Origin of the sequence: uncultured Eudoraea sp., from assembly GCF_947258525.1 — a bacterium.
Lineage (GTDB): Bacteria > Bacteroidota > Bacteroidia > Flavobacteriales > Flavobacteriaceae > Eudoraea.
This window is the reverse complement of the sequence record NZ_CAMYIP010000094.1, coordinates 1-52,107: the sequence shown is the minus strand read 5'-3', so window position 1 is coordinate 52,107 and position 52,107 is coordinate 1. Positions and strand designations below refer to the sequence as shown.

General features: G+C 36.5%; 49 protein-coding genes and 1 pseudogene. 31 read left to right on the top strand and 19 right to left on the bottom strand.

Annotation, left to right across the window (positions count from 1 at the left end):
- Window positions 1-38: 38 nt before the first annotated feature.
- The 6 genes from Q0X89_RS07480 (at window position 39) to pyrF (ending at window position 7,127) form a co-directional block, all read left to right on the top strand.
- Entirely contained in the window at window positions 39-2,225 is a 2,187-nt protein-coding gene (locus Q0X89_RS07480) for a glutamine synthetase III (protein ID WP_297692718.1), read from the top strand.
- A 71-nt stretch (window positions 2,226-2,296) separates the two neighbouring features.
- Complete coding sequence (locus Q0X89_RS07475; RefSeq protein ID WP_297692716.1) at window positions 2,297-3,475, top strand: AIR synthase related protein; 1,179 nt, start codon at window positions 2,297-2,299, stop codon at window positions 3,473-3,475.
- Window positions 3,476-3,569: 94 nt separating this feature from the next.
- Window positions 3,570-4,001 (top strand): ubiquinol-cytochrome c reductase iron-sulfur subunit, encoded by a 432-nt coding sequence (locus Q0X89_RS07470; RefSeq protein ID WP_297692714.1) that lies wholly within the window; start codon window positions 3,570-3,572, stop codon window positions 3,999-4,001.
- A 140-nt stretch (window positions 4,002-4,141) separates the two neighbouring features.
- Entirely contained in the window at window positions 4,142-5,140 is a 999-nt protein-coding gene (locus Q0X89_RS07465; protein ID WP_297692712.1) for an FAD:protein FMN transferase, read from the top strand.
- Between the two features lie 101 nt (window positions 5,141-5,241).
- Entirely contained in the window at window positions 5,242-6,318 is a 1,077-nt protein-coding gene (gene prfA / locus Q0X89_RS07460) for a peptide chain release factor 1 (RefSeq protein WP_297692710.1), read from the top strand.
- Window positions 6,319-6,326: 8 nt separating this feature from the next.
- Complete coding sequence (pyrF, locus tag Q0X89_RS07455) at window positions 6,327-7,127, top strand: orotidine-5'-phosphate decarboxylase (protein WP_297692707.1); 801 nt, start codon at window positions 6,327-6,329, stop codon at window positions 7,125-7,127.
- Window positions 7,128-7,130: 3 nt separating this feature from the next.
- Here pyrF and Q0X89_RS07450 read toward each other — a convergent pair whose 3' ends face one another.
- A complete protein-coding gene (locus Q0X89_RS07450; RefSeq protein WP_297692705.1) occupies window positions 7,131-7,328 on the bottom strand; it encodes a hypothetical protein in 198 nt (65 codons plus the stop codon).
- A 251-nt stretch (window positions 7,329-7,579) separates the two neighbouring features.
- Here Q0X89_RS07450 and Q0X89_RS07445 point away from each other — a divergent pair, with 251 nt between their 5' ends.
- Complete coding sequence (locus Q0X89_RS07445) at window positions 7,580-8,086, top strand: hypothetical protein (protein WP_297692703.1); 507 nt, start codon at window positions 7,580-7,582, stop codon at window positions 8,084-8,086.
- 299 nt (window positions 8,087-8,385) lie between these two features.
- Here Q0X89_RS07445 and Q0X89_RS07440 read toward each other — a convergent pair whose 3' ends face one another.
- Complete coding sequence (locus tag Q0X89_RS07440) at window positions 8,386-9,351, bottom strand: carbohydrate kinase family protein (protein ID WP_297692701.1); 966 nt, start codon at window positions 9,349-9,351, stop codon at window positions 8,386-8,388.
- A gap of 80 nt (window positions 9,352-9,431) precedes the next feature.
- The gene (purU, locus tag Q0X89_RS07435) at window positions 9,432-10,283 is read right to left on the bottom strand and encodes a formyltetrahydrofolate deformylase (protein WP_297692698.1); all 852 of its coding nucleotides are present in this window, start codon (window positions 10,281-10,283) and stop codon (window positions 9,432-9,434) included.
- 143 nt (window positions 10,284-10,426) lie between these two features.
- Between purU and Q0X89_RS07430 the strand changes: the two genes are divergently transcribed.
- Window positions 10,427-13,864 (top strand): methylmalonyl-CoA mutase family protein, encoded by a 3,438-nt coding sequence (locus Q0X89_RS07430; RefSeq protein ID WP_297692696.1) that lies wholly within the window; start codon window positions 10,427-10,429, stop codon window positions 13,862-13,864.
- A 62-nt stretch (window positions 13,865-13,926) separates the two neighbouring features.
- On the opposite strand, the gene Q0X89_RS07425 is transcribed toward Q0X89_RS07430, so the two are convergent.
- Window positions 13,927-14,364, bottom strand: a complete 438-nt coding sequence (locus tag Q0X89_RS07425; RefSeq protein WP_297692694.1) for a hypothetical protein — start codon at window positions 14,362-14,364, stop codon at window positions 13,927-13,929.
- A gap of 119 nt (window positions 14,365-14,483) precedes the next feature.
- Between Q0X89_RS07425 and Q0X89_RS07420 the strand changes: the two genes are divergently transcribed.
- A complete protein-coding gene (locus Q0X89_RS07420) occupies window positions 14,484-14,933 on the top strand; it encodes an Lrp/AsnC family transcriptional regulator (RefSeq protein ID WP_297692692.1) in 450 nt (149 codons plus the stop codon).
- Between the two features lie 242 nt (window positions 14,934-15,175).
- A complete protein-coding gene (locus tag Q0X89_RS07415) occupies window positions 15,176-16,597 on the top strand; it encodes an alpha/beta hydrolase (RefSeq protein WP_297692690.1) in 1,422 nt (473 codons plus the stop codon).
- On the opposite strand, the gene Q0X89_RS07410 is transcribed toward Q0X89_RS07415, so the two are convergent.
- Together Q0X89_RS07410 and Q0X89_RS07405 are read right to left on the bottom strand one after the other, a co-directional pair.
- Window positions 16,584-17,321 (bottom strand): DJ-1/PfpI family protein, encoded by a 738-nt coding sequence (locus Q0X89_RS07410; protein WP_297692688.1) that lies wholly within the window; start codon window positions 17,319-17,321, stop codon window positions 16,584-16,586. The two genes, Q0X89_RS07415 and Q0X89_RS07410, sit on opposite strands and share 14 nt — an antisense overlap.
- Window positions 17,322-17,326: 5 nt before the next feature.
- Window positions 17,327-18,535, bottom strand: a complete 1,209-nt coding sequence (locus tag Q0X89_RS07405) for an MFS transporter (RefSeq protein WP_297692686.1) — start codon at window positions 18,533-18,535, stop codon at window positions 17,327-17,329.
- Between the two features lie 207 nt (window positions 18,536-18,742).
- Between Q0X89_RS07405 and Q0X89_RS07400 the strand changes: the two genes are divergently transcribed.
- The gene (locus tag Q0X89_RS07400) at window positions 18,743-19,399 is read left to right on the top strand and encodes a DUF1684 domain-containing protein (RefSeq protein ID WP_297692684.1); all 657 of its coding nucleotides are present in this window, start codon (window positions 18,743-18,745) and stop codon (window positions 19,397-19,399) included.
- A gap of 74 nt (window positions 19,400-19,473) precedes the next feature.
- Here the strand turns inward: Q0X89_RS07400 and Q0X89_RS07395 are convergent, their stop codons facing one another.
- From Q0X89_RS07395 to crcB, 4 genes are all read right to left on the bottom strand, one after another.
- On the bottom strand, window positions 19,474-20,598 hold the full coding sequence (locus tag Q0X89_RS07395) for an outer membrane beta-barrel protein (RefSeq protein ID WP_297692682.1): 1,125 nt from the start codon (window positions 20,596-20,598) through the stop codon (window positions 19,474-19,476).
- Between the two features lie 117 nt (window positions 20,599-20,715).
- Window positions 20,716-21,969, bottom strand: a complete 1,254-nt coding sequence (locus Q0X89_RS07390) for an ammonium transporter (protein WP_297692680.1) — start codon at window positions 21,967-21,969, stop codon at window positions 20,716-20,718.
- Between the two features lie 27 nt (window positions 21,970-21,996).
- The gene (locus Q0X89_RS07385) at window positions 21,997-22,335 is read right to left on the bottom strand and encodes a P-II family nitrogen regulator (RefSeq protein WP_297692678.1); all 339 of its coding nucleotides are present in this window, start codon (window positions 22,333-22,335) and stop codon (window positions 21,997-21,999) included.
- Window positions 22,336-22,612: 277 nt separating this feature from the next.
- Window positions 22,613-22,984 carry a fluoride efflux transporter CrcB gene (gene crcB / locus Q0X89_RS07380; RefSeq protein ID WP_297692676.1) on the bottom strand — a complete coding sequence of 124 codons (372 nt, stop codon included), beginning with the start codon at window positions 22,982-22,984 and terminating at the stop codon, window positions 22,613-22,615.
- A 538-nt stretch (window positions 22,985-23,522) separates the two neighbouring features.
- Between crcB and Q0X89_RS07370 the strand changes: the two genes are divergently transcribed.
- Window positions 23,523-23,909, top strand: coding sequence for a nucleoside triphosphate pyrophosphohydrolase family protein (locus tag Q0X89_RS07370; protein WP_297692672.1), 387 nt, complete (start codon window positions 23,523-23,525; stop codon window positions 23,907-23,909).
- A 45-nt stretch (window positions 23,910-23,954) separates the two neighbouring features.
- Here Q0X89_RS07370 and Q0X89_RS07365 read toward each other — a convergent pair whose 3' ends face one another.
- Window positions 23,955-25,022 (bottom strand): branched-chain amino acid aminotransferase, encoded by a 1,068-nt coding sequence (locus Q0X89_RS07365; protein ID WP_297692670.1) that lies wholly within the window; start codon window positions 25,020-25,022, stop codon window positions 23,955-23,957.
- A 108-nt stretch (window positions 25,023-25,130) separates the two neighbouring features.
- Between Q0X89_RS07365 and Q0X89_RS07360 the strand changes: the two genes are divergently transcribed.
- From Q0X89_RS07360 to Q0X89_RS07315, 10 genes are all read left to right on the top strand, one after another.
- Complete coding sequence (locus Q0X89_RS07360) at window positions 25,131-25,634, top strand: DUF4920 domain-containing protein (RefSeq protein WP_297692668.1); 504 nt, start codon at window positions 25,131-25,133, stop codon at window positions 25,632-25,634.
- Between the two features lies 1 nt (window position 25,635).
- A complete protein-coding gene (gene mnmD, locus Q0X89_RS07355) occupies window positions 25,636-26,298 on the top strand; it encodes a tRNA (5-methylaminomethyl-2-thiouridine)(34)-methyltransferase MnmD (RefSeq protein ID WP_297692666.1) in 663 nt (220 codons plus the stop codon).
- A 104-nt stretch (window positions 26,299-26,402) separates the two neighbouring features.
- Window positions 26,403-27,362, top strand: coding sequence for a TIGR01777 family oxidoreductase (locus tag Q0X89_RS07350; RefSeq protein WP_297692664.1), 960 nt, complete (start codon window positions 26,403-26,405; stop codon window positions 27,360-27,362).
- A 136-nt stretch (window positions 27,363-27,498) separates the two neighbouring features.
- Entirely contained in the window at window positions 27,499-28,071 is a 573-nt protein-coding gene (locus tag Q0X89_RS07345; protein WP_297692662.1) for a nucleotide exchange factor GrpE, read from the top strand.
- Window positions 28,072-28,086: 15 nt separating this feature from the next.
- Entirely contained in the window at window positions 28,087-29,199 is a 1,113-nt protein-coding gene (dnaJ, locus tag Q0X89_RS07340) for a molecular chaperone DnaJ (RefSeq protein WP_297692660.1), read from the top strand.
- A 372-nt stretch (window positions 29,200-29,571) separates the two neighbouring features.
- Window positions 29,572-30,507, top strand: a complete 936-nt coding sequence (locus Q0X89_RS07335) for an ABC transporter ATP-binding protein (protein ID WP_297692658.1) — start codon at window positions 29,572-29,574, stop codon at window positions 30,505-30,507.
- On the top strand, window positions 30,500-31,837 hold the full coding sequence (locus Q0X89_RS07330; RefSeq protein WP_297692656.1) for an ABC transporter permease: 1,338 nt from the start codon (window positions 30,500-30,502) through the stop codon (window positions 31,835-31,837). The genes Q0X89_RS07335 and Q0X89_RS07330 overlap by 8 nt, the downstream gene beginning before the upstream one ends.
- 2 nt (window positions 31,838-31,839) lie before the next feature.
- Window positions 31,840-32,727, top strand: a complete 888-nt coding sequence (locus tag Q0X89_RS07325; RefSeq protein ID WP_297692654.1) for a mechanosensitive ion channel domain-containing protein — start codon at window positions 31,840-31,842, stop codon at window positions 32,725-32,727.
- 50 nt (window positions 32,728-32,777) lie between these two features.
- Window positions 32,778-33,656: a DUF6268 family outer membrane beta-barrel protein gene (locus tag Q0X89_RS07320; RefSeq protein ID WP_297692652.1), complete on the top strand. Its 879-nt coding sequence runs from the start codon at window positions 32,778-32,780 to the stop codon at window positions 33,654-33,656.
- Window positions 33,657-33,666: 10 nt separating this feature from the next.
- Entirely contained in the window at window positions 33,667-34,830 is a 1,164-nt protein-coding gene (locus tag Q0X89_RS07315) for a sigma-54 dependent transcriptional regulator (protein WP_297692650.1), read from the top strand.
- Window positions 34,831-34,880: 50 nt separating this feature from the next.
- Here the strand turns inward: Q0X89_RS07315 and Q0X89_RS07310 are convergent, their stop codons facing one another.
- Window positions 34,881-35,576: a hypothetical protein gene (locus tag Q0X89_RS07310; protein WP_297692648.1), complete on the bottom strand. Its 696-nt coding sequence runs from the start codon at window positions 35,574-35,576 to the stop codon at window positions 34,881-34,883.
- Between the two features lie 189 nt (window positions 35,577-35,765).
- On the opposite strand from Q0X89_RS07310, the gene Q0X89_RS07305 reads away from it, so the two are divergent.
- The 4 genes from Q0X89_RS07305 to Q0X89_RS07290 all read left to right on the top strand — a co-directional run bounded on the left by Q0X89_RS07305 (window position 35,766) and on the right by Q0X89_RS07290 (window position 40,281).
- Entirely contained in the window at window positions 35,766-36,647 is an 882-nt protein-coding gene (locus tag Q0X89_RS07305) for a PPK2 family polyphosphate kinase (RefSeq protein ID WP_297692646.1), read from the top strand.
- A complete protein-coding gene (locus Q0X89_RS07300; protein ID WP_297692644.1) occupies window positions 36,644-38,044 on the top strand; it encodes a M20/M25/M40 family metallo-hydrolase in 1,401 nt (466 codons plus the stop codon). The genes Q0X89_RS07305 and Q0X89_RS07300 overlap by 4 nt, the downstream gene beginning before the upstream one ends.
- Window positions 38,045-38,151: 107 nt before the next feature.
- Window positions 38,152-39,084 (top strand): peptidylprolyl isomerase, encoded by a 933-nt coding sequence (locus Q0X89_RS07295; protein WP_297692642.1) that lies wholly within the window; start codon window positions 38,152-38,154, stop codon window positions 39,082-39,084.
- A 648-nt stretch (window positions 39,085-39,732) separates the two neighbouring features.
- Window positions 39,733-40,281 (top strand): YfiT family bacillithiol transferase, encoded by a 549-nt coding sequence (locus tag Q0X89_RS07290; RefSeq protein ID WP_297692640.1) that lies wholly within the window; start codon window positions 39,733-39,735, stop codon window positions 40,279-40,281.
- A 49-nt stretch (window positions 40,282-40,330) separates the two neighbouring features.
- Here Q0X89_RS07290 and Q0X89_RS07285 read toward each other — a convergent pair whose 3' ends face one another.
- From Q0X89_RS07285 to Q0X89_RS07265, 5 genes and pseudogenes are all read right to left on the bottom strand, one after another.
- On the bottom strand, window positions 40,331-40,852 hold the full coding sequence (locus Q0X89_RS07285; protein ID WP_297692639.1) for a GNAT family N-acetyltransferase: 522 nt from the start codon (window positions 40,850-40,852) through the stop codon (window positions 40,331-40,333).
- On the bottom strand, window positions 40,843-41,397 hold the full coding sequence (locus tag Q0X89_RS07280; RefSeq protein WP_297692637.1) for a thioredoxin family protein: 555 nt from the start codon (window positions 41,395-41,397) through the stop codon (window positions 40,843-40,845). Before Q0X89_RS07280 ends, Q0X89_RS07285 begins: the two co-directional genes overlap by 10 nt.
- A gap of 136 nt (window positions 41,398-41,533) precedes the next feature.
- Window positions 41,534-43,922: pseudogene (locus Q0X89_RS07275) on the bottom strand (M14 family metallopeptidase).
- 89 nt (window positions 43,923-44,011) lie between these two features.
- Window positions 44,012-44,383: a PUR family DNA/RNA-binding protein gene (locus tag Q0X89_RS07270; protein WP_297692635.1), complete on the bottom strand. Its 372-nt coding sequence runs from the start codon at window positions 44,381-44,383 to the stop codon at window positions 44,012-44,014.
- A 78-nt stretch (window positions 44,384-44,461) separates the two neighbouring features.
- On the bottom strand, window positions 44,462-46,216 hold the full coding sequence (locus Q0X89_RS07265; RefSeq protein WP_297692633.1) for an ABC transporter ATP-binding protein: 1,755 nt from the start codon (window positions 46,214-46,216) through the stop codon (window positions 44,462-44,464).
- A 172-nt stretch (window positions 46,217-46,388) separates the two neighbouring features.
- Between Q0X89_RS07265 and Q0X89_RS07260 the strand changes: the two genes are divergently transcribed.
- The 4 genes from Q0X89_RS07260 (at window position 46,389) to Q0X89_RS07245 (ending at window position 49,630) form a co-directional block, all read left to right on the top strand.
- Window positions 46,389-47,336: a transcription antitermination protein NusB gene (locus Q0X89_RS07260; protein ID WP_297692631.1), complete on the top strand. Its 948-nt coding sequence runs from the start codon at window positions 46,389-46,391 to the stop codon at window positions 47,334-47,336.
- A 45-nt stretch (window positions 47,337-47,381) separates the two neighbouring features.
- Window positions 47,382-47,861 carry a DUF1573 domain-containing protein gene (locus tag Q0X89_RS07255; RefSeq protein WP_297692629.1) on the top strand — a complete coding sequence of 160 codons (480 nt, stop codon included), beginning with the start codon at window positions 47,382-47,384 and terminating at the stop codon, window positions 47,859-47,861.
- A 25-nt stretch (window positions 47,862-47,886) separates the two neighbouring features.
- Complete coding sequence (yajC, locus tag Q0X89_RS07250; protein ID WP_297692627.1) at window positions 47,887-48,177, top strand: preprotein translocase subunit YajC; 291 nt, start codon at window positions 47,887-47,889, stop codon at window positions 48,175-48,177.
- A 106-nt stretch (window positions 48,178-48,283) separates the two neighbouring features.
- Window positions 48,284-49,630 (top strand): Gfo/Idh/MocA family oxidoreductase, encoded by a 1,347-nt coding sequence (locus Q0X89_RS07245; RefSeq protein ID WP_297692624.1) that lies wholly within the window; start codon window positions 48,284-48,286, stop codon window positions 49,628-49,630.
- Between the two features lie 69 nt (window positions 49,631-49,699).
- Here the strand turns inward: Q0X89_RS07245 and Q0X89_RS07240 are convergent, their stop codons facing one another.
- Both Q0X89_RS07240 and pepT read right to left on the bottom strand, forming a co-directional pair.
- Window positions 49,700-50,290 (bottom strand): DUF1801 domain-containing protein, encoded by a 591-nt coding sequence (locus Q0X89_RS07240; protein ID WP_297692622.1) that lies wholly within the window; start codon window positions 50,288-50,290, stop codon window positions 49,700-49,702.
- A gap of 8 nt (window positions 50,291-50,298) precedes the next feature.
- Window positions 50,299-51,522 carry a peptidase T gene (pepT, locus tag Q0X89_RS07235; RefSeq protein ID WP_297692620.1) on the bottom strand — a complete coding sequence of 408 codons (1,224 nt, stop codon included), beginning with the start codon at window positions 51,520-51,522 and terminating at the stop codon, window positions 50,299-50,301.
- Window positions 51,523-51,687: 165 nt separating this feature from the next.
- On the opposite strand from pepT, the gene Q0X89_RS07230 reads away from it, so the two are divergent.
- The coding region (locus tag Q0X89_RS07230) for a carboxypeptidase-like regulatory domain-containing protein (RefSeq protein ID WP_297692617.1) at window positions 51,688-52,107 on the top strand (420 nt) is incomplete at its 3' end.

Genomic DNA, 52,107 nt, shown 5'->3' with positions numbered 1-52,107 from the left:
CTCAATAATGTTTTAATTAAAATTTTAAAATTCAATTAATGTCCAAGAGAAGATTAAATGCAATTACCGAAAGCATGAAGCGCCAACAGCATTCAGTGTTAGAAACGGGGCGAAGATCAGAATTATTTGGCACTCATGTTTTCAATGAAGACAGGATGCTGCAATATCTTACAAAGGATGCGCATAGAAGTGTTAATGAAGCAATATTTGCAGGCACCAAAATTGACAGAAAAATAGCAGATCAGGTAGCAGAGGCCATGAAGGCATGGGCAATCTCTATGGGTGCTACGCACTACACACACTGGTTTCAACCTCTAACAGGGTCAACTGCAGAAAAACATGATGCCTTTTTTGACCTTCGATCTGATGGCAGGGCAGTTGAAAGGTTTGGTGGCGACCAACTTGTTCAGCAGGAGCCAGATGCCTCAAGTTTTCCCAGTGGAGGAATAAGAAATACTTTTGAAGCAAGAGGCTATACAGCTTGGGACCCTACTTCCCCGGCATTTATATACGGTACAACACTTTGTATTCCCACAATTTTTGTTTCCTATACCGGAGAAGCGCTGGATAATAAAGCCCCTCTTTTAAGAGCATTGCACGCCGTAGATATTGCCGCTACGGCTGTTGCCAAATATTTTGATAAAAATGTTTCCAAAGTCCATGCAACCTTAGGGTGGGAGCAAGAGTTTTTTTTGGTTGATAAAGCATTGGCGAATTCTCGCCCTGATATAGTTCTTACCGGTCGGACTCTTATTGGACATCTTGCGGCCAAGGGACAACAGTTAAGTGATCACTATTTTGGAGTAATTCCAACCAGAGCAATAAACTTTATGAGGGAACTTGAAAGAGAATGCGTTCAGCTAGGTATCCCCTTAAAAACCAGACACAATGAAGTAGCGCCCAATCAATTTGAACTGGCTCCTGTTTTTGAAGAAGCAAATTTGGCAGTTGATCATAACTTGCTACTCATGGATATTATGGAAAAGGTCGCAGACAGGCATAATTTTAAAGTTCTTTTTCATGAAAAGCCATTTTCAGGAATAAACGGATCAGGGAAACACAATAATTGGTCGCTGGCAACAGATACCGGGGTCAATCTTTTAAGTCCTGGATCTACGCCGATGAAAAACCTGCAGTTCCTAACATTTTTCATCAACACTATCAAAGCTGTGGATACCTATGAGGAGCTTTTGAGATCTTCAATTGCTTCCGCCAGTAACGATTATAGATTAGGTGCTAATGAAGCTCCACCAGCCATTTTTTCAATTTTTATAGGTTCGCAATTAAGTAGCGTTTTGGATGAATTGGAAGGGGTTTCCCAAGGTAAACTTTCACCTGAGGAAAAAACAGAATTAAAACTTAATGTTGTAGGTAAGATCCCGGAAATATTATTGGATAATACCGATAGAAATAGAACCTCACCCTTTGCCTTTACGGGCAATAAGTTTGAGATGCGTGCAGTTGGTTCTAAAACCAATTCTGCTAAACCCATGATGATCCTGAATACTATAGTTGCTCATCAATTAAAGGAATTTAAAAAGGAAGTAGATGCTTTAATTGATAAAAAGAAATTGAAAAAGGATGAAGCAGTTTTTAATGTTTTAAGGGAATATATTAAATCATCCAAAAGAATTCGCTTTGATGGGGATGGCTATAGTGATGAATGGGAAAAAGAAGCCAAAAAAAGGAAGTTAAGCAATAATAAAAATACCCCCTCGGCGGTCCGTGTACTTAAATCCAAAGAGAGTTTGGAGCTTTTTAAAGGATTGGACGTAATGAATGCCACTGAAGTAGAAGCAAGGCATGAGGTTGAACTGGAGACCTATATTTTACAAACCCAAATTGAAGGAAGGGTTTTTAACGATTTGGTATATAGCTACATCATTCCTTCGGCAATTGAATACCAAAATAAAATTATTAAAAATGTTCTGGGTCTTAAAGAGATTTACGGAGCAGCTCATAAGAAATTGTCTGAGGGCCATCTAACACTAATTGAACAGATTGGGGAGCATATGGTAGAAATAAAAAAGAATACTGATGAAATGACCAATGCAAGAAAGGTTGCCAATAATTTTAAGGATCTCAATAAGAAAGCTTTCGCTTACTGTGATAACGTTAGGCCCTATTTTGATAAAATAAGATATCATTGCGATAAGTTAGAACAACTAATTGATGATCAGTCCTGGCCATTGACCAAATACAGAGAACTTTTGTACATTAGATAAGCAATTAATTAAAGCTCATATTATGTGGGCTTTTTTTATGGTTTATCCTATTTTTGCGGAAACCAAAATCCATGGATCAGTCTACCAGTAAACGTTATGACCAAAGAGGTGTTTCTGCTTCCAAGGAAGACGTTCATAATGCCATTAAAAATATTGATAAAGGATTATTTCCAAATGCATTTTGCAAGATTGTAGAAGATTACCTCACAAAGGATGAGAAATACTGTTTGGTAATGCATGCAGATGGTGCAGGGACAAAATCTTCACTGGCTTATATGTATTGGAAAGAAACAGGGGATTTGTCTGTTTGGAAAGGTATTGCCCAGGATGCTTTGATCATGAACCTGGATGATCTTTTATGTGTTGGAGTTACAGATAATATCCTGCTATCCTCAACCATAGGTAGAAATAAAAACCTTATTCCTGGTGAGGTCATTTCGGCAATAATAAATGGTACCGAGGAATTAATTGAAGATTTAGCAAATTACGGAATTACTATTCATTCAACAGGCGGTGAAACCGCTGATGTTGGGGATCTTGTGCGTACAATAATTGTAGATTCTACTGTTACTGCAAGGATTAAAAGGGCTAATGTCATAGATAATGCCAATATTTCTGCAGGAGATGTAATTGTTGGTTTGGCGTCTTATGGTCAGGCTACTTATGAGTCAGAATATAATGGAGGGATGGGTAGCAATGGACTTACTTCTGCAAGACATGATGTTTTTTCAAAATATTTGAGTTCCAAGTATCCGGAGAGCTATGATTCACAGGTACCCGAGGAATTGGTGTATTCGGGAAATGTTAAACTTACAGATGCTGTTCCGGATTCACCTCTGGATGCCGGAAAACTTGTGTTATCTCCTACCAGAACCTATGCACCGATTATTAAGAAAATTCTTCAAAAATACGATTCCAAAGACATTCATGGCATGGTGCATTGTAGTGGTGGGGCTCAGACCAAGATTCTTCACTTTATAGACGACCTCCATATTGTTAAAAATAACATGTTTACAATACCGCCATTATTTAAATTAATTCAGGAACAATCGGCTACAGATTGGAAAGAAATGTATCAGGTCTTTAATTGTGGCCATCGCATGGAATTATATGTAAAAGAAAGTCTTGCAAAGGACCTGATAGCAATCTCTCAGGAATTTAACGTAGATGCCCAAATTGTAGGTTATGTAGAGTCAAATACCACGAAAAAACTAACAATTGAGAGCGAATACGGCACGTTTAACTATTAAGGTATACGAATCACTCTTTTAAAGCGTTCTTTTTATAATAGTTTTCGGCCTTAGTTCTTGGTTGAAATTGCATGAACATAAAAAAATAAATGTTATGGAGAGAAAGGAATTTTTACGAAGCCTGGGAGCAGGTGCAGCCTTTGCGCTAACCTTCCCTTGTATTAATGGTTGTTCAAATGATGACGGAGGTTCTGAGATGTTACCAGTGCCTACCGGAGTTGACTTCACCATAGATCTTAACTCACAGGAAGGTGCAGGATTGCAGAATAATGGTGACTTTATCTTAAAGAATGACGTAGTTGTGGTTAAGAATCTTGAAGGGAATTTTATTGCAGCAAGTCAGATATGCAGTCATCAGCAAACAGATCAGGTACGATTTTTCGATGATAATGGAGGAATTTTTCGTTGCTCGACCCATGGGTCGGTGTTTGATCAAAACGGCACCCCTTTGAACACAATTACAAGCAATCCGCTGAAGATTTTTAACACAGAACTAAACGGTAATATACTTCGGGTTTTTGAGTAATTATCGATTAGTCACATTTTGATATTTACATGAAAAGTCCTGTCCTAAATCTTTTCCTTTTTTCTTGTGCATTATTTTCTGATGATAAGTGCTCTGTAACCGTACGCCCAATATTTTCACAACTAAAAAATATTAAGTAAGTGAAAAATTTTGTGGTACTATTTTTTGGTATTCTTACCATGACTTTTGTTTGTGGTCAGGCCGGAAAATATGTCACCGTAAAGAGATCCTTAAAATTAATGGGTAGTTCTTTTGAGCTAACTGTAGTGGCCAATAATGAAGAGATTGGATATATCAATCTGGAAGAGGCTATTGCAGAAGTCAGGCGTATAGAAAAGCTGATTTCTTCCTGGGATCCCGAATCAGAAACTTCAGAAATTAATCGAAATGCCGGTGTAAAGCCAGTCAAAGTTAGCCTTGAGCTTTTTAAATTAATTGAACGTGCTATTCAGATTTCTGAAATTACAAATGGTGCTTTCGATATTACTATAGGGGCAATGGAAGATGTCTGGAAATTTGATGGTTCCATGTCTGTGTTTCCAACACCGGAACAAATAAGCAGTGCAGTTTCCAAAGTAGGCTATAAAAAGATAGCTCTTAATAAAGCTGAAAATAGCGTGTTTTTAAAGGAAGAGGGGATGAAGATTAGATTCGCGGCAATAGGAAAAGGGTATGCTGCTGACAAGGTCAAGGAATTATTAGTCTCCAAACAGGTTCCTGCCGGTATGATTAATGCTTCGGGTGATATTACAACCTGGGGTACCAAAGCAACCGGAGAAAAATGGTTAATCGGCGTGGATCACCCTAGAAGTAATAGTAAAATTTTTACTTGGTTACCTTTAATTGAATCATCGGTATCAATTACCGGTAATCTGGTTAGATATGTATCTTTTAATGGAAAGAAATACACGCACTACATCAATCCAAAATCGGGGTATCCAACCACTGGTATAAGCAAGGTAACTGTACTTGCCAAAAGAGCCGAACTATGTGATGCTCTTTCAACTGCTGTCTACATTTTAGGCAAGGAAAAAGGGATTTCAATGATAAATCAGCTTGGAGATACTGAAGTAATAATTGTAGACAGGTTCAATCAGATATATAAGAGCAACGGGATAATTCTTGATACATTAGAATAAATATTCTTATCTCCCTTTTACAAAAACTCTTTTATCTTGCTAATGTTGAAGTTAATATACCTTTAAAAATTTGTAAATTCGCATTCCTAAGAGATGATTGAATGTTAGATAAATTAAATATTGTAAAGCAGCGATTCGATGAGGTATCAGACCTCATTATTCAACCCGACGTTATTGCAGATCAAAAGCGCTATATTAAGCTGCATAAGGAATACAAGGATTTGCGTGTGCTCATTGAAAAAAGAGACTATTATATTGAACTGACAAATAATATAAATGAAGCGGAAGAAATTATTGCTGATGGCAGTGATTTGGAAATGGTAGAGATGGCTAAAATGCAGCTGGAAGAGGCCAAAGAGGCATTACCTGCCCTTGAAGAGGAAATAAAACTATTGTTAATCCCAAAAGACCCTGAGGATGCCAAAGATGTGGTGATGGAAATACGTGCTGGTACAGGTGGAGATGAGGCAAGTATTTTTGCAGGAGACCTTTACAGAATGTATTCAAAGTATTGTGAGTCCAAAGGCTGGAAAACAAATATCATTGATTTAAGTGAAGGTACCAGTGGGGGATTTAAAGAAATTCAATTTGAAGTCAGTGGAGATGATGTATATGGAACTTTGAAGTTTGAAGCCGGCGTGCATCGGGTACAACGTGTACCGCAGACAGAAACACAAGGTCGGGTTCACACCAGCGCAGCAACCGTAATGGTTTTGCCTGAGGCAGAAGATTTTGATGTACATATTGATCCCAAAGATGTGCGTATAGATTATTTTTGTTCATCAGGTCCCGGGGGTCAATCAGTTAATACAACTTACTCTGCCGTGCGTTTGACGCATATTCCTACAGGATTAGTTGCTCAGTGCCAGGATGAAAAATCACAACACAAGAATAAGGATAAAGCCTTTAAGGTTTTACGCTCGCGACTTTACGACATGGAATTGGCTAAAAAGCAGGAAGAGGATGCTGCAAAACGAAATTCACAGGTTAGTAGTGGAGATCGTTCAGCAAAGATTCGCACTTATAATTATCCGCAGGGCAGAGTTACCGATCATAGGATAGGTCTAACACTCTACGATTTACAGAATATAATCAACGGAGATATTCAAAAGATTATTGATGAGTTGATGTTGGTGGATAATACCGAAAAACTAAAAGAAGCTTCAGAGATTTTTTAAAAATCAGGATGAAAATTGAACACTTAGTTGAGCAAATCCATAAAAAAGAATCCTTTCTGTGTATAGGTCTGGATACTGACCTCGAAAGAATACCTGCCCATCTCCTTAAAGAGGAGTCACCTATTTTTTCGTTTAATAAGGCAAATCTTTGTGTGGCGTATAAACCAAATATTGCGTTTTACGAAGCTTATGGCTCAGCGGGTTGGGAAGCCCTGAGGAAAACTATTGAATATCTGAATGATAATTACCCCGAACTTTTTACCATTGCGGACGCAAAACGAGGAGATATCGGAAATACTTCGTACAGATACGCCAAAGCATTTTTCGAGGATTTGGATTTTGACTCCATTACTGTGGCACCCTATATGGGTAGAGATTCTGTTGAACCTTTTTTGTCTTTTGAGAATAAGCATACCATACTCCTGGCTCTTACTTCAAATGAGGGTGCTTTTGATTTTCAAACAAAATCCATTGGGGAAAAGACGCTATATGAACAAGTTATTGAAACGTCAAAATCTTACAAAAATAGTCAAAATTTAATGTATGTAGTTGGTGCTACCAAAGCCAGTTATTTGGCTGAAATCCGAAAAATAATTCCAGAAAGTTTTCTTTTAGTTCCAGGGGTAGGGGCGCAGGGCGGAAGCCTTGAAGAGGTTTGTAAATATGGAATGAATAAAGATGTCGGGTTATTAGTGAATTCTTCCCGGGGTATAATCTATGCTTCGTCCGGCAACAATTTTTCAATTATTGCGGCACAAAAAGCCTCTGAATTACGCAATAAAATGGCGATGGAACTCAAGAAAAAGTAGCCATTACTTTACAAAATCTTCCAACACTTTCTTAAGCTTGCGTGCTTTTAATTCAAAAAATGCAGCAAGTTTGTCGTCCGAAGTCTTGAAGTCAGATGCCTTGTTTAAAAAGTTCTGATATTGGTATTCAATTTGGGCCAAAGCCTTATGTCCACTTGTCATTGGAGTAATAGCTCCAACTTTACAATACTGATTGTCCATAGTCATATTCTTTGTTCTTACAAATATACGGCTTAAATGAAGTTTTGGATGTTGGCAAATGCATGTATTCACCTAAAAATCAGGTGATATGTCTAATTTTTAACTAAATTGATGAATATAAGCTACATAAATGACGAAAAATTTAAAATTTATAAAGTATGACGATTTTTAATAGATCAATGCAAACCAATTTTAAAAACTTCAATAATTGACTTATTTTTTAAATATCCAATATCATTTAATACCTGAATATGAAATATCTGATAATAACAGTTTTTTTACTGGGAACAGGAATCGGAGCCTGGTCACAATCTTCAAATTGTATTTGTTGTACTGAAAATCATGACGATTTTGATTTTTGGCAGGGTAAGTGGGAAGTGACTAATAAAGATGGCACTGATGCAGGCAATAATACAATAGTAAAAATGCAAGGCGGCTGTGTTCTTATAGAAAATTGGGTTGGAGCCAAAGGTCAATATACCGGTACCAGTTTAAATTTTTATAATAGTAACACCAAACAATGGGAACAACTTTGGGTTGATAACGCAGGAAGTAATTTAAAACTCACCGGCAATAGAACAGATAATCAAATGATAATGAAATCTTTACCTTTTGTAGGTAAGGATGGAAAGAAATATTTGAATAAAATTACTTGGACACTCAATAAAGATGGTACCGTAAGACAGCTCTGGGAAGTAATCCATGATGGCAGTGTTGCAAATGTTGCTTTTGATGGGCTATACACCAAAGTTGATTAATTTAATCTATTAGGTTTTTAGGAATAAAAAAACCGGTGCTCCCACCGGTTTTAAACTAACTAACTCAAAAAATACTAACTCAAATAATTCTTTAAAGGATATCTGCCATAAAAGTTAGCAGAACTACAAAGGGTTTAACATTGTAGTGATTTACCTTCAAATTTTTAACGATAAAATTTTCTGTTTATTGCAAGGAATTTAAGAATTTTTGTAATAAACAGCTGAATTACAAGCATTTTATTGATTAAAGCATAGATAATAAAGGGAATCAATAATAATTACAAATGCCAGGAATATGTTCAATAGTGATCGGCAATTAACTTTTCGGTTTCTGTTTTATTCTTAAAAACTTCAAAGGTCTTCCCTTGTGTACGCAAGGCGCCAAGTGTATTTGCATATTGAGCGGCTTTAATGGGGTCTTTGTATAATGAAAAGCCATATGCCAGACCGCCTGCAAAGGAATCTCCACAACCCGTAGTATCAATAACGTCTTTCATAAATACGGATTTAATAAATTTTTTGACTGTAGTATTATTTTCCTTGTAATACACAACACAACCACGGGAATCTAGTGTAACATAAAAATAAGTGACCCCTTTTGACAATACGTGCTCCGCCATGGCATCTATATGGTCCGTCTTATCTTCTTCATAACTCGTCATTTCCTCATATTCATATTCGTTTTTAAACCAACACGCCTGCGATTCTTCAAGATTCATTTTTAGTACATCTATAAAAGGTAGCCATTCATCCATGTCAACCCAGAACTTTCGATATCGATCTCCGGTCATACTCATTGTGGTAGTTGGTCCATGCGCATCAAATATTATTAATCCTTTTTTATGCTTTTTAATATGCCTGAGCGTACTGAGTGAAATTTCAAAATCTGTAATTGGAACAAAAACATAGGCATCAATATCATCCGAATCCGGAATATCTTCAGGCAAAATAGGTCTCATACAAGCAGTTTGCTTTTCCAATCGATTATTTTGATCTATAAACCTCAATTCTATAACCGTACCCCTGTCTTCCTTATATCCAATATGGGAAGTATCAATATTTGAATAGGGCTTAAACACTTCTAATATAGGCTCATAATCATTAGTATGTATATTTGATATTGGAATAACCCTCCCATCATCTCCCAAAAGCTTGGATAAAGCAATTACAGGATGTGTCACACAACCGTATTTTTGTATAACCTCATCCTGGTGCGTGTATATGGTATCTCTGGGTATTGGTCCTAAAACCGCTATTTTAATCATAAGCCTATGCTTTTGCACATTATTATTCTGTTAATATACTAAATAATTGGCGGTGTAAAAAGGGCTTATTACAGATGGTTTTATGAGAAGATCACTGTTTTATTATTATAAACCATGGTTTTTCTTTCTACATGAAGCTGAACTGCCCTCGATAGCACAATTTTTTCCAGATCCCTTCCTTTGGCAATAAAGTCTTTCACCCTGTGAGAGTGTGATACTGTTGTAACATCTTGCTCAATAATGGGTCCGGCATCCAGAGCTTCTGTTACATAATGGCTGGTTGCTCCAATTATTTTTACGCCACGGGCAAATGCGGCATGATAGGGTTTGGCTCCTGCAAAGGCCGGTAAGAACGAATGATGAATGTTTATTATTTTATTGGGATAATGGTCTATAATTTTATTGCTTAATATCTGCATATATCTGGCCAACACAATGAAATCTACATTATGTGATTTTAAAAGCTCTAATTGTTGCTTCTCAGCCTCTTCTTTGGTTTCTTTTGATACAGGTATAAAGTAGTATGGAATTTCAAATTGTTCAGCAATATGTCCGGCCTCGTCGTGATTACTCATGATAAAAGGAATTTCCAATGACAATTCACCAGATTTATAACGACTAAGGAGGTCATACAAACAATGGTTGTATTTTGATACAAAAATGGCCATTCGCGGTTTTATGTTTTCAGGGTGAATGCTCCAATTCATCTCATAAGGAATAGCCAATTTTGATTGGAATTCTTCTTTGAATTTAGAAAATTCAATTGCACTATCGTTAAATTCACTTTCCACACGCATGAAAAAAACATTGAGCTCTTCATCAACATGCTGGTCCAGGTATACGATGTTACCTCTATTGTTATGAATAAACCCGGTAATTGCACTTATTATTCCCGATTGATCCGGGCAGTGAATAAGAATGGTGTATCTCAAAATGATGTATTTTAGCCTGTAAAATTATAATATTAGGAACAGAGGCTTATTAAATTTGATAATTTTTATAAAATTCTGATTGTAAGATGATTTTTTTTGCATTTTCCTTAAATTGCTAACCTAAAGTAGTCCAAAAATTATCAATGGAACAAGCAAAAGCCTATAAACCAAAGAATAAAATAAGAGTGGTTACTGCGGCTTCTCTTTTTGATGGTCATGATGCAGCCATCAATATTATGAGACGTATCATTCAATCTACCGGAGTAGAGGTTATTCATTTAGGCCACGACAGAAGCGTTGATGAGGTAGTAAATTGTGCAATTCAGGAAGATGTCAATGCCATAGCCATGACTTCGTATCAAGGAGGTCATAATGAATATTTTAGATATATGTTTGACCTTTTAAAAGAACGAGGTGCAGAACATATTAAGATATTTGGTGGTGGTGGCGGTGTAATTCTGCCTGAGGAAATAGAATCTCTTATGGACTATGGGATTACCAGGATATATTCACCAGATGATGGTCGAACCATGGGATTGCAAGGCATGATAAACCATCTTGTAAAGCAAAGTGATACTCCTGTCCTTCCTTTAAAACTGGATAAAGGATCTACGCTGCTCGAAGCATTGAAGAATAAACAGCCAAAGACTATTGCACGGCTGATAAGTCTTGCAGAAAACAGACCTTCTGAATTTGAAGAACTATTTTCTACAATTCGAAAAGATAAAAATCAGGTCCCGGTATTAGGAATAACCGGAACGGGTGGTTCAGGTAAATCTAGTCTAGTCGACGAGCTTGTCAGACGATTTTTAAGGGACTTTCCTGAGAAATCTATTGGTCTGATATCTGTTGATCCTTCCAAAAGGAAAACAGGTGGAGCTCTTCTTGGCGATCGAATAAGGATGAATGCAATAAATGACGATAGGGTATACATGAGATCCCTTGCGACAAGACAATCTAATTTGGCTCTATCTAAATATGTGAATGAGGCTGTTGAAGTACTGAAAACCGCTGAATTTGATCTTATTATCCTCGAAACCTCAGGCATTGGTCAGTCAGATACTGAAATTATTGAACACAGCGATGTTTCGCTTTATGTTATGACTCCTGAATTTGGGGCTGCAACGCAACTCGAGAAAATTGATATGTTGGATTTTGCTGATCTTGTTGCGATAAACAAATTCGATAAAAGAGGCGCCCTCGATGCTTTAAGAGATGTAAAGAAACAGTATGTTAGAAATCAGGGCTTATGGGAAGCGGATGAGGAATCTTTACCGATATTTGGCACTATAGCTTCACAATTTAATGACCCGGGCATGAATCGTTTATATAAAGCGGTAATGCAACAATTAACCGAAAAGGCAAAAGCTGATCTCGTTTCAACCTTAGTGGTCAGCAAGGAAATGGATGAAAAGGTATTTGTGGTGCCACCTTCCAGGGTACGATATCTTTCGGAGATTTCTGAAAGTATTAATTCTTATGACAAAAAAGTATCATTTCAGGTTGAAGTAGCCCAGCAATTGTATGGAATTTATAAAACGGTCGCAGGTCTTTGCAAGACCAAACCAGAATTAAATAGTGCGGGAATAAAAGTCACCGGTATATTTAATTCCGGAGAAGATGAAAATGATAAATTAATTCAACTTTTACTAGCTGAATTTGACCGTGTAAAACTCAATTTGGATCCATATAATTGGGAAATTATCCTAAACTGGGATATTCTGGCTAAAAAATACAAAGACCCTTCTTATGTTTTTAAAGTAAGAGACAAGGAGATAAATATAGAAACGCACGTAGAGTCGCTATCAGGCCTTCCAATTCCCAAAGTAATTTTACCAAGATATAAGGCATGGGGCGACCTGCTTCTATGGCGATTGCAGGAGAATGTGCCCGGAGAATTTCCATATACTTCCGGACTTTACCCATTTAAAAGAACGGGGGAAGATCCAACACGGATGTTTGCAGGAGAAGGAGGACCTGAGCGTACCAATAGAAGGTTTCATTATGTAAGTCTTGATATGCCCGCGAAGAGATTGTCTACGGCATTTGACTCTGTGACACTCTACGGTAATGACCCGGATCACAGACCAGATATTTATGGTAAGATTGGAAATGCCGGTGTATCGGTTTGCTGCCTCGACGATGCAAAAAAACTGTATTCCGGTTTTGATCTGAGTGATCCTATGACTTCGGTTAGTATGACCATAAATGGACCTGCGCCAATGTTATTGGGCTATTTTATTAATGCTGCCATTGATCAAAACTGTGAGAAGTATATACATGAAAATGGTCTCGAAAAAGAAGTAGAATCAAAAATCAAAACCCACTATGGTGGAGATTTTAAAAACAGGCCAAAATATGAGGGCGCTTTGCCGGAAGGAAATAACGGACTTGGACTTTTTTTACTGGGTATTACCGGAGATAAAGTACTTTCCCCTGAAATTTACAACAAGATTAAAAAAGAGACTTTAAAAACAATTCGTGGAACGGTCCAGGCAGATATCCTAAAAGAAGATCAGGCTCAGAATACCTGCATTTTTTCAACAGAATTTGCACTGAGACTCATGGGGGATGTTCAGGAATATTTTATTCAGAATGAGGTAAGAAATTTTTATTCAGTATCTATTTCAGGTTACCATATAGCGGAGGCCGGGGCAAATCCTATTACACAATTGGCTTTTACTCTTTCAAATGGTTTTACGTACGTTGAATACTACCTGAGCCGGGGGATGGATATTAATAAATTTGGCCCCAACTTGTCGTTTTTCTTTTCCAATGGAATAGATCCGGAGTATGCGGTAATAGGCAGAGTTGCAAGGCGTATTTGGGCGAAAGCAATGAAGGACAAATACGGCGCAGATTCCAGGGCACAAATGTTAAAATATCATATACAGACATCCGGGAGAAGTTTGCATGCACAGGAGATAGATTTCAATGATATCAGAACTACTTTGCAGGCACTTTACGCCATTTACGACAATTGTAATTCATTGCACACAAATGCATACGATGAGGCTATTACAACCCCTACAGAAGAATCGGTTAGAAGGGCAATGGCAATACAATTGATAATTAATAAGGAATTGGGACTTGCTAAAAATGAAAATCCACTGCAAGGATCCTTTATAATTGAAGAACTTACAGATCTTGTGGAGGAGGCAGTTTTGCTTGAATTTGACAGGATTACTGAGCGAGGAGGTGTATTGGGCGCAATGGAAACAATGTATCAACGTTCCAAAATACAGGAAGAAAGTATGCACTATGAGACTCTGAAACACACTGGTGAATATCCCATAATTGGTGTAAACACTTTTTTAAGCTCTTCCGGATCTCCTACCATACTCCCTGCAGAAGTTATTCGTGCTACCGAAACTGAAAAACAGCAACAGATTAGTACATTACAAGGTTTGCACTTAAGAAATGAGCTGGTCGCTCAAAAAGAATTGAAAGCACTACAGGAAACAGCCATAAAGAATGAGAACATATTTGAAAAACTAATGGAAGTGACTAAATATTGTTCATTAGGACAAATCACACATGCCTTGTTTGAAGTAGGGGGGCAATATAGAAGAAATATGTAAAATTATTTTAGGTTAGCCTGGGAAATTAAGTTATCGATAGAGTTGCTCCATAAGAGCGTTAACTAATAGCCCATATAATCATTAAACCCCCAGCTGGAACCGCCATAATTTTTACCAATAGACTTCCTCCATTTCTTAAAAGACCTTCTAAAGCTGTGAATTTCTTTTCGAAGTAAATCCAGGTACTCCCTTTCTTTTAATCCATCATTTTCCAATCCGTTACAATAAGAAACTATATTACCTATCATAATGTTGATAAACGAAGCACTTTTCATTCGAACAGCGTAAGAATCAGTAGATTCAGCTTGCGCTATCTGCTGTGGAATCAAAATAGCGTCCGTGAGCAAAGAATCGGCAATATTGTCTCTTAAACTGTTAGATTGATATAATTTTAGCAAGTCCTTGTTTTGAGAAACAAACGAGGCTATTTCCCTGCTCATAGAGCAGAGTTCCATAGCTTTTCTATAAACCGGTAAGGTTCTTAAATTCTTGTAGGGCATTTTCTCTTTTAGCAAAAATTCTAGAATAAAGTTACGTCCAAATTTCAGATATTATCTTTAAAATATAAAGCAATTTTGTATTTTAGCTATGGAAAAATCATTTTTAAATACAAATTACTTTGAATATTAAAATAGATGACTTAAACTGGCACATACTTAGACTTCTGCAGGAGAATTCAAGGTTGTCTTTGTCAAATATTGGAAGGGAAGTTGGCCTGACTTCACCAGCTGTGGCAGAGCGTGTTAAAAAAATGGAAGACCTCGGAATACTCGAAGGTTTTAAGGCTAAAGTGTCCTATACCCTAGCCGGGTATCAACTCAAGGCCATTATTACATTAAGGGCATTTATGGGTAAACTGAAACCTTTTCTTGAAATGGTTAAAACCCTGGAGGAAGTTATAAATTGTTACAGAATTACGGGTGACGAGAATATTATTATGGAAGTAGTTCTAAAGGACCAGGCCCATCTGGAAAGATTTATCGATGAACTTATCAGATATGGGGAAACAAGAACACATATTATTCTTTCTGATGTAGTTTCCGATGCGCCAATAAAACGACTCAAGTAACGTTTATTAAGTTTGAAAAGGTTTAAAACAGACAACTCAATTCTAAGCTGACATTATTTATAATAATTAGTTTTGAATATTTGCTGTTAAGGGATTTAATTACTTAATTTAACTATAGGTTCTGATGAGGTTGTGCTTTACAGGTTATTCATCTCTTGAATTGTAAAAAGGTTTTAAGTATAATTTTGAGAATTTGTTTTATTCTTATCTATTTTGGCCGGGTTTTTGATTATTTCAGAAATATGAAGCGAGTTTTATTTCTTCTCTTATTTGTAGGCCTGGCATATACAGTCAGTTCGCAATCCAGACAGGCAGTGTTTAAAAAGGGAAGGATCATAGATTCTATTCAGATCAATGATTCAATCTCCGAAACTTATAAATTATATCTTCCAAAAAAGTTTGATGGTAAGGGTACCTGGCCCATTATATTTGTTTTTGACATGAATGGCAAGAATAGCCAGGCATTGAATATGTTTAAGACAGCTGCCGAAGAACAAGGATATCTGCTTGCTTCCTCTAATGATATAAGTGATACGATTTCAATTTCTAAAAATGTTTTAATTACCAGTAGGATGTTTCGTGAGGTTGCATCGCTTTTCCCTATAAATAATAATAGAATTTATACAGCAGGGTTTTCCTCGGGAGCTAAATTTGCCACCGTTGTACCTTCCTTTATTAAAGAAGTAAACGGGGTAATTTCTTGCGGCTCATTTGTGCCAAGTGTAGAGTTATTGGATGAAAAAAGGCCTTTTTATTTTATCGGAATAGTTGGGAATGAGGATTTCAACTTTCCTCTAATGCTACAAGGGCGGGAATTGCTTAACAAAATGAAATTCCCCAATGACCTTTTGGTTTTTGATGGGGGTGAGAAATGGTCATATGACCTTATAGACAAGGCATTAAAGAACCTTACACTAGCTGCCATGGCTAAAGGAAATGTTCAGAGGGACAATAAATTTATCCTTGATAATTATCGCGAAAATTTTCAGGAATACTTAGGATTAAAAAGTTCAGGTAAGAGTTTATTGGCATATGATCGGCTTAATGAAATAATTTCTGTTTACAGGCCACATCTGGAAATTGATTCATTGAGGGAGGAAATTAAAATCCTTAAAAAAGCAAATTCATACAGAGCTCAAAAACGAAATTTGAATAATGTCCTTCTTAGGGAATCATTTATTATTGATGATTATAATTATAATCTGGATGAAGATGTGTCTACTCTTAATTACAATAATCTGGGATGGTGGAATTATCAGATGGATGAACTGAAAAAGTATGATAAAAAGTCGGATCCTTTCGAAAGACAAATGGGAAAAAGACTATTGGGTTATCTCAATGCACTAATAGAAGATAATATTGATATTGAATTGGAATATCCGGTGGTTAATGACGAGACATTGAGTTTTCTTTGGATGCTCAAAACTATTACGGAGCCCAAGGCGTATTCTTATTACTTAAAAATCATATCTGATAGTTCCAAATACGAAGACTTCGGTACGGCATTGTTTTACCTCGAAGAATTATTAAAAAACGGATATAAGGATAAGCCCCGCCTATATTCACTTGAGCATACGGCACTGTTGAGAATTATGCCCGAGTTTAATGCCATAGTAAATAAATACCTGAAGGAATCTCGATATGACACCATTATTGAGGAATAATTTTTGGAATTAAATCTAGGTTCCAATCAATAACTAATCCTTTGGCAAGCGACTTAGTTACTTCTTTCCCATAAAGGTATTCACAAAGATATAAAGAGGCCTCAAAGCTTTTAGCTCCACCTGCAGAGGTAATGTATTTTCCATCATGCACAAATAATACGCTGTCCCTGACATTCAGATGGGGAAACATCTGCTTGTAATTTTCAATATCACTTGGGAAAGTGGTTGAGGAAACTTTATTAAGCAGCCCTGCTTTTGCAAGTACAAAAGCACCATCACAATGTGAGGTCATAAATAACGCATTCTTATCTACGCTTTTTACAAAATTCAGCATGGCAGTATCTTTTAGGTCTGTATCCAAATGGTGTTCTGCACTGGGAATTACGAGTATATCAATGCGTGGAAGGGAGTCCCTTAAGTAGTTAAAATCAGGTAAAATTCGCAGACCCTCAAAAGTAGTAACCGGTTCTAATGTATTAGCCACAGTAAATGTATTCATGGCCTTTATGCCTTCATGATATTTTGTATGTTGAAAAATATCAAATGGAGCGGTAAATTCTGTATTATATGTTCCCTCCATAATTAGGAAAGCAACATTATAATTACCGGGAATAATTCTGGCAGCTCTTTTCAGCTTGGTTGAAGAAGGCTCCAAATGATTCTTTTTTTCCTTGCAACCGGAAGTGAATCCAACAAAAATTAATAAGATGATGAAATATTTCATAGACTTTAATTTCGGGTACTTTTTAGTAGGACTTGCTTTAACCATAAAAGTAATAAAATACCGAGTAGGCCTATAACGGAGGCTAAATACCATGTGGTTTCATAGCCAAGCTTTGCAATGGAATTCATTCCTGAATTATGCGCGAAAATATGAGCAATTGAAAAGGAAATGCTATAAAGAGCCATGTACTCACCTGGTCTGCCCCTCCGTGCTCTGTCCATGGCAAATGCATATGAAAATGGAAACGCTATCATTTCTCCCAGAGTCATCAATAACATACCTATTACAAGAATACCAACCCATGTACCGAAATTAAAGATTAACAGGCTTAAGGTAACCAACAACAAGCCAATCACTACATGGGCTATTTTGGACAAAGACCTTGTTTCCAAAAATTTAATGAGAGGCATTTCAAAAACTACAATTAAAAAGCCATTCATCGCTAAAAGCAAACCTATTTGCGTTTCATTTAACCCGCGCGCATCCTTATAGTATATTGGAATTGTGGAAAAGTATTGCACAAATACAAATGCGAACAGAACCATGGAAACAATAAATATCCAATACTGTACATCTTTATATGCAGATAGAGGCATTTCATTTTGAATGCTTTCCTGGACTTTTGCCTTTTTAGGGTTTAAGACAACTAATAGTAATACACCAGCTGCCATGCAGGTAAGACCATCTACCCAAAATAACCCGCCATAACCCAAGGTTGCTATTATAAGGCCACCAATAGCTGGGCCGGCAGAAAAACCAAGATTTATGGCAAGTCTGATAAGTGTTACCGATCTGGTTTTATTTGCAGGCTTACTATATGAGTTAAGGGCGACAAATGTCGCTGGCCTGAATGCATCAGCGATAATCATTAACAAGAATACACCTCCACAAACTGACCAAAAAGAATTAAGAAATTGAAGAATAATAAAAAGTATCCCACTCAAAATAAGACTTACCAACATGACCCGATATGGACCAAAGCGATCTGTTAATTTTCCTCCCAGCCAGGCACCGACAAGTGATCCTAATCCAAAACAACTCATAATAATTCCAACGTTTTCCAATGTGAAACCAAGATCCTGAGTAAGATAAAGCGATAAAAAAGGGATGACCATAGTCCCCGCCCTATTTATCAGGGTTATCAAAGAGAGCCACCAAACCTCTTTCGATAATCCCTTAAATGAATTTATGTAATTATTATAAATTGATTTCATGCGGTTTGAATCATAAAAAAGCCCGACATACTCGTCAGGCCATAGCTTATAAAATAGTATTGGTTTCAATCATAGCAGGGTCAGTGGACCGGTGTACAGAATGCCTTTTCCGTCCTTTCAATCAACATATTATGCATAATTTATTCTTGAAAAGTAAAAGTATATAAAAAAAAAGAGATGTTGTATTTTTGAATGAAATACGCGTCTATGAAAAAAAATATCTTAGTTTGGCTTGTTTGTTTATTTTTTTGCACATTGGCTTGTGAAGATAAACGCAAATATCACGATGCAAAAAACTCGGATATAAAAGCGGATAATTCAGAGCTTGTTAATGAGATTTTATTATTTCAGAAAAAGCTTAATGAAGAATTCCAAAACCCTGAGACATCTCCTTTACCCGACAGATATCGCAAAGATTTTGAGGGCTTGGATTTCTTTCAGCCCGATACTTCATTTAGAGTAATAGCTACTCTGGAGCGGACAGCGGATGCAATTCCTTTTATGATGCCTACTACAACAGAACGTTTTTCCGAAGAAGTGGTATACGGGATAGTCCATTTCGCTCTAAATGGAAATAAATACAGTCTTGAAGTTTATCAAAACCTTGAATTGAAAGATACAGAAGACTATGAAGATTACCTCTTCCTGCCTTTTTTGGATAATACAAATGGTGAAGAGACCTATGCCGGAGGCCGGTATCTTGATTTGGAAATCCCCGAAGGAAATTCAATTGTAATTGATTTTAACCAGGCTTACAATCCTTATTGCGTTTATAATAAGAAGTATTCTTGTCCTATAGTCCCAAAAAGAAATATACTGAACACTAAAATTACTGCTGGTGTGAAAAATTTTAAAATGAAATAAAATAAATTGGCCCTGATGAATTACCATCAGGGCCGGCATTTATTTAACTAAACAAAACCAAACTAATTTTTTATCTAAAACGCAAAAACAGCAGCCAATAAGAAAGAGGAAAGGCTTTTTGATGCTTCTAAATTATTATTTATGAAAGCATCATCTGATGCACTGTCTAATCTGATTTCAGGAATAAATGTAAGGTATTCACCAACCGTAAGGTTACCTGTTAGTGTTACTGCAAATACACTGGAATCTTCAAGTCCGGTTCCTATTGCTCCAAAATCACCACTTTCTTTGAAATATTCTCCTCTCAAGCCGATTGTAAATGTATCCGAAGTGCTATACTGAGGGTATAAAGCTGCACCATAAAAGCCAACACCATCTGTATCTTGGTAAGTAGCATTTATTCCAAGAAAAAAGGATTCACCTATATCAAAACCGCCGGTATAGTCAATTTGGAAAAGACCTTTGATATCAGTTTCCGTAGGAACCCCTGCAACCAGGGTTTCATTAAACCCTTGTTTTCCATAAATGAAATTTAAAAATTGGCCTGAATACCCTAACTGGGCACCAAAGGAATATTCGCTAAATGGGTTAACATCAGTAAAATCAGTTGGATTCATAATGGCTACCATAGCAGACCAGTCGTTCCCAAGGTCAAAATCAGCTTTTATACCAGCATGGGAAAACGGCCCGTAGGAGAACATATAGGACGTACTGTAGTTAAAATTACCAGTTGGTGAAATTACTTCATAACCCAGGAAAGTGTTGAAATTACCAAAGGTCAATGTAACAGTCTCACTAACGTTCCAGTAAACATATAATTGGTTTATAATATTTGATGAACCAAAAGGTGATCCAAAAACTGCTTCTTCACCTCTGGGTCCAAAAACTAAGTCGACAACAACACCAACCTTTTCACCTTCGTAAGCACCAATTAAGTTAACCATACCCAATGCAAAACCAGGTCTGTTAGCGAATGAAGTGCCGGGTGCCGTTGGTCCAACAGATCCACCGGCGTCGTCTGGTATTACTTTGTTGAGGCCATCAAAATTTGCTCTGAAGTAGCCATCTGCTGATCCACTAAAAGAAAATTTCTTTTTTTCTTCTTCCTCTTCTTCCTGAGCAAAAGACGCTGTTCCAAGCAATAACAATGCTAAAAGTAAGAGATTTTTTATGTAACTTGTATTAATAAATGTTTTCATAATTCAATGTTTTAGTTTCCTTTTGAGGAGAACGTTAAATGATATTTAAATTGATTTAATTGAAAATGTTTTATAACGGAGCGTTCTGCCAAACGCTCCGTTCATTTTTACTATATATTATTGTTCACTCATTCTAAAATCGGCATAGGCGTCCATTCCGTGTTCAGCCAAGTCCAACCCGTCTATTTCTTCTTCTTTTGGAACTCTTATTCCTACGGTTTTCTTGAGTGCAAAAATGATTATGAAGGCGGAGATGCAACAAAATACTCCCACTGAGGCAACTCCGGTCAATTGATAGATTAACTGCTGGCCTCCGGCAAGGTCTCCAAATATTCCAACTGCAAGTGTTCCCCAGATTCCACATATAAGGTGGACGGTAACTGCACCAACAGGATCATCTAATCGAATTCTGTCAATTAAGGCTACACCTAGTACAATTATGACACCAGCTATAAGACCTATAATTACAGCCTCGGTAGGCGACATTAGATCCGCGCCTGCGGTAATACCTACCAGGCCTCCTAAAATTCCGTTCAGGAACATGGTAAGGTCCATATTCTTATACATTAGTGTGGATAATATCGCTGCTCCAACACCACCGGCTGCTGCCGCCAAACAAGTGGTTACAAGTACCAGAGATGTAGTAGCCGGGTCTGCAGATAAAACAGAGCCACCATTAAAACCAAACCAGCCTAACCATAGGATTAATACCCCCGCTGTTGCCATAGGAATGCTATGGCCAGGGATAGCCTGTGGTTTACCATCTTCACTAAATTTGCCTATTCTGGCTCCCAATAAGTAAATGGCTATTAAAGCTCCCCATCCACCAACTGAATGTACTAAAGTAGATCCGGCAAAATCGTAAAAGCCTCCTTCTTCTCCTCCTAATGTGGAAAGGAATCCGCCACCCCATTGCCAGGAACCTGCTATAGGATATATAAGACCCACATAAATGATTGTGAAAATCATAAATGGACCTATTTTAATGCGCTCCGCAACAGCTCCTGAAACAATTGTAGCTGCCGTGGCTGCAAACATTCCCTGGAACAGAAAATCTGTCCACCAGGTATAACCTCCGTCGGCATATTCGGCAGTCATCCCATTTTCCGGGGCGTCAATGCCAAAACCTGCAAACTCGAAAATACCCATGGAACCTTCTTCAAATCCCGGATACATTAAATTAAAACCACCTATATAATACAGTAGTAGGCCTACTGTGATTATAAAGATATTTTTAAAGAGAATATTGATCGTGTTCTTTTGTCTGGTGAGGCCAATTTCTAAAAAGGCGAACCCTGTATGCATAAAAAATACGAGGGCGGTACATACCATCATCCAAACATTATTTGCTGTAAATAATCCTGCTTCCATTTCTTTTAAGTATTAGTTTGTTACTTTTTAGTTGATTCCGGCTTGGCCGTTTTCTTTGGTTCGTATTCTATAGGCCTGCAGGACATCGGAAACAAAGATTTTACCGTCGCCTACATTTCCTGTATAAGCGGCTTCCAAAACTGTGTTTACGGTTCTTTCAAGAAATTCGTCAGATATGACTATTTCGAGATACCTTCTTTGGATGTCTGTAGTACTGTATGATATACCACGATAGACATGACCTTGTTTTTCATTTCCAACTCCAGTTACATCCCAGTAACTAAAGAAATTTACCTCAATTTCATGAAGTGCGTTTTTCACGTCATCAAATTTGGATTTTCTAATAATTGCTTCAACTTTTTTCATTTTTAAATTTTATTGTTGATCGGCGCAAATATATATTAAATAATTTAACACCCTAAAAAAAGTAGGGGTGGTTGAGTAATTTTTATATTTATTTTAATTAGACCCTATTAATTTTAAGGGTATGTTATTAAAAACTTAAAAAATTGTATATATGATTATTTTGTGGGAGAGAATTAACTAAAGTTGTAGGAAAGTGTTAAACCTGTCCATTTTTTATAGAAGGAAATCAAATTAAACTAACTAATAAGGATAAAAAGGTGTGCTAAAAACAGAAATATTATATTAATCTGGCAAGCCAAAGGCCCATTACCACTGCGAGTACACCAACTGCAATACTACTTAAGGTATAAAAAGAAAAATGCAGTAATTGGCCGGATTGAAGCAATCCATGGTTTTCCAATGTAAATGCTGAAAACGTGGTAAATCCTCCGCAAAACCCTGTAGATAGGATCAGGATTTGATCTTTTGAAAGAAGATTCCCTTTCATTGATGCACCCAGAATAAAACCAATTACTAAACAGCCAATTATATTAACTATAAATGTGCCGAGGAAAAAATTATGAAAATAATCGTTGAAAGTTTTGCCAATTACAAAACGAAGAAAGCTACCAAACCCGCCACCAATAAAAACAAGCAAAAATTGTTTCATACCCTAAAGGTAAAAAACTAAATTGCTTTTTTATACTTGGTTGAATCTAATTCCAGAGGATAAATTTTTGTTAAAGATTGCTCTGAAATACTTTTCCTTAACTTGTTTACTCTCTGTCCGGCGCTGGCTACACTAAAAAACAAAAGTGCAGCATTAAATATGACTAGAACAATAAAAATGGTTAAAAAAGTGGTCATTTTAGAATTATAATATAATTGGTTAACGCAAAATTACTTCTTTTCTTGTATTATACGAATGAAATACGCAGTTTGTTGTGAATTACCAAATTTTTGTGGTGTTGGTAGCAATAATGTTAATTTTTAAGAATATACTTAATCGCAAATAGGAATATTATGAATATGACAAATACAATCCCGACCCATTTTACCCCACTATAATTTTTAGCGTGAAGTTTCTTGTCTTTTCGATAAGAAAATATCAGGATCAATGTGAATAACAATATAAAAACTATGGCAAATAGTACTTGTCCTGTGCTAAACATATTTATTATTTTTAGCAAAACTAAAACAAAAATACCATGAAAAAGAAAATTGCTTCGGTAGAAATTTTTCACAGATCTTTTGGTCTTGGGGTGTCTCACGAAATGAAGGCAGATCTTGGTGAAGCAAAGAATAAGCTTCGATTTAACCTTATGGACGAGGAGAATAAAGAGTATTTTGAGGCTGCACAAAATAATGATTTGGCAGAGGTAGCTGATGCTTTAGGAGATATGCTTTATATTCTCTGTGGGACAATTCTTGAACACGGCATGCAATATAAAATAGAGGAAGTATTTGAAGAAATTCAACGAAGCAATATGAGCAAATTAGGAAAAGATGGGAAACCTATATACAGGGAAGATGGGAAAGTATTGAAAGGGCCGGAATATTTTAAGCCAAATATTCAGGCTATTCTGGATAAATAAAACAGGTACTAGTTTTTAGCACATGTTTATTATGTTTTTAGGAGATTACTGGACTTTATACCTCCATCCAAATTTATCTTCAGTCTTGTTATATTGTATTTCCAGTAATTTTTGCTTCAGGATTGTTGCATAGGATTTTTCAATTTTAGGTAACTCAAAGCGTTCACCCTTATAACCAAAGCCCAAGATTGGATTAATCACAGCAGCGGTTCCGCTACCAAACATTTCTTTTAAAGAATTATTCTTTATTCCATCTACCAGCTCAGACACTTTTATGGGCCTTATTTCAACTTCAATTCCCATGTCTTTTGCCAATTCAATGATACTTTTTCTGGTTATACCATCCAATATTCTATCCCCTGTTGGGCAAGTAATTAATTTATCATCCAGTCGAATGAAGATATTCATGGTACCAGCTTCTTCTATGTACTCATGTGTATTCGCGTCTGTCCAAACCACTTGTTGGAACCCTTCTTCCTTGGCCAGGTTGGTTGGATAAAACTGCCCCGCATAATTACCGGCGGCCTTGGTAAAACCAAATCCACCATCAGCTGCCCTGCTAAATTTTTCAGCAATCTTTACTCTTACTTCACCTCCGTAGTAGGATTGTGCAGGAGAGCAAATAATAATAAATTTAAACTCCTCAGAGGGAGAAGCAATTATTCCAGCTTGGGTTGCAATAACAAAAGGACGGATATACAAAGAATTACCTACGCCAGGTTTAATCCACTTCTCGTCTAACTGTAAAAGCTTCTTGAGACCTTCAAAAAAATATTCTTCAGGAAATTCAGGCATTGCCAGTCGGACACTGGACTTATTTATACGTCTATAGTTCTCGTCAGGTCTAAATAGCCAAACAGTACCCTTGTCATCTCTATAGGCCTTCATCCCTTCAAAAACAGCCTGGCCATAATGAAATATCCTGGAAGAAGGTTCCATTTGCAATGGCTGATAAGGAATTATTTTTGGCGTTTCCCATACACCATTTCTATAATCACAGACAAACATATGATCTGTGAAATATGCGCCAAAAGGAAGATCATCAAAATTAACCTCAGTAATCTTAGATGATTCTGCCTTCTCCACTATCAGATTTTTTACTTCTGTATCCATTGAAATCACTTTTTCTTGGATTAAAATTAAACAATTATCACCTTTAATGACTTCTTTTTCCGAGGAAAAATCGCCAGTTTTGCAGATGAATCATAAATATTATTAATAATGAAAAGTTTTAACATTTTACTTGTGTTATTAGTACTGTTAATGGCTTGTAAAAATCAACAAAAGTCATCAGGCGAAAGTGAAAAAGTGCTAATTGAAAAGAATTATGCTTCATTTGGTAAGTCCATTGATGGCGAAGATGCTATTGAAAGCGGAGAAATGTTAGTTAAATTTAAGACACTTTCGGAGACAGATACCTTGGAAACCAAATTTGTAGGAACGGTTGTGGATGTTTGCAAGTCTAAAGGTTGTTGGATGAAACTGAAATTAAATAATGAAGAGGAAGTAATGGTGAAGTTTAAAGATTATGGCTTTTTTGTACCTAAGGATATTGAAGGAAAGGAAGTAATTGTAAATGGAATTGCTTTTGTGGATCTCATGAGCATTGATGATCAAAAACATTATGCCCAAGATGCCGGCAAATCACAGGAAGATATTGAACGGATAATAAAACCTGAAAAAACATTTTCATTTGAGGCAGATGGCGTACTAATAGGGCAATAAGTTGATACGAAAGATAATTACTACGGCCGATGGTTCCAAAACCATTCAAATACAGGATTGGGAGGAACAATATCACTCCAAACACGGTGCCGTAAATGAGGCAAATCATGTTTTTATAGATAAAGGATTCCAATATTTAACCAATGAGCCCATAAATATTTTGGAGATTGGTTTTGGAACAGGTCTCAATGCCCTGATAACTTTGATTGAAGCCGAAAAAACTAATAGAAGGGTAGATTATACTGGTATTGAGGCTTATCCCGTAACAGATGAAGAAATATCACAGCTTGATTATATTGGAACTTTGGAGGCAGAGACGTATAGAGAGGCATTTTTTGAAATGCATACGTGTCCCTGGGGAATCAAAACAATAATTACACCTCGTTTTACATTTAATAAGTACAAAAAAGACTTCCGGGACATCTCTGACAACAATCTTTACGACCTTATATATTTTGATGCCTTTGGTGCCAGGGTACAACCGGAACTTTGGACAGAACCGGTTTTTGATAAAATGTATAAAGCTCTTACTAAACATGGAGTTTTGGTCACCTATTCGGCTAAAGGAAGTGTCAGAAGAGCAATGCAGGCTGTTGGTTTTGTCGTAGAACGCTTACCTGGACCACCCGGTAAAAGGGAAATGCTTAGGGCTCTAAAAGTGTAAAGGGAAACAAATTTTAGCAATAATTTATAAAGGATACTGTTAAATCCAAATTAAACCTGATTGCTACGGGTTTAAAAACCAATATCTTTAGCGAAAATTATGCAATGAAAGTATTAATTGCCGGGGCAACCGGATTAATAGGCAAAGCCATAACCGACCTATGTCGTGAAAAAGGGATTTCAGTTAATTATCTTACAACTGATAGATCCAAAATAAAGAACGAAAACAATTATCAGGGATTTTATTGGGAGCCAGAAAAAAATAAATTAGATGCAAATTGTTTTGAGGGAGTTACTGCAATTATCAATTTGGCTGGTGCTGGTATTGCAGGCAAATGGACAAAATCTTACAAAAAGCAAATTCTATCCAGCAGAATAGACAGCCTTAGCACACTATATAGTGCAATTAAAAACTTGAACACGAAGGAAAGAATTACTTTCATATCTGCATCTGCAATCGGAATCTATCCAAATTCCCTAACTGATTTTTACACCGAAAAGGAAACGACCGTGGATGCAAGCTTTTTGGGGGAAGTATCAGAGATGTGGGAAAAAGAAATGGATAAATTCAAGGAGCTTAATTGTACTGTAGCTAAAATAAGAATTGGCCTTGTTCTCTCATCAGAGGGAGGAGCTTTACCAAATATAGAAAATGCTGTTAGAAAATATTTAGGCGCTTCATTTGGTTCTGGGGAACAATGGCAATCATGGATACATGTGAATGATATTGCCCGAATGTTTGTATTTACCATGGAAAATAATCTGTCTGGTGTTTATAACGGAGTAGCGCCAAATCCTGTAACTAACAGAAAAATGGTCAAAGAATTGGCCAAGGTCCTTAATAAACCCTTGTTTTTGCCCAATATTCCTCAATTTGCAATGAGACTTATCCTGGGTGAAATGTCTTATCTTTTATTTGTTAGTCAGCGCGTGAGCAGTAAAAAAATAGAAAAAGAAGGCTTTAATTTTGAATTTAATAATATTTGCAGAGCATTGGAAAATATATACTCAGAGCAAGTCAATGAGGACAACAAGGATGATGTTTTGTCCAAAGAATACGTGTAGATTAAATATATAGATAAGTAGTTTCAAATAGAACATCCTGTAATTAGGGTGTTTTTTTTTGTGACATTTTGACATTTTAAAAGAATTGGCAGTACTTTTGCCATCCTAATTTGAGGTTTATAAAAAGCAATACCAAATGAACAAAAAAGATAAGTCAGACGAGATCAATGAAATGATTCCGGAAGAGCAGTTATTTGAGGAAATGGGGGAAGAACAGGACTTGGAGGCAGATTCAAATGAGCAGCAAGAGGAGATAAAATCTATTGAAGAACAATTAAAGGAAGATCTGGAAAAGGAAAAAGACAAGTTTTTAAGGCTGTTTGCGGAGTTTGAAAATTACAAAAAGCGCACTACTAAGGAACGTATGGACCTTTTTAAAACTGCCGGGCAGGAGATTATGTTAGCTCTGTTGCCGATCATGGATGATTTTGATAGGGCTCTAAAAGAGATCTCTAAGTCTACCGATAAAGAATTGTTTAAAGGTGTTGATCTTATCAGTAATAAATTAAAAGAAACACTTAAATCTAAGGGTTTACAGGAGATAAAAGCGAAAGAAGGTGATGCTTTTGACGCCGAAGTCCATGACGCAATTACCCAGATTCCTGCTCCTAATAAAAAACTAAAAGGTAAAATAATAGATGTTGTTGAAAAGGGGTTCAAACTTGGAGATAAAATTATACGACATCCAAAAGTGGTTGTTGGAAATTAAACAAATAATAGACTTATGAAGCAGGATTTCTATGAAATATTGGGTATTTCCAAAAGCGCCACAGCAGCTGAGATTAAAAAAGCTTATCGAAAAAAAGCCATAGAATTTCACCCGGATAAAAACCCGGGAGACGCAGAGGCAGAAGAAATGTTTAAAAAGGCGGCTGAAGCTTATGAAGTTTTGAGTGATCCTGACAAGAAAGCCCGATACGATCAATATGGGCATGCTGCATTTGAAGGCGGTGGTTTTGGTGGTGGAGGAATGAATATGGACGATATCTTTAGCCAATTTGGGGATATTTTTGGCAGTGCATTTGGTGGCGGATTTGGTGGCTTTGGAGGCTTTAGTGGGGGTCAACGCAGAGTAAAAGGCAGCAATTTAAGAATTCGTGTTAGCTTAACCCTTGAAGAGATTGCCCATGGTGTTGAGAAAAAGGTTAAGGTAAAACGTAAAAAGCAAGCGGCTGGTGTAACCTATAAAACCTGTACTACCTGCAACGGTGCGGGGCAGGTAACAAAAATAACCAATACAATTTTAGGTAGGATGCAAACAGCAGCCACCTGCAATAGTTGTGGAGGAAGTGGTCAAATCATAGATAAAAGACCGAAAGATGCTGATGCTCAGGGCTTAAAAGTGGTAGAAGAGACAGTTTCCATTAAAATACCCCCAGGGGTTGAGCAGGGGATGCAGTTAAAAGTATCCGGCAAGGGTAATGAAGCTCCCGGTAATGGAATTTCAGGAGATCTGCTGGTTGCCATAGAAACCAAGGAACATGCTACCTTAAAGCGAGAAGGTGATAATCTTCATTATGATTTATACATAAGTATTTCGGATGCCATTTTAGGTACAACTAAGGAGATTGATACGGTAACAGGTCAGGTTCGTATTAAATTGGAAGCAGGTATTCAATCGGGCAAAATTCTGCGATTGAGAGGAAAAGGTATTACTAGTATTAATGGTTATGGTACAGGCGACCTATTGGTTCATGTAAATGTATGGACGCCAAAGGAATTAAATAAGGAGCAACGTGAATTTTTTGAGAAGATGCGTAATACCGAGAACTTTGAACCAAAGCCAGAAAAATCTGATAAATCCTTTTTTGAAAAAGTAAAAGATATGTTCTCTTAACGAATTAAACTTTTCTTTTTAAATAAAAAACGTATATTTGAATCAATATTGGGAAACCAATATTAATTTTCTTTTTCATAGCAATTTTTTTCCCATCCTTAATCTATTTAAGGGTGGGTTTTGTTTTTTATACGTGCTTTGTGCATTAAATCATTGAGGTTGAAAACAAAATAACCTGGTTTAAAGAACCGTTTTAATGCATTTCTATATCTTTGAATCCTATAAAAAGTAATGATAATAGATAATAAATTCTGACTTTACTAATATTGAAAAAGTTGTAATTAAGAATTTGCTCTATTTGTTTTATCTAAGTTCAAAACTCGGTTTGAAAAAGTTACGGATACATTCAGATTTTAATAAAACAATGCCCGCATGAAAGATATCTTAGTTGCCAATAATGTTACTAAAAAATTTGGTGACCAAATTGCACTAAATAATGTTTCTCTGGCGATACCAAGGAATTGTATTTATGGACTCTTGGGCCCTAATGGTGCTGGTAAGACAACCTTAATAAGAATTATAAATCAAATTACCTATCCAGATTCTGGTGAAGTTCTGTTTAATGGAGAGTTACTGCAACCTCATCATATAGCTTTAATTGGTTATCTTCCTGAAGAGAGAGGTCTTTATAAAAGCATGAAAGTTGGCGAGCAGGCACTGTATCTTGCCCAGCTTAAAGGATTGAGTAAATCTGAGGCAAATAAAAGGCTCAGGCATTGGTTTGATAAGCTGGAAATAGGAGATTGGTGGAACAGAAAAATTCAGGAGCTTTCAAAAGGCATGGCGCAAAAAATTCAGTTTGTTGTTACAGTCTTGCATGAGCCCAAACTTTTAATTTTTGATGAACCTTTTAGTGGTTTTGATCCTATTAATGCCAACATTATAAAAGAAGAGATTTTAAAGCTTAAGGATAAAGGGACTTCGATCATTTTTTCGACTCACAGAATGGAATCTGTCGAAGAATTATGTGAATATATTGCACTTTTGCACAATGCGGAAAAGATTTTGGATGGTAGGCTTGAAGATATCAAAAGACAATACAAAAACAACATATATAGAGTTGGACTGGAATTAGAAAATGGGGAAATTTTTTTAAAACAGATTTCAGATAAATTTGATATCACTGCTTCGACATATGATTTGCGCAAAAAGCAACTAGATTTTACAGTTCAATTACCTTCGGATGACACCCGAAATTTTTTGTCGCTATTATCTGCAGAAGCGAGTATAAATAATTTTGTGGAGACTATCCCTACAGCTAATGAGATATTTATTCAAACCGTACAAAACATAAATGGCCATGAATAAATTGCCTTTAATAATTAAGCGCGAATATCTGGCTAAAGTCCGTAACAAATCATTTGTGATCATGACTTTCCTAAGTCCGATTCTTATGGTGGGAATGATTGTACTTATCGCTTATCTGACTAAGGTAAATGATAGTCAGAAAAGGATAATCGCAATATTTAATGAAAGCGATTACTTCTCTACGGATTTCAATACTACCGAAAGAACCTCCTATGTTTTTTTTAAAGGGATATCGTTGCAAGCAGCAAAGGATTCAACTTTGAATCTTGGGTTTTCAGGCCTGTTGTATATTCCTAATGGGAGCGACCTGGAACAGGTAACCCAAAATTCCTTCTTCTATTCAAAAGATGCTCCTAGTACTATGGTGCTCGATCCTTTAGAAAATATATTCGAGGAACGCTTAAGGCAAAGAAGGTTAATAGATATTGGAGTTTCTTCGGAGGAATTTACTTCAATTAATGACCACTTCGAAATGAATATAGCCACTTTTACGGGAGAGCAAAATTTAAAAGGTATAAATGAAATGAAAGCTTTTGTTGGTGGCGGATTTGGCTATTTGATAATGATGTTTATCATTATCTACGGTGGTTTTGTGATGCGCAGTGTAATTGAAGAGAAAACTAGTCGTATTATTGAAGTAATAATCTCATCTGTAAAACCATTTCAATTAATGTTAGGAAAGATTATTGGCACTTCCTTAGCGGGAATAACACAATTTTCAATCTGGATAATATCTGCATCCTTACTCTTGTTTGTAATATTTTTGGTTTCCGGAATAGATCTTACAGGTTTCAGCGATCAATCTGCAATTTCAGCTAATCCTATGACTAGTATTTCTCCTTTACCGGCAACATCAAATACGATGCAATTGTATGCACTCGAACTTCTGCAGATACCCTGGTTTTTACTCATTTCTCTGTTTTTAGTTTATTTTATACTCGGATATTTAATTTATAGTTCTATTTATGCGGCTATTGGCGCGGCTGTAGATAATGAGACCGATACACAGCAATTTATTTTTCCCATAATTCTGCCACTAATGCTGGCCATTTATGTTGGATTCTTTTCTGTATTTAGCAACCCTCATGGTCCTATTGCTATTGCATTTTCCCTATTTCCTTTTACGTCACCCATTGTGATGCTCATGCGTTTACCAGGAGGTATTGGAGATGGAGGGGTTCCACTGTGGCAGATAATTACTTCTATTGTACTTTTAATTGTAACATTTATCGGAATTGTATGGCTCGCAGCCAAAATTTACCGAGTGGGAATTTTAATGTATGGCAAGAAACCAACCTATAAGGAATTATATAAATGGCTAAAATACTAATCATGCTAGCGCAAGAAGAAGACGAGGTAAAGAGGTTCTTTCAGGAAGATGTATGGGCTTCCATAAAGGAGTTTTTAAATTGGGGACTGCATCTGGGTGAAGAAGGTGAGAATTCCATTCATATAACAATAGGGCTCCTAATACTTTTAATTATAACCTTTATTGTAACCGATTTTGTTTTAAAAACGATTAGGAGATTATATACTAATAAAATGGAAGGTGATGATAAGCTAAAGTTTATTAGCATCTTTAAGTTTATAAAGTATTTTGTATATCTGTTAGTCATCCTTCTTACACTGAGAGCAGGTGGTGTAGATATTACTCTTCTTATTACTGCATCAGCAGCCTTGTTTGTTGGACTTGGCCTGGCCCTTCAGGATCTGTTCCAGGACATTATTGGGGGTATTTTCATTATTACGGATAAATCAGTTCAGGTTGGAGATATTGTAGAGACTGAGGGTAAGGTAGGTAAGGTGGTTGAAATTAAATTGAGAACTACCAGGGCTATTACCCGGGATGACAGGGTCATAATTATCCCAAATCATAAATTTATGAAGGATATTGTCTATAACTATACCCAAAATAATGTAACTACCAGAGAAGAAATACGAGTTCAGGTAGCCTATGGAAGTAATGTTGATTTGGTTACCGAAATATTGATTTCATGTCTAAAATCGAACAATAAAGTTTTGAAAGATCCATTACCATTTGTGCTTTTTGATGATTTCGGAGAATCTGGTCTTTCATTTTCGCTGCATTTTTACATAAATGAGACTTTTCTTGCGTTAAAGGTAAAAAGTGAAATTCGATATGTAATTGATTCGGAGTTCCGCAAAAACAATATTGTTATCCCGTTTCCACAACGAGACGTGCATTTATTTAAAAAATAATTATAAATACCTAATTAAAATTTTAATGTGGAAGAAGCGTTCTCGGTGATATGATAAGGTATATTTTGGTTCTAGCCTTTATACTTTTGTTAAGTGAAGTTTCGTTTGCTCAAAGTACGGATATACTTAGGGTTGAATATACTTCACTTCCTAAGGGAGATTCGGGCACCAATGCATCACGTTATCGATTTTTGCTAAATGTTCCTATTAAAGTTGGTTGGGATAAGTATCTTGTTCTGGGAGGCGAGTTTAATCTCATAGATTTTGAAATCACTAAAGAATATCCATTTGATTCGAGTGGATTAAATACCCTTTATGTAATTGATTTCAATGCCGGTTATATCTTTAAACTAAATGAAGATTGGCGGTTTGTTGGTATTGTGACTCCCAGGATCGCTTCTAATTTGGTAAATGGGCTGCAGGGAGATGACTTTTTATTAAATCTTACGGCGACTATGTGGAAGGAAAAAAAGGATATTGACAAACCGTTCAGATTAATATTGGGACTCACCTATAACAGTACCACCGGTCTTCCTTTTCCCTTACCGCTTATTAATTATCATAAAAGATTTCACAGATCCTGGTCGTATTCCCTGGGAATTCCCAGAACTGATATTAGATACCATATAAAAGATAAACATACTTTACAAATGGCATTATTTTTGGACGGCTACTTTGTAAACCTCCAAAATGATATTCTTTTGCCCGACGGTGAATTCGGATCTGCCGTTTCACTCTCGGCGATTCTTGGGGCTGTAGGCTACCAGTATAATATTAGTAAACGTATGTCATTTTATGGAATAGGAGGAGTTACGTTGAACCAGCGTGGCTTGCTTAGAAATGACAAGAGGGAAAAAGTTTATACCTTAAATGACAAAAACGCAGGAGGTATATACTGGAAAGCAGGATTTAAAATTTCAATTTTTTAAAATTAAGAGTATGTCTAAAATACTGGTTATTGAAGATGAAGCGGCAATCCGCAGGGTTTTGGTTAAAATTTTATCGGAAGAAAGTGAAACGTACGAAGTAGATGAGGCAGAAGATGGTTCTAATGGTCTGGAGATGATTAAAAAAACAGATTATGACCTGGCGCTTTGTGATATAAAAATGCCCAAAATGGACGGCGTTGAAGTGCTGCAGGCTGCAAAAAAAGTAAGGCCGGAAATACCGTTTATCATGATTTCCGGACACGGGGATTTGGATACTGCTGTAAATACAATGAGGTTAGGGGCTTTCGACTACATCTCCAAACCACCTGATTTAAACAGACTGCTAACTACAGTTAGGAATGCCCTGGACAAAAAACAACTTGTTAAGGAAAACAAGATCTTAAAGAAGAAGGTTAGTAAGGGTTATGAAATGATTGGGGAAAGTAAGGAGATTACGGCCATCAAGGATATGATTGAAAAGGTAGCGCCAACGGATGCAAGGGTTTTAATTACAGGATCAAATGGTACAGGAAAGGAACTTGTGGCGCATTGGTTGCATGAAAAAAGTGATCGTAGTGGTGGGCCTTTTATTGAAGTAAATTGTGCGGCAATCCCTTCTGAACTAATTGAAAGTGAATTATTTGGTCATGTTAAAGGAGCTTTCACTTCGGCAGTAAGGGATAGGGCCGGTAAATTTGAAGCTGCCAATAAGGGCACTATCTTTTTGGATGAAATAGGAGATATGAGCCTGTCCGCTCAGGCGAAAGTACTTAGGGCTTTGCAGGAAAGTAAAATTTCACGGGTAGGTACGGATAAAGATATTAAAGTTGATGTGCGCGTAATAGCCGCAACCAACAAAGATCTTCAACAAGAAATTGCAGAAGGAAAATTTAGAGAAGACCTATACCATCGGTTAGCTGTAATACTCATAAATGTACCTTCACTGAATGACCGAAGGGAAGATATTCCGCTACTAATAGATCATTTTACCTCTTTAATTGCCTCTGAACAAGGTGTGGTTATCAAAAAATTTAGTAAAAAAGCGCTTGAACTTTTAAAAGGTTATGATTGGACGGGAAATATTCGCGAACTACGAAATGTGGTGGAACGCTTAATTATCCTGGGCGGTGACGAAATTTCTGAAGAAGATGTTACCCTTTTTGCAAGTAAATAGATATCAGCATTGGCAAATAATTAAATCCCCTCTGAAAATTCCTTTTTGTACTATTTATTACAATCCTTTAATTGCTCAAGGGCGAGAGCGGTAATTTGTTTCGTTCTTAAATTGTAGTACTTTTTAGCTTCTGTAAGTTTTGGTTTTAGAAGTTCCTGTTCACAATGTGCATAAATCTTACTGGCAAACTCATAGGCCTCTTTACATTCTACGCTATTTACTACTTCGTTTAGAGAATTTTGATAATTGACAAGGGAGAGATCAATTTTTCTTTCCAGTTCCTTACCCACCGGCAATACCATTCTTAATTTATCTTTTTCTGCAGTTTTTGTGTTCATAGCCAACATATCATTGGCGTACATACTTCCTCCGAGGTGTTCATCGTGATCTCTGATTGCTTCAAGACTTCCCAGAGAGTTATCCAATGCACGTGTTAAGAGAATTTTTGCACTGTTTAATGAAGTAACCCTGGTTGCCATTTTTAGATTATCCAGGCCTTCATAAATGCTCTCCGTAGCATATTCACATCCGCAAGCTTCAATTTGTTCTTTCGATTTTTCAATCGCATTAAGGGCTTTATATGCGTAGAAACGCGAAGTATTAATGTCTTCAGCCGCAAGTGCGCGTTCAGTCTGGGATTTGATGTACCCAATATTTGATCCTGCATATTCACAAGCCTTACTCATATTGAAGGAAGACATAGAAAAAAGCATAAGGAACATTAGAATGATACGTAGGACCTTCATAGCATAATGTATTGATATTGTAAAATTTAGGCATGGTAAAGATAGAGCGCGGTCCTCCCGTGGCCTTATTTATTCGTTTAATTACCCCTTCTTTATCGATTAAAGGGCGAATGGTACAATATTGAGGATAAAGGGTTATTTTTAAATTTGAGCCTTTCTCAGGACAACAAAATATTTTATATTCAACCCATGAAGAAAATAGATATAGACGCTTACAAGATAGTTCCTGATATAAAATTGGCAGATCTGAAAACTTCTGAAAATCTTGATAGCACGGATAAAGAGCTCAAAAAGAAACTAGAAAAATTACGTGAAGATTTAGGTGATTTTCAAAATAAGCTATATGCGCATGGTAAGTATGCTGTGCTGATTTGTTTTCAGGGGATGGATACTGCTGGCAAGGATAGCCTTATTCGTGAAGTGTTTAAAGATTGCAACGTAAGAGGCGTTGTGGTGCACAGCTTTAAAGTTCCAACGGAACTTGAACTGGATCATGATTATATATGGAGACACTATATAGCACTTCCACCAAAAGGAAAGTTTGGCGTATTTAACAGAACTCATTATGAGAATGTATTGGTAACTAAAGTCCATCCCGAGTATATCTTAATCGAGAATATCCCAAATATTAATTCGGTAGCAGATATAGATGAACAATTCTGGGAAAAACGTTACGAACAAATCAACAACTTCGAACGCCATATTTCAGAAAATGGAACCCTTATTTTCAAATTCTTTTTAAATATCTCTAAAGAAGAGCAAAGACAAAGATTATTAAGGAGATTGCGTCTCCAAGAAAAAAATTGGAAATTCTCTCCAGGTGATATAAAAGAACGCAATCTCTGGGATAATTATCAGCAATGTTATGAGGAAGCCATCAATAAGACATCCAGACCTAATGCGCCTTGGCATGTTATTCCTGCTGATAACAAAAGAGCTTCAAGGTTAATTGTTGCCACTATATTGCTGGAATCGTTAAAAAAATACAAAGATATTAAGGAACCAGAGCTTGATGACGAAATAAAGGCTAATATTGAAATATATAAATCCAAATTGGAAAAAGAAAAATGAGATTTTTAGGTCTAATTCTTACAATTTTATTGGTTGGACCAATCTGGTCGCAAACAGACGACAAAGAACAGTTAAAAGCAATTTATAACGCTGAACTGACCCAAGCGGAGTCTTACACTTGGTTGAATTATTTATCCAATCAGATTGGAGGGCGACTTACGGGTTCTGTTCAGGCTGAACAGGCTGTTGAGTATACCAAACAAAAATTAGATTCCCTGGGACTGGACCGGGTCTGGTTACAACCTGTAATTGTTCCTAAGTGGGTTAGGGGAGTACCTGAATTTGCCTTTATTGAAAGTAAACCGGGAATTACCAATAATGTACCTATTTGCGCTTTAGGGGGATCTATTGCAACCCCTACAGGAGGGATCAAAGCGAACGTTATTGAAGTAAATGGTATTGAAGAACTGGAAAAGCTTGGGCGTGGTAAAATTGAAGGCAAAATTGTCTTTTACAACAAACCCATGGATCCCAGTCTTATTAATACGTTTGAAGCATATTCTTCTTGCGTCAATCAAAGGTATTCTGGAGCTAAAGAAGCTTCAAAATATGGAGCTGTGGCTATTATTGTCCGTTCGATGAACCTTCGCCTTGATGATTATCCTCATGCTGGAGGTATGAGCTATGGTGATATATCTTTAGAGGATAGAATTCCGGCAGCTGCTATAAGTACCAATGGGGCAGAATTACTAAGCACGACCTTAAAACTTAATCCTGAAATAAAATTCTATTTTAAACAAAACTGCAGGCAACTGCAGGATGTTAAATCTTATAATGTTATCGGAGAGATAAAAGGAAGCGTGCACCCCGATGAAATTATTTTGGTTGGAGGCCATCTTGATTCCTGGGATTTAGGCGATGGTGCCCATGATGATGGTGCCGGATGTGTTCAAAGTATGGAAGTCCTTAGATTACTAAAATTAACAGGGTATGTCCCCAAACGAACAATCCGGGTTGTACTTTTTATGAATGAAGAGAACGGACTAAAGGGTGCAAAAACTTACGCCGAGATTGCTTTAAGTAAAAATGAGAACCATGTATTTGCCTTAGAAAGTGATGCAGGCGGGTTTACACCCAGAGGTTTTTCTTTTGACTGTTCTGAAACTGATTTTGCCAAAATTTTACGTTGGAAATCACTTTTTGAACCGTATTACGTTCATTTATTTGAGCAAGGAGGCAGCGGAGCCGATATTGGCCCTTTAAAAAATGACCAAATTGTTCTTGCCGGACTGCGGCCCGATTCCCAGCGATATTTTGACCACCATCATACCGAGATTGATACATTTAAACATGTCAATAAGCGAGAACTGGAGCTTGGCGCAGCCACTATGGCAAGTTTGATATATCTAATTGACAAATATGGCACAGCTTCGGAAAATACAGGAGCAGATAAATAACACCTTCCTACTATCCAATTATACTATAACAAAAGCTATAGGTAAGATATAATAAATGCCTGTCTGTTTAAATTTATTACCTTTGCAGCTTATCAAAAAAAAGAGAAATGCAAGACGGAATTTACGCGAAATTCAATACTTCTAAAGGAGAAATAACAGTAAAATTAACGCACGATAAGACCCCGGGCACAGTAGGTAATTTTGTAGCACTGGCAGAAGGAGCCAAGGAGAATTCAGCCAAATCAAAAAACACGCCGTATTATGATGGCTTAAGTTTTCACAGGGTAATCCCGGATTTTATGATTCAGGGTGGTTGTCCGCAAGGAACAGGCACAGGAGATCCAGGATATAAATTTGATGACGAGTTTCATCCAGACCTTAAACATTCAGAACCAGGAGTACTTTCCATGGCAAATGCCGGCCCTGGTACCAATGGCAGTCAATTCTTTATTACACATGTTGCTACGCCATGGCTAGACAATAAGCACACAGTGTTTGGAAAAGTTGTTGAAGGCCAGGATGTTGTAGATGAAATTGCTCAGGGAGATTTAATTGATAGTCTGGAAATTGTAAGAATTGGAAGTGAGGCAGAATCCTGGAATGCAGTTGAAGCTTTTACAACTTTTGAAAGTTCCCGTGAAAAAAGGTTGCAGGAAGAAAAACGTAAAGCAGAGGCAGAATTAGAAAAAGTTGCTGCCGGCTTTGATATAACTAACACCGGACTTCGTTACAAAATTCTTAAAGCGGGCAATGGTAATCAGGCAATTAAAGGAAATACAGTATCTGTTCATTATGAAGGATCATTAACAAACGGACAAGTGTTTGATTCTTCATACCAGCGCAATCAGCCCATTGATTTTCAATTAGGTATAGGACAGGTAATACCGGGTTGGGATGAAGGCATTAGTTTATTAAAAGTAGGAGATAAAGCTCGTTTCGTAATTCCATCAGAACTTGGTTATGGCAGCGCGGGTGCAGGAGGAGTAATACCTCCAAACGCTACGCTGATTTTTGATGTTGAACTTATGGATACCAAATAAAACCCTGGTTCAATAAAAATAATAAAAGGGGAGACCCTGATGTTTATTTATTACCGTCAACTTCTTTCATTAATTTGGAAGAAGTTTTTTATTTGGCTTTATTGGCGCTAAAAACAATAAGTATTAAGTTGATAGCTAATACAAGAGACACGATTACAGAAAAAACAGACATAACAGTTAATTAGGTTATTTTGTGGGGGTACATTCTTATTTATATAACACCTGGGCAGCTATAAACCCTACTTGCTATTTACCAAAAACAGAGTAATTCTAGAAGATGTCTATAAAAGGGGGGAACATTAGGCTGTGCAATACACCGATAAAATTAAAGAAGGTTTTACAAAAGATCAAGCTTAAATTCAATGAGTTATAAAATTTTGTTAACCAAGTTATAAGATATTTCTGATACCATTTTGAAGACTCTTACAGGTGTCCAATAAATATGATATTCTTTTATGCCAAACAAAAAAAACCCTTTGAGATCAGAAGACTTTAATTAATGTCAAAGATTTTTAGACCTGTGTGTGATCCTGGGATCCTTCTGAATTAAAGTTTAATTTTTTTAAGTTGAAAACTAACAGAGTATGGTCATTACATAATAGATCTTAAATTAGCTTATAGGAAATCAAAATCATTATTTTTGAAAATATGGAAAATATAGAAATTGAAGAATTACGTTATCCCATCGGTAAGTTTGAAGTACCCTCCTCAATATCAGAAGATCAAATTGAAGAATGGATTGGTATTTTGGAGCATTTTCCAAATAAATTAGAATTGTTGGTAAAGGAACTATCAACAACTCAACTAGAGACTAGGTATAGACCGGGCGGTTGGACCGTACGTCAACTTATTCATCATGTTGCCGATAGTCACCATCATAGCTATATACGTTTTAAATGGGCATTGACAGAAGAAAATCCTATTATTAAACCTTATTTTGAAAAGGAATGGGCAGAACTTTTTGATACCAGGACTGCTCCCATTGAATTATCACTTAATCATCTCAGCGCAGTACATGCTAAACTGGTATATTTACTTAAAGGACTTTCTTCTATAGATTTAAAGCGAAGTTTTATACATCCTGAGACTAATGAGTCAACTACAATTGAAGAAAATATTGGACGATATGTATGGCATGGAAACCATCATTACGCTCATATCAAAAGTCTTTTACAACGAGAAGGGTGGAATTCATAAGGTATGTTCAAAACCTAATCAATTGACGAATACGTGAGAATTATGTGTTTTATACTTTTTTCATAAGTACATACATCGGCTTTTGTTTTTCTAAAACCTGTTCAGATTTCAATTGCTTTTCTTTTAATATTTCATATCCGTTCTTAAGATAGAAGTTAAGTGCCGGTCCTTTTTGCATTGTTTCCAACCATAACAAGTGTTTGTTTGAGTTCAGACAGTATTTTTCAACCCAACCCAGAGCAAGGCTTCCTATCCCTGTGCCCGAGTATTTATTTAAAATATATATTTTTTCCAAAAAGACGGTTTCCTTTGAAATGTTAGGTGCTATAGGAGCATCTTTTATAAGTTTAAGAATACCAACCGCTTTATTTGCCTGATATATCAGCCATAGCGATGATGATTTGTCTTTCAATTCATGTCGTACAACTTCTGTGGTAAAACTTTCTTCTATATATGGAGTGGGATCATTATTTTTCCATAAGTGCAAATAGTGCTCTTTGTAAGCCTTTATTCCTAAATTACAGTAGAGTTGGCAGGTCTCATTTGATACTGCTTCAAATTTTATTTCCATTTTATATTACAACCTATACTTGGTTTTTGAACCGGATTTATAGGTTTGTTGCCTAACAATGAATCCATAGCATTGCTAAGATCCAATCCGGTTAGTGGTATGCCATTTCCTGGTCTGGAATCGTCTAATTGTCCTCTGTAAACAAGCTTTAGTTCATTATCAAAAAGATAAAAATCCGGAGTACACGCAGCCTCATATGCCCTGGCCACTTTTTGTGACTCATCAAATAAATATGGAAAACTGTATTTTTCTTCTGAGGCCGTTTGCTTCATTAGTTTTGGAGCATCCTGAGGATAATTCACAATATCATTACTGGAGATTGCTATAAAAGCTATTCCTTTAGATTGGTAAGTAGTTGCCAATTCTACGATTTTAGAATTTACATGTTTAACAAAGGGACAATGATTGCAGATAAACATTATCAGAGTTCCTTTTTCACCTTTTATATTCTCAAGAGCGACTACTTTGTCACTTATGGTATCGGGTAACTTAAAATTTGGGGCCATAGTGCCCAAAGGCAGCATATTGCTGGGTGTTCTTGCCATCTTTTGAGTTTTTTCAATTAAACAGGATTAAAGTTAGTAGATATAAATTAAATAAAAGTCACTTCTTATATCCTATTTATACTCAGGGTTAAAATGCTGGCTGCAGTACGGATGAAACCCCTGAAAATTTAACTTTCTACATTATTTTTCCAAAGAAAACAGCGTTCATTAATAATTTATTTGTGCCGTACCAAAACGCCCTGAAGTTAGTATTGTCAGTAAATAAAATAACCCGGCCCTTGCCATGTTTTTGTACCTTAAACGGAACACTGCCTCTAATCATTTCCAGATTTTCTTCAGAAATATACCCACTTTGCAAGGGCTGATTAGTGTACCGAATTGGATTATTATAACTATCCTTGTCTGGTTCTATATAAATGTTAGTATGCTTCCAGGGTGTCTTTTCTAAACTTTAAGTTCATAAGCTCATGTTCATTAAACCAATTAGCCCTATTGCCATAACCAATTAGTGTTCCTCCTGCTTTCACCCAATCATTTAACTTTTCGGCGACAGTTTTATCATTAGAAGTTTTCATTGTTGATCTGGGCATTATAATATCTGTATATGGACTCAAATCAACAGAATTAAGATAATCCATGTCAATTTTGGTAATCTTCATATTATAACGGGTGTCAAATAAATGCCAAATTTCTCCCGCATCGTAAGATCTTATACCCCTACCAACCACTATCGCAACTTTTTGCTTTTTAACAGGATCAAAATCGTTACTACCCAGGTCAATTCCTTGCGATAAGCCTGTATTAACTGCGGTTATTTTGATTTTGCTATCATCGGCTACCTCTTTAAGAAACTCATATAGTTCTTTGCTGCTTAACACCTGGTTTTGCACAGGAATCATTATAGTTCCGTAATCATAGGTGTTATTCTCTAAGGTAAATCTGGATTTTGCTACTTTGGCCCTAAGCCCTTTTGATAAAATTTTATTCAGGGCCCTGGGTGTATAGAATTCATGCCATTCAAATAAATAGGCATAATTACTATGTTTACTCACATTCCCTGTTAGCGGCTTAAAGTCTGTTATTGGCGCTCCAGCATTTGTCAAGGATTCTACTTCAGCATAATCAACATTAAATGCCAGGGGAAATGTCCATGCCGAAATATCGTAAAATAAACTGTCTGTGAATGTTGTTCGCTTCTCGAACATAGCTTTTATTAACCTATGATTTTTCTGATTCATAGGAATCACATAACTATTTTCTTTCTTAAACGATTTACCGCGAATAGTAGCATCCGCTGACAGTTCATGGAAATTTATTTTGTGCCTGTTGAGTATTTCAGCAAGATGCCAGGTTTTGGCCGCATCTTTATTATCACCAAAGACTATTGCTTTAGTCCTGCTTTTTGCCGCTTCGTTTCTCATATTGCGGTAAAACTCATTCTGGTAAGAAAGAATCTTTACGCGCATATTTTTCGCGGCTTCTACAGTAGACATGGCAGTCGTAAATTGATTTCGGATGGTAAATGGAAAAGTGAGGGTGCCGTTTTCAGTATCCTGAATATGTCCCCTTGAACTGGCTTGTTCAAACAAAATTCCAATACCCCCGTTAACATCAGGAAAAGTAGAACCTTTTCCGTAATAGTAATCATCATATCTTTCTTCTGAATAATAGAGAGATCCTAGCTTATCCAGGGCTTTAGCGTGATAACTTCCTATTTCTGCGGTTAGCTCCTGGTTCATCACAGGTGTTAGTGGATGGACTCTTGTAGGCTCACCCGGTTGAAAAAAGAAAGTAGCGTTAGTACTCATTTCATGATGGTCTGTTAGAATGTTTGGTAACCACATATGGAATGTCTCTATTCGCGCACGACTTTCGGGTAATTGAACCGGAAGCCAATCCCTGTTTATGTCAAACCAATAATGATTAGTCCGGCCACCAGGCCAAACTTCGTGATATTCTCTTTCATTATTATCGGAATTAAGGTTAATACTTTTATTGGTATTGGCCCAATATGCAAAACGCTGAAGCCCATCCGGATTATATGATGGGTCCATAAGTATTACTAAATTGTTAAGTAGTTCATTAATTTCAGGACCCTGTGCCGCTGCCAGGTAGTAGGCGTAAGCCAATCCTGCATTCGAACCACTGGGTTCATTACCGTGAACGGAAAACCCCTGATACACTACAATGGGCATATTTTCCAGTGAAACTGAAGTGCCTTCCTCTTCAGTTAGTGCTATATGCTCTTCTCTAATCCTTTCCAGATTATTATGATTTTCAGGTGAGGTGATCGTAAGTAGCACTATAGGTCTGCCTTCGAAAGTGAATCCGCGATTCTCAATACTTACCCTATCGCTTTTCTCGGCCAATGTTTGCATATAAAACATCAACTTATCATGTGTAACGTGCCACTCGCCAACCTCATGACCAATTATATCAGCAGGTTTTGGGATTTTTTCGTCATAAGTCATATTCTGAGGTAAATAATAATCCAGATCAATCGAATCTTGTGCGAGACCTAAAAAGGTGAAGATAAGAAGTAGCGTGGTTGTAGTTTTTCTCATATTTTAAGGTGAGTTGAATGTGTTAGGGTATAAAAATAAAAAACGACCTTTGAAAACAAAGGTCGTTTAGAAGTTTTTGTGATTTTAATTCAGATATCCTCAAAATCTAAATCTGTGAAACTATCAGTAGAAGATATTTCTCCGTTCTCACTAGGCTCTATCTTTTTAAAGTCCTTTTGATGTCTTTCTGAGATGACTTCATGCCCTTTTTCATCTATAATATAGTCCATCATCTCTCCCATAATCTCTCTGAAAGATTGAAAATCTTCTTTGTAGAGATATATTTTGTGTTTCTTATAATGAAAGGAGCCATCATCATGTGTAAATTTTTTACTCTCCGTGATGGTCAGATAATAATCTCCTGCCTTTGTGCTTCTAACATCAAAAAAATAAGTTCTTCTCCCTGCCCTTAAAACTTTTGAGAAAATTTCTTCCTGATCCATTAAATCTTTATCGCTCATTTGTTATATATATAGTTGATTACTATTCCAAAAATATCTTCAAAAATGAAAAAAAAAAGCTTATCCAGCAACATTTTGCTAGATTTCTTTCGCTGAAAGTTGATTGATATACAGCTCTTTGTAGTAGCCGTCTATTTCTATCAATTTGTTGTGAGTGCCCTCTTGAAGGACCTTTCCGTCTTCCAGGACTATTATCTTATCTGCATTTTTGGCTGAAGAAACTCGATGGCTTACGATTAGTGTGGTTCGTAAATGTGAAGCAAGTTTCAGGTTTTGTAATATTTCTTCTTCAGTTTCGGTATCTACAGCAGACAGGCAATCATCGAATAAATATATCCTGGGGTCTTTTAGCAATGCCCTGGCTATGGACACACGCTGTTTTTGACCTCCACTAAGGGTAATTCCCCTTTCTCCAAGAATTGTATCATACTTTTTCGAAAAACCCATGATATTTTCATGCACTGCAGCTTTTCTGGCAACTTCTAAAATTTCACTTTCTGTTGCGTCTTCTTTGCCAAATTTGATATTATTTTTTATGGTGTCAGAAAACAGAAACGCGTCTTGCGGAACAGCGCCGATAGCAGACCTTAAACTATTTAAGTTTAATTTTTGAACCGGGACATTGTCAATTAATATTTCTCCGGAAGAAGCATCGTACAATCTGGCAATTAGGTCCAGGATAGTAGATTTTCCAGATCCGGTTTTTCCAATTATTGCAACCGTTTCCCCTTCATCTATCGTGAAAGATATATTTTTAAGTGCTGTAATATTTGTGTCTTCATAGGTAAATGTAACATTCTTAAACTCTATGGAGCCGCTAATAGGGGTATCTTCCATAACTTTATTACTAATCTCAGGCTGTTCCTTTAAGAACTCATTTATTCTCTTTTGGGAAGCTTCCGCCCGCTGCACAATGGAGGTTAACCATCCAACAACAGCAACCGGCCATGTTAACATATTTACATAAAGGATGAATTCGGCGATGGTACCAATAGATAAGATTTCACCATTTATATATTGTTTGCCTCCCACATAGATCACGAAAATATTACTGATTCCAATTAACAAGATCATCAATGGAAAAAACCAGGCGTTTACCTTGGCCAAATCCATGCTTTTATCTTTCCCTTCATTGGCGAGAACAATAACTTCATTATTTATCTGTGGTTCCAGGTTATAAGCTTTTATTACGGATACTCCGGAAAAAGATTCCTGGGCAAAGGTTGATAAGGTAGAAAGGTATTCCTGTACTTTGGTACTTCGTTTATGAATAATTTTACTTATCTGATAAATTAAAACTGAAAGTACTGGTAAGGGTAATAATGAATAAAATGCAATTGTTGGGGCCTTAATGAACATAAGAGGAATAAGACAAACAAAAAGGGTTAGTGTTTGAATTCCGTACATTATCGCCGGTCCGGTGTAGAGCCTCACCTGACCTACATCTTCACTTATCCTGTTCATAAGATCACCGGTACGATTCTTTTTATAAAAATTCAGACTTAAAAGTTGGTAATGATCGAATACCTCGTTTTTTAGGTCGAATTCAATATATCGCGATACATTTATAATGGTCTGCCGCATTAAGAAAGTAAAGAATCCAGATAGTAAAGCAGCACCGACAATGATCAGTATGTACTCCAAAAGCAAATCTCTTGCCTGTGGTTCTGTAATTTGGGAAGCCACATAGTTTTCAACTACTTCAATTGATTTTTTTACATAGGAAGGCATTACCAATTGAAATATCCTCGCAATAATGGTAATAATAATACCAATGAGTAATTTGAACCAATATTTTTTGAAGTATTTGTCTAAATGCCTGAGTTCTTTCATTAAAATGGCTGGTAATGCAAATTGGTTTTAAGTGAAGGACAAATATAGCTGATTGGTCACAAAACAAATGTTATAAAACTGATAAGATAAATTGAGAATTAGGTTTGGATTTAAATTAGATTAGTATTTTTGCGGCGTTTTGTATTTCTAATTTAACACAAGGTTCTTTAAAATGCTTACAAGAAGGCAAATCAGGGTAAAAGTTATGCAATGCATATATGCTTTAACCTTATCGCACGATGAATCTTTAGAAAAACAGAAAAAATTTCTCCGAATAAGCATTGATAACACTTATACGCTCTACCTACTTGTTTTAAGTCTATTAATAGAACTTCACAAAATGGAGGATAATTTCATCAGATTATCTTCTAAAAAATATTTGAACGGAAACGACGAGAAATATCCTGATAAGAAAAAGTTTCTGAACAATGCGGTACTTCGGCAAATTGCAAATAACTCCATGTTGCAAAATGAATTGGCAAAAAGGAAATTAAACAATTGGGATCTGCACCAGGATTATGTCAAAATAGTATTTAATGAAATAAAAAATAGTGAACTTTTTGAGCAGTATATGCTTAATACTGAAAGTAGCTATGAAGAGGATAAAAATTTTATAGCAAATCTTTTTAAGGAGGTAATTGCACCAAATGAAAGGATATACGAATATTTTGAGGATGACGAATTAACCTGGGTAGATGATATCCCTCTGGTGAATACGTTTGTTTTAAGGCAATTGAAGAAGGTAAATGCGAAATTTGGTCATTCCTACTTTTTACCAAAGCTTTTGAAGGACCAGGATGATATGGTCTTTGCAGATCAGTTATTAACAAAAACCCTCTTAGATGATAAGAAATTTGAAGGAGAGATTCAATTAAAAACACCCAACTGGGATAAAGATAGAATTGCAGATATAGATGCTATTCTTTTAAAGATGGCCATTTGTGAACTTACCGGCTTCTCTTCTATACCAGAGCGCGTAACCATTAATGAGTATTTAGAAATTGCAAAAGAGTATTCCACACCAAAGAGCAGCATCTTTATTAATGGTATTTTGGATAAATTGGTAAAAGAATACAAGATTAGTGGAAAATTGAAAAAAACAGGGAGAGGATTATTATAAACAAATATTCCTTAATTTTGCATGCAAAACTTAAACAAAATTATAATGAAAAGATTATTTATCGCCCTCGGTTTGACCACAGCATTAATGTTTAGCTCATGTAAGGAGAATGCCTCCAGTAAAGTTAACACCGCTAATGTTGAAGTGGCAGCAGAAAGAGACTTGCAGGCAAAAAAACTTCCTGTAATGAAATTTGATAAATCGGAACATGATTTCGGTACCATTACACAAGGAACTCCGCAGGAGACTGTCTTCACATTTACTAATACAGGTAACGCGCCTCTCATTATTACAAATGCAACTAGTAGTTGTGGGTGCACGGTACCGAATCCTCCTAAGGATCCTATTCCCCCGGGTGAAACTGGTGAACTTCTTGTGAAGTTTAATGGTTCAGGTCAAAATCAGGTTACCAAGACTATTACCGTGACTGCTAACACGGAAAAAGGTCAGGAAATGTTAAGAATTAAAGCATTTGTTAATCCAAAAGACGCGGGACCTACAGCAGCATTGGGCCCTGTTAAATAAGTAATACAAAACTCAACACAAAATTATGGGTGATATAGGACAATTTCTTCCGATGATACTCATCTTTGCCGTAGCATATTTTTTTATGATACGTCCACAGATGAAACGCCAAAAGGATGAAAAGAAATTTGCGGCAGCATTGAAGAAAGGTGATAAAATAGTAACTAAAAGTGGCTTGCATGGTAAAGTCGTGGATTTGAATGATAAGGATTTTTCCTGTATTATTGAAACCATGGCCGGTAGATTAAAATTTGATAGATCTGCCATCTCTATGGAAATGAGCTCCAAATTGAATGCGACACCCAAGGAAAAATAAAATTAAATGAGTTTGCTTTATAAAAACACCGGTAATCACCGGTGTTTTTTTTGATCTTATAATTAGCTGAAAATCTGTATATTCAACTTTTTAATAATTCCTTACTATGAACTCTAACAGAAGAAAATTTATTAAAAACAGTTCTTTGTTCCTTTTGGGATCAAGTTCCTCTTTCCTATTTCCTGCTGAATTACTGGCATCTATCCGAAAAAGGGTAGGAGCAAACGATCAGATCAATATGGGATTGATTGGTTGTAATGGTATGGGCTTCAGTAACCTGCTTTCGCTATTGAAAATTAGCGAAGTTAGTGTAATTGCACTTTGTGATGTGGATGAAAATGTACTCGGGCGGCGCACCTCTGAGCTTGAAAAAGCGGGTATAAATAAACCGAAGTGGTATAAGGATTACAGAGAATTGCTGGAAGACAAGGATATTGATTTTGTGGTTATAGGAACGCCGGATCACTGGCATTGTCTTCAACTAACGGATGCGTTAGCCGCAGGTAAAGATGTGTATTGTGAGAAACCTATAGCTAATTCTATGCAGGAATGTGAACTTATGTTAAACACTGTTGAAAAAAGTGAGCGCATAGTTCAGATAGGCCAATGGCAACGTAGTCAACCCCATTTTGTAGACGCTATTAATTTTGTGCACTCGGGAAAACTTGGCGAAATACGTTTGGCAAAAGCCTGGGCCTATCAGGGATGGATGAAACCGGTTCCTATTCTTCCGGACGAGAAGGCACCTGCCGGGGTAGATTATGATATGTGGCTGGGACCGGCACCAAAACGAGCTTTTAACACTAACCGATTTCATTTTAATTTCAGGTGGTTTTGGGATTATGCCGGTGGCCTTATGACAGACTGGGGAGTTCATTTAATTGACTATGCTCTATACGGAATGAAAGCTGGAACCCCAAAATCTGTAATGGCTATAGGGGGTAAGTTTGCCTATCCTAACGATGCTTCTGAAACACCAGATTCATTACAGGCCGTTTTTGAATATGATGATTTTTCCATTCTATGGGAACATGCTACAGGTATTGATGGAGGAAATTATGGCAGAAATCATGGAATAGCTTTTATTGGGAATAATGGTACTTTGGTCCTGGACAGAAGCGGATGGGAAGTAATCCCCGAAAATGAATTTCAGGGGTGGGGCAAGGAAGGCATTCCACGGATGGAAGCTCTGCCCTTGCAACAGAATCAGGGAAGTGGATTGGATCTGCATACCAAAAACTTTATAGAGGCCGTAAAAAGCAGGAATACTATGAACCTCAATGCGCCAATTAAAGTAGGTTACGATGCCGCTATGGTATCACACATGGGAAATGTTGCATACAAATCCGGGAATAGGGTTTATTGGGATGCAAATAGTGGAAGATTTACAGATCAAACGGCTAATGAAATTATGATGGCGTCTTATAACAATGGCTGGAAATTACCGCAATAAAAAATCCCGGATTTAAATTTGTCCATATAATAAATTTCTGCTAACAGTTTTATGGAGCAAGCAATTATTTTATTTGTATTTATCATTCAAACCTATGCCTTTAGAAATCATCGGAATAATTTTATCAAGTCGTGATTCTTTGGTCTTTTGTTGTTTTGCTTCTGAAATGTACCCGCAATAATCTCTTTGTTTATATGGAGCCATCGTATTGAATTGTTCATTTAGCCCAGGGTTTTCCAATAAAACATCTTTTAATAGTTTTGGGATGATAATTTCTGTCTTTGGAGATGGTTTTATTTCAAAGCCTTTCTTTTGATTTGCTATTGCCTCCTCTATATAACTAAGCACTACTGCTTCATCTATATCACGCTCTGACTTAAATTTCCAATGCCTCATTGATTTTGTTTTCCCTTCCTGGGCATTTACCAATACCCCCTTGGGATCGCTAAGGAAAACCCCATTAAAAAACCATAACCCGAAATGATTTTTAAAAGCCAGTATTCCAAGGACATTCTTATTGTTAATAGTATAGACAGGGGAACCCCACTTCAGCGTTTCAACCAATTCGGTTTTTAAGACAATTTCTCTTAATTGGGCTATTCCCTCCTTAAATTTTTGAGTTTTTGAATAATATGCTTCTATTTTTTCTTCAATATCCATATAGCCAGCTATTTACGGGCTACAAGTTCGCAAATTTTTACAATAACATCAACTGCCTTTTGCATACTTTCAACGGGTACATATTCGTACTTTCCATGAAAATTATGTCCGCCTGCAAAAATATTAGGACAAGGTAGACCCATGAAACTAAGTTGTGAACCATCAGTACCGCCCCTAATCGGTTTTATGATTGGTTCTATGCCCAGTCCTTCCATGGCTTCTTTTGCAATTTCAACCACGTGAAAAACAGGTTCTATCTTTTCTCTCATATTGAAATACTGATCTTTTATCTCTACAGATAAATAATCGCCATGTTTTTTGTTGAGATCACTGATAATATTCTTTAGTAACTTTTTTTTGTCTTCAAATAAGGATTTATCATGATCCCTTATTATAAGTTCCAATTCTGCTTTTTCTATTTCCCCATGCAACTGGTTAATATGAAAAAATCCATCACGACCTTCTGTATGCTCCGGCACTTCTTCTTTGGGTAATGAATTCATGAATTCGCCAATGAGTCCAATTGCATTTACCATTTTTCCTTTGGCATATCCGGGGTGAACACTTTTACCTGTAGCCGTAATTTTTGCCTCAGCTGCATTAAAATTCTCATACTCCAATTCCCCTATCTGGCTGCCGTCTATGGTATAAGCCCAATCTACATTAAATTTATCAACATCAAATTTATGTGCTCCGCGGCCAATCTCTTCATCCGGTGTAAAACCAATACGGATAGGGCCATGCTTAACTTCAGGGTGATTGACAAGGTATTCCATAGCCGTTATGATTTCTGTAATACCGGCCTTGTCATCTGCTCCAAGCAGAGTTGTGCCATCTGTAACAATAAGGGTTTGTCCTTTGTAAAGAAGTAAATCATCAAAATAATCCGGAGATAAGACAATGTTGTTTTCCTTATTAAGGATAATGTCTTCTCCATCATAATTGTGAATCAAACGTGGTTTTACATTGGCACCTGAAAAATCCGGGGTTGTATCAAAATGAGAAATAAAGCCAACAGTAGGCACCTTTTTCTCAATATTTGATGGAAGGGTAGCCATGATATAGCTGTTTGCATCAATAGAAACATCTTCCAAACCAATTTGTTTTAATTCTTCCACAAGTTTATTGGCAAGCACCCATTGTTTTTCTGTACTTGGTGTACTATCTGAATTCGGATCACTCTGAGTATCTATGGTAACATAGCTAATAAAACGGTCAATTATTTTTTGCATAGCATTTAGTTTGTTTCAAAATTACAATATTACTTTAAAGCCTGAAACTGCATAATCATCGTCTGTAAAGATCAATAACTCTAAATGAAGATAAAACAATAAAATGGGCGCTTTAGGATAAGTTTTTCCTACCTTATAAAAATATTAACTCAAATTAGATAAGTTATGAAACAACATTACTTGGTTATTTTGGTCCTGGTTTTCGGTGCTATTGGCATTGCAAACGGACAGATAAGTGGAACAGTTACTGATGATCAGGGAGTACCTCTTGTGGGAGCTTCCATTGTAAAAAAAGGCACTAGCGTAGGTACAACTACAGACTTTGATGGAAAATTTACTATCGATGCTATCCTGGGCGACAGGCTAATGGTTTCTTTTATTGGGTATGAGCCTTTAGAGGTTTTGGCAAATAGTACTATTTTAAATATTACGCTGGTATCTGGTTTGGAATTGAGTGAGGTTATTATAACTGGTTCCCGTAATCACAACAGGGTTGCAACCGAGAGCACGGTTCCTGTTGATGTCATAGATGTTAAGGAATTGGCGAGTGTTGGTCCGCAGGTAAATTTAAATCAGATTTTAAAT

Coding starts and splice junctions, on each gene's coding strand:
- Q0X89_RS07440 (WP_297692701.1), bottom strand. CDS start 9,351: ATGATTAAAATAGCGGTTTTAGGACCAATACCCAGAGATACCATATAC.
- Q0X89_RS07310 (WP_297692648.1), bottom strand. CDS start 35,576: ATGAAGGTCCTACGTATCATTCTAATGTTCCTTATGCTTTTTTCTATG.
- Q0X89_RS07410 (WP_297692688.1), bottom strand. CDS start 17,321: ATGAAATATTTCATCATCTTATTAATTTTTGTTGGATTCACTTCCGGT.
- crcB (WP_297692676.1), bottom strand. CDS start 22,984: ATGAAACAATTTTTGCTTGTTTTTATTGGTGGCGGGTTTGGTAGCTTT.
- Q0X89_RS07385 (WP_297692678.1), bottom strand. CDS start 22,335: ATGAAAAAAGTTGAAGCAATTATTAGAAAATCCAAATTTGATGACGTG.
- yajC (WP_297692627.1), top strand. CDS start 47,887: ATGGGTGATATAGGACAATTTCTTCCGATGATACTCATCTTTGCCGTA.
- Q0X89_RS07345 (WP_297692662.1), top strand. CDS start 27,499: ATGAACAAAAAAGATAAGTCAGACGAGATCAATGAAATGATTCCGGAA.
- Q0X89_RS07270 (WP_297692635.1), bottom strand. CDS start 44,383: ATGAGCGATAAAGATTTAATGGATCAGGAAGAAATTTTCTCAAAAGTT.
- Q0X89_RS07255 (WP_297692629.1), top strand. CDS start 47,382: ATGAAAAGATTATTTATCGCCCTCGGTTTGACCACAGCATTAATGTTT.
- Q0X89_RS07265 (WP_297692633.1), bottom strand. CDS start 46,216: ATGAAAGAACTCAGGCATTTAGACAAATACTTCAAAAAATATTGGTTC.
- Q0X89_RS07290 (WP_297692640.1), top strand. CDS start 39,733: ATGGAAAATATAGAAATTGAAGAATTACGTTATCCCATCGGTAAGTTT.
- Q0X89_RS07470 (WP_297692714.1), top strand. CDS start 3,570: ATGGAGAGAAAGGAATTTTTACGAAGCCTGGGAGCAGGTGCAGCCTTT.
- Q0X89_RS07260 (WP_297692631.1), top strand. CDS start 46,389: ATGCTTACAAGAAGGCAAATCAGGGTAAAAGTTATGCAATGCATATAT.
- pyrF (WP_297692707.1), top strand. CDS start 6,327: ATGAAAATTGAACACTTAGTTGAGCAAATCCATAAAAAAGAATCCTTT.
- Q0X89_RS07430 (WP_297692696.1), top strand. CDS start 10,427: ATGGAACAAGCAAAAGCCTATAAACCAAAGAATAAAATAAGAGTGGTT.
- Q0X89_RS07300 (WP_297692644.1), top strand. CDS start 36,644: ATGAGATTTTTAGGTCTAATTCTTACAATTTTATTGGTTGGACCAATC.
- Q0X89_RS07405 (WP_297692686.1), bottom strand. CDS start 18,535: ATGAAATCAATTTATAATAATTACATAAATTCATTTAAGGGATTATCG.
- Q0X89_RS07335 (WP_297692658.1), top strand. CDS start 29,572: ATGAAAGATATCTTAGTTGCCAATAATGTTACTAAAAAATTTGGTGAC.
- Q0X89_RS07360 (WP_297692668.1), top strand. CDS start 25,131: ATGAAAAGTTTTAACATTTTACTTGTGTTATTAGTACTGTTAATGGCT.
- Q0X89_RS07480 (WP_297692718.1), top strand. CDS start 39: ATGTCCAAGAGAAGATTAAATGCAATTACCGAAAGCATGAAGCGCCAA.
- Q0X89_RS07400 (WP_297692684.1), top strand. CDS start 18,743: ATGAAAAAAAATATCTTAGTTTGGCTTGTTTGTTTATTTTTTTGCACA.
- Q0X89_RS07350 (WP_297692664.1), top strand. CDS start 26,403: ATGAAAGTATTAATTGCCGGGGCAACCGGATTAATAGGCAAAGCCATA.
- Q0X89_RS07370 (WP_297692672.1), top strand. CDS start 23,523: ATGAAAAAGAAAATTGCTTCGGTAGAAATTTTTCACAGATCTTTTGGT.
- Q0X89_RS07305 (WP_297692646.1), top strand. CDS start 35,766: ATGAAGAAAATAGATATAGACGCTTACAAGATAGTTCCTGATATAAAA.
- Q0X89_RS07450 (WP_297692705.1), bottom strand. CDS start 7,328: ATGGACAATCAGTATTGTAAAGTTGGAGCTATTACTCCAATGACAAGT.
- Q0X89_RS07295 (WP_297692642.1), top strand. CDS start 38,152: ATGCAAGACGGAATTTACGCGAAATTCAATACTTCTAAAGGAGAAATA.
- Q0X89_RS07395 (WP_297692682.1), bottom strand. CDS start 20,598: ATGAAAACATTTATTAATACAAGTTACATAAAAAATCTCTTACTTTTA.
- Q0X89_RS07240 (WP_297692622.1), bottom strand. CDS start 50,290: ATGGATATTGAAGAAAAAATAGAAGCATATTATTCAAAAACTCAAAAA.
- dnaJ (WP_297692660.1), top strand. CDS start 28,087: ATGAAGCAGGATTTCTATGAAATATTGGGTATTTCCAAAAGCGCCACA.
- Q0X89_RS07365 (WP_297692670.1), bottom strand. CDS start 25,022: ATGGATACAGAAGTAAAAAATCTGATAGTGGAGAAGGCAGAATCATCT.
- Q0X89_RS07325 (WP_297692654.1), top strand. CDS start 31,840: ATGCTAGCGCAAGAAGAAGACGAGGTAAAGAGGTTCTTTCAGGAAGAT.
- Q0X89_RS07320 (WP_297692652.1), top strand. CDS start 32,778: ATGATAAGGTATATTTTGGTTCTAGCCTTTATACTTTTGTTAAGTGAA.
- Q0X89_RS07330 (WP_297692656.1), top strand. CDS start 30,500: ATGAATAAATTGCCTTTAATAATTAAGCGCGAATATCTGGCTAAAGTC.
- Q0X89_RS07445 (WP_297692703.1), top strand. CDS start 7,580: ATGAAATATCTGATAATAACAGTTTTTTTACTGGGAACAGGAATCGGA.
- Q0X89_RS07390 (WP_297692680.1), bottom strand. CDS start 21,969: ATGGAAGCAGGATTATTTACAGCAAATAATGTTTGGATGATGGTATGT.
- Q0X89_RS07280 (WP_297692637.1), bottom strand. CDS start 41,397: ATGGCAAGAACACCCAGCAATATGCTGCCTTTGGGCACTATGGCCCCA.
- Q0X89_RS07245 (WP_297692624.1), top strand. CDS start 48,284: ATGAACTCTAACAGAAGAAAATTTATTAAAAACAGTTCTTTGTTCCTT.
- Q0X89_RS07475 (WP_297692716.1), top strand. CDS start 2,297: ATGGATCAGTCTACCAGTAAACGTTATGACCAAAGAGGTGTTTCTGCT.
- Q0X89_RS07415 (WP_297692690.1), top strand. CDS start 15,176: ATGAAGCGAGTTTTATTTCTTCTCTTATTTGTAGGCCTGGCATATACA.
- Q0X89_RS07315 (WP_297692650.1), top strand. CDS start 33,667: ATGTCTAAAATACTGGTTATTGAAGATGAAGCGGCAATCCGCAGGGTT.
- pepT (WP_297692620.1), bottom strand. CDS start 51,522: ATGCAAAAAATAATTGACCGTTTTATTAGCTATGTTACCATAGATACT.
- prfA (WP_297692710.1), top strand. CDS start 5,242: ATGTTAGATAAATTAAATATTGTAAAGCAGCGATTCGATGAGGTATCA.
- Q0X89_RS07285 (WP_297692639.1), bottom strand. CDS start 40,852: ATGGAAATAAAATTTGAAGCAGTATCAAATGAGACCTGCCAACTCTAC.
- Q0X89_RS07425 (WP_297692694.1), bottom strand. CDS start 14,364: ATGCCCTACAAGAATTTAAGAACCTTACCGGTTTATAGAAAAGCTATG.